At 73.0% G+C, this 57,136-nt stretch carries 47 protein-coding genes, 1 tRNA gene and 1 pseudogene (1 of these 49 cut by a window edge); 18 read left to right on the top strand and 31 right to left on the bottom strand.

Features of this window, described 5'->3' with window-relative positions; all coding sequences use genetic code 11:
- The 4 genes in view from EAH89_RS20635 to EAH89_RS20620 are tightly spaced (at most 13 nt apart) and all read left to right on the top strand, a layout consistent with a single transcriptional unit that may run on beyond the window.
- A protein-coding gene (locus EAH89_RS20635; protein ID WP_140885601.1) for an acyl-CoA dehydrogenase family protein crosses the window boundary here: on the top strand, positions 1–763 show its 3' portion. 479 nt of this gene lie to the left of the window's left edge; only the last 763 of its 1,242 coding nucleotides appear in the window; its start codon lies beyond the left edge, outside the window; the stop codon is at positions 761–763.
- On the top strand, positions 760–1,554 hold the full coding sequence (locus EAH89_RS20630) for an SDR family NAD(P)-dependent oxidoreductase (RefSeq protein ID WP_140885600.1): 795 nt from the start codon (positions 760–762) through the stop codon (positions 1,552–1,554). The genes EAH89_RS20635 and EAH89_RS20630 overlap by 4 nt, the downstream gene beginning before the upstream one ends.
- Positions 1,555–1,558: 4 nt before the next feature.
- Complete coding sequence (locus EAH89_RS20625) at positions 1,559–2,632, top strand: phosphotransferase (RefSeq protein WP_140885599.1); 1,074 nt, start codon at positions 1,559–1,561, stop codon at positions 2,630–2,632.
- A 13-nt stretch (positions 2,633–2,645) separates the two neighbouring features.
- Positions 2,646–3,602 (top strand): SMP-30/gluconolactonase/LRE family protein, encoded by a 957-nt coding sequence (locus tag EAH89_RS20620; RefSeq protein ID WP_241667126.1) that lies wholly within the window; start codon positions 2,646–2,648, stop codon positions 3,600–3,602.
- Between the two features lie 10 nt (positions 3,603–3,612).
- On the opposite strand, the gene EAH89_RS20615 is transcribed toward EAH89_RS20620, so the two are convergent.
- From EAH89_RS20615 to EAH89_RS20580, 8 genes are all read right to left on the bottom strand, one after another.
- Positions 3,613–4,824 carry a GGDEF domain-containing protein gene (locus tag EAH89_RS20615; RefSeq protein ID WP_140885598.1) on the bottom strand — a complete coding sequence of 404 codons (1,212 nt, stop codon included), beginning with the start codon at positions 4,822–4,824 and terminating at the stop codon, positions 3,613–3,615.
- 80 nt (positions 4,825–4,904) lie between these two features.
- Positions 4,905–6,917 (bottom strand): AI-2E family transporter, encoded by a 2,013-nt coding sequence (locus EAH89_RS20610; protein ID WP_140885597.1) that lies wholly within the window; start codon positions 6,915–6,917, stop codon positions 4,905–4,907.
- A gap of 174 nt (positions 6,918–7,091) precedes the next feature.
- Positions 7,092–7,808, bottom strand: coding sequence for a ribonuclease activity regulator RraA (locus EAH89_RS20605; protein ID WP_140885596.1), 717 nt, complete (start codon positions 7,806–7,808; stop codon positions 7,092–7,094).
- A 10-nt stretch (positions 7,809–7,818) separates the two neighbouring features.
- Positions 7,819–9,609, bottom strand: a complete 1,791-nt coding sequence (araD, locus tag EAH89_RS20600) for an L-arabinonate dehydratase (RefSeq protein ID WP_408906309.1) — start codon at positions 9,607–9,609, stop codon at positions 7,819–7,821.
- Positions 9,610–9,626: 17 nt separating this feature from the next.
- A complete protein-coding gene (locus tag EAH89_RS20595) occupies positions 9,627–11,210 on the bottom strand; it encodes an aldehyde dehydrogenase (NADP(+)) (RefSeq protein WP_140885594.1) in 1,584 nt (527 codons plus the stop codon).
- A 106-nt stretch (positions 11,211–11,316) separates the two neighbouring features.
- Positions 11,317–12,288 carry a Bug family tripartite tricarboxylate transporter substrate binding protein gene (locus EAH89_RS20590; protein ID WP_140885593.1) on the bottom strand — a complete coding sequence of 324 codons (972 nt, stop codon included), beginning with the start codon at positions 12,286–12,288 and terminating at the stop codon, positions 11,317–11,319.
- Between the two features lie 49 nt (positions 12,289–12,337).
- Positions 12,338–13,429 carry an SMP-30/gluconolactonase/LRE family protein gene (locus EAH89_RS20585; protein ID WP_140885592.1) on the bottom strand — a complete coding sequence of 364 codons (1,092 nt, stop codon included), beginning with the start codon at positions 13,427–13,429 and terminating at the stop codon, positions 12,338–12,340.
- Between the two features lie 88 nt (positions 13,430–13,517).
- On the bottom strand, positions 13,518–14,447 hold the full coding sequence (locus tag EAH89_RS20580; RefSeq protein ID WP_140885624.1) for a dihydrodipicolinate synthase family protein: 930 nt from the start codon (positions 14,445–14,447) through the stop codon (positions 13,518–13,520).
- Between the two features lie 237 nt (positions 14,448–14,684).
- Here EAH89_RS20580 and EAH89_RS20575 point away from each other — a divergent pair, with 237 nt between their 5' ends.
- Together EAH89_RS20575 and EAH89_RS20570 are read left to right on the top strand one after the other, a co-directional pair.
- Positions 14,685–15,401: a FadR/GntR family transcriptional regulator gene (locus EAH89_RS20575; protein WP_140885591.1), complete on the top strand. Its 717-nt coding sequence runs from the start codon at positions 14,685–14,687 to the stop codon at positions 15,399–15,401.
- A 413-nt stretch (positions 15,402–15,814) separates the two neighbouring features.
- Complete coding sequence (locus EAH89_RS20570; protein WP_140885590.1) at positions 15,815–17,119, top strand: MFS transporter; 1,305 nt, start codon at positions 15,815–15,817, stop codon at positions 17,117–17,119.
- Between the two features lie 42 nt (positions 17,120–17,161).
- Here the strand turns inward: EAH89_RS20570 and EAH89_RS20565 are convergent, their stop codons facing one another.
- The 11 genes from EAH89_RS20565 to EAH89_RS20515 form a co-directional block, all read right to left on the bottom strand.
- On the bottom strand, positions 17,162–18,085 hold the full coding sequence (locus EAH89_RS20565; RefSeq protein ID WP_140885589.1) for a ribokinase: 924 nt from the start codon (positions 18,083–18,085) through the stop codon (positions 17,162–17,164).
- On the bottom strand, positions 18,082–19,152 hold the full coding sequence (locus EAH89_RS20560) for an NAD-dependent epimerase/dehydratase family protein (protein ID WP_140885588.1): 1,071 nt from the start codon (positions 19,150–19,152) through the stop codon (positions 18,082–18,084). The genes EAH89_RS20565 and EAH89_RS20560 overlap by 4 nt, the downstream gene beginning before the upstream one ends.
- A 19-nt stretch (positions 19,153–19,171) precedes the next feature.
- Entirely contained in the window at positions 19,172–20,524 is a 1,353-nt protein-coding gene (locus EAH89_RS20555; RefSeq protein ID WP_140885587.1) for an NAD(P)H-dependent oxidoreductase, read from the bottom strand.
- Positions 20,521–21,108 (bottom strand): dTDP-4-dehydrorhamnose 3,5-epimerase, encoded by a 588-nt coding sequence (gene rfbC / locus EAH89_RS20550; protein WP_140885586.1) that lies wholly within the window; start codon positions 21,106–21,108, stop codon positions 20,521–20,523. Before rfbC ends, EAH89_RS20555 begins: the two co-directional genes overlap by 4 nt.
- Positions 21,109–21,266: 158 nt before the next feature.
- Complete coding sequence (locus EAH89_RS20545) at positions 21,267–21,509, bottom strand: acyl carrier protein (RefSeq protein ID WP_140885585.1); 243 nt, start codon at positions 21,507–21,509, stop codon at positions 21,267–21,269.
- Positions 21,506–23,461 carry an HAD-IIIC family phosphatase gene (locus EAH89_RS20540; RefSeq protein ID WP_140885584.1) on the bottom strand — a complete coding sequence of 652 codons (1,956 nt, stop codon included), beginning with the start codon at positions 23,459–23,461 and terminating at the stop codon, positions 21,506–21,508. Before EAH89_RS20540 ends, EAH89_RS20545 begins: the two co-directional genes overlap by 4 nt.
- A 13-nt stretch (positions 23,462–23,474) precedes the next feature.
- Entirely contained in the window at positions 23,475–25,076 is a 1,602-nt protein-coding gene (locus EAH89_RS20535; protein WP_140885583.1) for an MBOAT family O-acyltransferase, read from the bottom strand.
- A gap of 16 nt (positions 25,077–25,092) precedes the next feature.
- Complete coding sequence (locus EAH89_RS20530) at positions 25,093–26,091, bottom strand: hypothetical protein (RefSeq protein WP_140885582.1); 999 nt, start codon at positions 26,089–26,091, stop codon at positions 25,093–25,095.
- Between the two features lie 158 nt (positions 26,092–26,249).
- Positions 26,250–27,215 (bottom strand): hypothetical protein, encoded by a 966-nt coding sequence (locus tag EAH89_RS20525; RefSeq protein ID WP_140885581.1) that lies wholly within the window; start codon positions 27,213–27,215, stop codon positions 26,250–26,252.
- Between the two features lie 259 nt (positions 27,216–27,474).
- Positions 27,475–28,233, bottom strand: a complete 759-nt coding sequence (gene rfbF / locus EAH89_RS20520; RefSeq protein ID WP_338325540.1) for a glucose-1-phosphate cytidylyltransferase — start codon at positions 28,231–28,233, stop codon at positions 27,475–27,477.
- 259 nt (positions 28,234–28,492) lie between these two features.
- Positions 28,493–29,131 (bottom strand): Tat pathway signal protein, encoded by a 639-nt coding sequence (locus EAH89_RS20515; RefSeq protein WP_140885579.1) that lies wholly within the window; start codon positions 29,129–29,131, stop codon positions 28,493–28,495.
- Between the two features lie 189 nt (positions 29,132–29,320).
- Between EAH89_RS20515 and EAH89_RS20510 the strand changes: the two genes are divergently transcribed.
- The 3 genes from EAH89_RS20510 (at position 29,321) to EAH89_RS20500 (ending at position 32,150) form a co-directional block, all read left to right on the top strand.
- Positions 29,321–31,117: a tetratricopeptide repeat protein gene (locus EAH89_RS20510; protein WP_241667124.1), complete on the top strand. Its 1,797-nt coding sequence runs from the start codon at positions 29,321–29,323 to the stop codon at positions 31,115–31,117.
- Positions 31,118–31,133: 16 nt separating this feature from the next.
- On the top strand, positions 31,134–31,985 hold the full coding sequence (locus EAH89_RS20505; protein ID WP_140885578.1) for a 4-(cytidine 5'-diphospho)-2-C-methyl-D-erythritol kinase: 852 nt from the start codon (positions 31,134–31,136) through the stop codon (positions 31,983–31,985).
- Between the two features lie 90 nt (positions 31,986–32,075).
- A tRNA-Gln gene (locus EAH89_RS20500) sits at positions 32,076–32,150 on the top strand.
- Between the two features lie 75 nt (positions 32,151–32,225).
- On the opposite strand, the gene asnB is transcribed toward EAH89_RS20500, so the two are convergent.
- Positions 32,226–34,235, bottom strand: coding sequence for an asparagine synthase (glutamine-hydrolyzing) (gene asnB, locus EAH89_RS20495; RefSeq protein ID WP_140885577.1), 2,010 nt, complete (start codon positions 34,233–34,235; stop codon positions 32,226–32,228).
- Positions 34,236–34,944: 709 nt separating this feature from the next.
- Between asnB and EAH89_RS20490 the strand changes: the two genes are divergently transcribed.
- Positions 34,945–35,904 carry a radical SAM protein gene (locus EAH89_RS20490; protein ID WP_140885576.1) on the top strand — a complete coding sequence of 320 codons (960 nt, stop codon included), beginning with the start codon at positions 34,945–34,947 and terminating at the stop codon, positions 35,902–35,904.
- A gap of 23 nt (positions 35,905–35,927) precedes the next feature.
- On the opposite strand, the gene EAH89_RS20485 is transcribed toward EAH89_RS20490, so the two are convergent.
- From EAH89_RS20485 to EAH89_RS20445, 9 genes are all read right to left on the bottom strand, one after another.
- Entirely contained in the window at positions 35,928–37,505 is a 1,578-nt protein-coding gene (locus EAH89_RS20485; protein WP_140885575.1) for an ABC transporter substrate-binding protein, read from the bottom strand.
- Between the two features lie 158 nt (positions 37,506–37,663).
- A complete protein-coding gene (locus EAH89_RS20480; protein WP_140885574.1) occupies positions 37,664–38,170 on the bottom strand; it encodes a F0F1 ATP synthase subunit B family protein in 507 nt (168 codons plus the stop codon).
- A complete protein-coding gene (locus EAH89_RS20475) occupies positions 38,170–38,958 on the bottom strand; it encodes a F0F1 ATP synthase subunit B family protein (protein WP_241667123.1) in 789 nt (262 codons plus the stop codon). The genes EAH89_RS20480 and EAH89_RS20475 overlap by 1 nt, the downstream gene beginning before the upstream one ends.
- Positions 38,959–39,044: 86 nt before the next feature.
- Entirely contained in the window at positions 39,045–39,284 is a 240-nt protein-coding gene (locus EAH89_RS20470) for an ATP synthase subunit C family protein (RefSeq protein WP_043832786.1), read from the bottom strand.
- 60 nt (positions 39,285–39,344) lie between these two features.
- The gene (locus EAH89_RS20465; protein ID WP_140885573.1) at positions 39,345–40,100 is read right to left on the bottom strand and encodes a F0F1 ATP synthase subunit A; all 756 of its coding nucleotides are present in this window, start codon (positions 40,098–40,100) and stop codon (positions 39,345–39,347) included.
- A 39-nt stretch (positions 40,101–40,139) separates the two neighbouring features.
- Positions 40,140–40,436 (bottom strand): AtpZ/AtpI family protein, encoded by a 297-nt coding sequence (locus EAH89_RS20460; protein ID WP_140885572.1) that lies wholly within the window; start codon positions 40,434–40,436, stop codon positions 40,140–40,142.
- A 134-nt stretch (positions 40,437–40,570) separates the two neighbouring features.
- Positions 40,571–42,475, bottom strand: coding sequence for an ABC transporter ATP-binding protein (locus tag EAH89_RS20455; RefSeq protein WP_241667122.1), 1,905 nt, complete (start codon positions 42,473–42,475; stop codon positions 40,571–40,573).
- A gap of 12 nt (positions 42,476–42,487) precedes the next feature.
- Complete coding sequence (locus tag EAH89_RS20450; RefSeq protein WP_140885571.1) at positions 42,488–43,603, bottom strand: THUMP domain-containing class I SAM-dependent RNA methyltransferase; 1,116 nt, start codon at positions 43,601–43,603, stop codon at positions 42,488–42,490.
- Positions 43,604–43,691: 88 nt separating this feature from the next.
- On the bottom strand, positions 43,692–44,270 hold the full coding sequence (locus tag EAH89_RS20445; RefSeq protein WP_140885570.1) for a YqaA family protein: 579 nt from the start codon (positions 44,268–44,270) through the stop codon (positions 43,692–43,694).
- A gap of 138 nt (positions 44,271–44,408) precedes the next feature.
- Here EAH89_RS20445 and EAH89_RS20440 point away from each other — a divergent pair, with 138 nt between their 5' ends.
- The 4 genes from EAH89_RS20440 to EAH89_RS20425 all read left to right on the top strand — a co-directional run bounded on the left by EAH89_RS20440 (position 44,409) and on the right by EAH89_RS20425 (position 48,040).
- Complete coding sequence (locus tag EAH89_RS20440) at positions 44,409–45,395, top strand: DUF2891 domain-containing protein (protein WP_140885569.1); 987 nt, start codon at positions 44,409–44,411, stop codon at positions 45,393–45,395.
- A gap of 91 nt (positions 45,396–45,486) precedes the next feature.
- The gene (locus tag EAH89_RS20435; RefSeq protein WP_161993698.1) at positions 45,487–46,293 is read left to right on the top strand and encodes a lysophospholipid acyltransferase family protein; all 807 of its coding nucleotides are present in this window, start codon (positions 45,487–45,489) and stop codon (positions 46,291–46,293) included.
- Positions 46,290–47,048 carry a glycosyltransferase family 2 protein gene (locus tag EAH89_RS20430; RefSeq protein WP_140885567.1) on the top strand — a complete coding sequence of 253 codons (759 nt, stop codon included), beginning with the start codon at positions 46,290–46,292 and terminating at the stop codon, positions 47,046–47,048. The genes EAH89_RS20435 and EAH89_RS20430 overlap by 4 nt, the downstream gene beginning before the upstream one ends.
- Positions 47,045–48,040, top strand: coding sequence for an asparaginase (locus EAH89_RS20425; protein ID WP_140885566.1), 996 nt, complete (start codon positions 47,045–47,047; stop codon positions 48,038–48,040). Before EAH89_RS20430 ends, EAH89_RS20425 begins: the two co-directional genes overlap by 4 nt.
- 36 nt (positions 48,041–48,076) lie before the next feature.
- Here the strand turns inward: EAH89_RS20425 and EAH89_RS20420 are convergent, their stop codons facing one another.
- A complete protein-coding gene (locus EAH89_RS20420) occupies positions 48,077–52,450 on the bottom strand; it encodes a beta strand repeat-containing protein (RefSeq protein WP_140885565.1) in 4,374 nt (1,457 codons plus the stop codon).
- 193 nt (positions 52,451–52,643) lie between these two features.
- On the bottom strand, positions 52,644–53,471 hold the full coding sequence (locus EAH89_RS20415) for an EcsC family protein (protein WP_140885564.1): 828 nt from the start codon (positions 53,469–53,471) through the stop codon (positions 52,644–52,646).
- Positions 53,472–53,594: 123 nt separating this feature from the next.
- On the opposite strand from EAH89_RS20415, the gene EAH89_RS20410 reads away from it, so the two are divergent.
- From EAH89_RS20410 to EAH89_RS20395, 4 genes and pseudogenes are all read left to right on the top strand, one after another.
- On the top strand, positions 53,595–53,999 hold the full coding sequence (locus tag EAH89_RS20410; protein ID WP_140885563.1) for a hypothetical protein: 405 nt from the start codon (positions 53,595–53,597) through the stop codon (positions 53,997–53,999).
- Positions 54,000–54,150: 151 nt separating this feature from the next.
- Positions 54,151–55,389: a PepSY-associated TM helix domain-containing protein gene (locus tag EAH89_RS20405; RefSeq protein ID WP_161993697.1), complete on the top strand. Its 1,239-nt coding sequence runs from the start codon at positions 54,151–54,153 to the stop codon at positions 55,387–55,389.
- A 302-nt stretch (positions 55,390–55,691) separates the two neighbouring features.
- On the top strand, positions 55,692–56,291 hold the full coding sequence (locus EAH89_RS20400; protein ID WP_140885561.1) for a hypothetical protein: 600 nt from the start codon (positions 55,692–55,694) through the stop codon (positions 56,289–56,291).
- Between the two features lie 263 nt (positions 56,292–56,554).
- Positions 56,555–57,136, top strand: a pseudogene (locus tag EAH89_RS20395) (calcium-binding protein); the annotation flags it as partial.

Below are 57,136 nucleotides of genomic sequence, written 5' to 3'. Positions count from 1 at the left end.
CGTCATCAACGGCCGCAAGTGGTGGTCCTCCGGCGCGGGCGACCCGCGCTGCGCGGTCTTCATCGTCATGGGCAAGACCGACCCGGACGGGGCCGACAAGCACCGGCAGCAGTCGATGATCCTCGTGCCCCGCGACACGCCGGGCCTGACGATCAAGCGCATGCTCCCCGTCTTCGGCTTCGACGACGCGCCGCACGGCCACGCGGAGCTGCTGTTCGAGAACGTGCGCGTTCCCGCGGAGAACATCCTTCTCGGCGAGGGACGCGGCTTCGAGATCGCGCAGGGGCGCCTCGGGCCGGGGCGCATCCACCACTGCATGCGCGCCATCGGCCTCGCCGAGCGCGCGCTCGAGATGATGTGCCGCCGCGCGCTGGAGCGCCGCCCCTTCGGCAAGCCGCTGGCCGACCAGGGCGTGATCGTGGACCGCATCGCCCAGTCCCGCATCCTCATCGACCAGTGCCGCCTGCTCACGCTGCACGCGGCCTGGCGGATGGACACGGTCGGCAACAAGGTGGCGCGCACCGAGATCGCCGAGATCAAGGTGGCCGCGCCCGACATGGCCTGCCAGGTGATCGACTGGGCCATCCAGGCCCATGGCGGTGCCGGCGTGACCGAGGATTTCGGCCTTGCCTACATGTACAAGATCGCGCGCACGCTCCGCATCGTCGACGGGCCGGACGAGGTGCACAAGTTCCAGCTCGGCCGCATGGAGCTGAACAAGCACCGCCCGCCCCGCAACTCCCAGGCGGGGGCGGCGGCGTGAGCGGGGCGCCCTCCCTCTTCGACCTCGCGGGCCAGGTCGCGGTCGTCACCGGCGCCTCGCGCGGGATCGGCCGGGCCATCGCGCTGCGCCTGGCCCAGCACGGGGCGCGCGTCGTCGTGTCGTCGCGCAAGGCGGAGGCCTGCCAGCTCGTGGTCGAGGAGATCGCGGCCGCTGGCGGCGAGGCCTTCGCCCAGGCCTGCAACATCGGCCGCAAGGAGGACCTGCAGGCGCTGGTGAACGCGGCCCTGTCGCGCTGGGGGCGAATCGACGCCGCGATCTGCAACGCGGCGGTGAACCCGCATTTCGGCCCCATGGCCGGGCTGCCGGACGAGGCCTTCGACAAGATCATGGCCTCCAACGTGCGCTCCAACCTCTGGCTCGCGAACATGGTCGCCCCGGGCATGGCGGAGCGGGGCGGCGGCGCGATCGTCATCGTCTCCTCGATCGGCGGGCTGCGCGGCTCGCCCGTGCTCGGCGCCTACGGCATCTCGAAGGCAGCCGACATGCAGCTCGCCCGCAACCTCGCGGTGGAATGGGGGCCGCGCAACATCCGCGCGAACTGCATCGCGCCCGGGCTCGTCCGCACGGACTTCGCGCGCGCGCTCTGGGAGAACCCGGACATCCTGCGCAAGCGCACGCGCGACACGCCGCTGCAGCGCATCGGCGAGCCCGACGAGATCGCGGGCGCCGCGGTCTTCCTCGCCTCCGCCGCCGGCCGCTTCATGACGGGGCAGACGATCGTCATTGACGGCGGCGTGCTCGCGGGATCGCCCTCCATGGGCGATGACTGACGCCGTGGCGGAACCCTCCGCGGCCGGCGCGCCGGTGCTCGTCCCCGTCCTCGACAACCACCGCTTCGACGAGGCGGCGCTCGCGCGCTACCTCGCGGGCCGCCTGCCGGGCTTCGACGGGGCAGGGCTGGTGGTGCGGCAGTTCCAGGGGGGGCAGTCGAACCCCACCTTCCATCTCGGCACGCCCGCCGGCGGCTACGTGCTGCGCAAGAAGCCGCCCGGCCGCCTCCTGCCCTCCGCCCACGCGGTGGAGCGCGAGTTCCGCGTCATGGCGGCGCTTGAGGGCAGCGGCGTTCCGGTGCCCCGGATGCGCCTTCTCTGCGAGGACGCCTCGGTCATCGGCACCCCCTTCTTCGTCATGGACCACGTCCCCGGCCGCATCTTCGCCGACCGCGTGATGCGGGAGGGCGACGCGGCGGAGCGGCGCGCGGTCTACGACGACCTCGCCCGCGTGCTGGCCGCTCTGCACGGCGTGGACTGGCGCGTGGCGGGGCTCGGCGACTTCGGGCGCGCCGAGGGCTACATGACCCGGCAGATCGCGCGCTGGACCGCGCAGTGGGAGGCCGCGAAGGTCGAGGAGATGCCGGCCATGGACCGCGTCGCCGCCTGGCTGGCCGCGCATCCCGGCACGGCGGAGGAGACAGCCATCGCGCACGGCGACTACCGCCTGGGCAACGTCATCCTCCACCCGACCGAGCCGCGGATCGTCGCCGTGCTCGACTGGGAGCTGGCCACGCTCGGCCACCCACTGGCCGACCTCGCCTATGCCTGCCTGACCTACCACCTGCCCCCGGGGCCGACCGGCCTCACGGGCGTGCTGGGCGCGGATGTTCCGCCCGGCCTGCCCTCGCAGGACGAGTTCGTCGCCGTCTATTGCCGCGCGGCCGGCCGCCCGGTGCCGGAGGACCTCGACGTCTTCCTCGTCTTCTCGATGTTCCGCCTCGCCTCCATCGTCGCGGGCGTGTGGCGGCGGGCGCTGGACGGCAACGCGGCGGACCCGCGCGCCATCGGCTACCGGGAGCGCTACCGCGGCATGGCGGAGGCGGCCTGGGCCATCGCGGAGAGGGTGGGCGCGTGAGGAGGAGGAAGGCATGACAACGATGAACCCGGCGGGGCGGGACGCGATGGCCGTCACGGGCGCCCGCGTCCTGGCGGAGGGGCTGCGCTTCCCGGAGGGGCCGGTCGTCCTGCCGGACGGCCGCCTCGCGCTCGTGGAGATCGCGGCGGGGCGCGTCACCGCGGTGGGGGCCGACGGCACCAAGTCGGTGATCGCGACGCCCGGCGGCGGCCCCAACGGCCTCGCGCGCGGGCCGGACGGGATGCTCTACCTCTGCAACAACGGCGGCTTCGAGTGGATCGAGGGCGGCGGCGTCCTGCGCCCCCATGGCCAGCCGCCCGACTACGCGGGCGGGCGGATCGAGCGGATCGACCCCGCCTCGGGCGCCGTCACGCGCCTCTACGACGCCTGCGACGGGCGCCCCCTGCGCGGGCCAAACGACCTCGTCCTGGATGGCCAGGGCGGGATGTGGTTCACCGACCTCGGCAAGGTGCGCGCGCGCGACCGCGACCACGGCAGCGTCCTCTGGGCCGCGCTCGACGGCAGCCGGATCGTCGAGGCGGCGCATCCCGTCCCCGGCGGCGCCAACGGCATCGGCCTCTCCCCGGACGGGCGGACCCTCTACGTCGCGGAGACCGAGACCGGCCGGCTCTGGGCCTTCGACATCCTCGGCCCGGGGTCGCTGCGGAAGGACCCCTGGCCGAGCCCGCATGGGGGCCGCCTGCTTCTCCAGACACCGGGATTCCGCCGGCTGGACAGCCTGGCCGTGACCGCCGCCGGCAACATCTGCGTCGCGACCCTCGTCGAGGGCGAGATCACCACGGTCTCGCCGGACGGCGAGGTCCTGGACGTCCTGCGCTGCGACGAGCGGATGCCGACCAACATCTGCTTCGGCGGCGAGGACCGGCGCACCGCCTACGTCACCCTCTCCAGCACGGGGCGGCTGCTGGCGCTGCCCTGGCCGGAGCCGGGCCTCGCGCTGGCCGGGTGAGCGCGCCCGCCTAGCCGCCGCCGGCGGGCACCACGCGGTTCCGCCCGGCCGCCTTGGCCGCGTAGAGGGCCTGGTCCGCCGCGCGGACCAGGGCGGAGGGCGGGGTGGCGGCGGAGGGGCGCATCGCCGCGACGCCGATGCTGACGCTCACGAAGCCCTCCCCCACCCGGCCCGGGTGGAAAACGCGGAGGGCGGCAATGGCGGTCCGGATGCGCTCGGCGATCTCGGCGGCCTCCTCCAGGCCCGTGTTGGGCAGCAGGACGACGAACTCCTCGCCCCCGAAGCGCGCGGGGATGTCGCGGTGTCCCCGCACATGGCCGGAGACCGCGCGCGCCACGGTCGCGAGGCATCGGTCCCCCTCGGGATGGCCGGCCGTGTCGTTGAACAGCTTGAAGTGGTCCACGTCGATCATCATCAGCCCCACCTCCCCCCTGCCCTGCCAAGCCCGGGCGAGCGCGGCGTCGAAGAAGCGGCGGTTGGCGAGGCCGGTCAGCGCGTCCGTGTCAGACAGGGCGCGAAGCTGCTCGTTCGATCGCGTGAGCGCCACCGCCCGTTCGTGCAGGCGCAGGCCGAGGAGGAAGCTGCGCCGCGCCTCCCGCCCCGCGCGCAGCTTGGCGAGCATGGAGAGCACCACGGCCGTGTGCGACCCCACGATGTCCTCGGCCGGCACGCCCAGGGTTGGGTCCCCGAGGGCCGGGCCGAAGGTCAGCACCTCGCCGAGGAGGAGGGAGACCGCGGTGTAGGCGATGGGCAGGCGGAAGCCGTTGGGCATGAAGAAGTGCCCGATGATCGTGCCGAAGGCGAAGACGTTGAGGGACCGCGCGGGGTTGAAGGGCGTGCACCCCGCGAGGAGCACGAGCGTGGTGGTCATCGAAAGCGTGTAGAGCGCCGCCGCCGCCGTGGCCTCCAGGCGCCGGCGCCGGGGTCGCCTCATCCACCACAGGGCGATCGCGCAGAGGGGCACGACCAGGCCGAGGCGCCCGAGGAGGGCCGCTTCCCGCACCCCGGGACCGGGAAGGACGCTGAGGTCGAGGGCGAGGAAGACGAAGCTCATGCCGAGCGTCGTACGGATCCAGAACCGCACCTGCTGGCGGCCGGCGGCGTCGCTCTCCGAGAGGAAGTCGCCCTCCGCCGGCGGGACGACGCCCCCCCGCGGCGCGGCCATGGCGGCCGCGGCATGGCCCACCTGCTGGAAAGGGGCGAGAGCCCCCGGCGATCCCATGCGGCTCCCCCGGTCCGGTCAGAGAGCCGAGGGAATAGGGGCGAGACCCTAACGGGAGGCTAACGCCGCGCCCCCCGCGGTCAGCCCGGCAGGACCCTCTCGGGCACCGGCCTGGCCTCCGCCGCCGGGGCGCCCGACGCGGCGACCTTCAGGCACTGGGTGACGGCGTCGTGCAGGGAGGCCGTGAAGTAGTCCGCCCCCACCGCCTTGGCCTGGGCCTTGTCCGTCAGGACCGCCTCCCCCTCGGGCCAGAGGCCGACCAGCAGCGGCACGCCGGGCAGGCGCTGCCGCAGGCGGCGCAGGAGGTAGCGGAGATGCGCGGGGTTGCCGGAGATGTCGAGGTAGGAGATGCAGACCATGGCCACCCCGGTCGGGTCGAGCTGGCCGACCTGCTCGCGCGAGCTCGCCTCGTGCGGCACCACCCGCGCGCCGACCCCGTGCTTCTCGAGAAGCTGTGACAGCATGGCCGAGGCGGCCTCGTCCAGCGGCCCCCGACCGGCCAGGCAGAGGACCGGCCGCTCCGTGGCCCAGGCGCCCGGTCGCTCCGCGCGCGGCGGCAGGGGCACATCGGGCGCGCGCTCCCCGGGCGCCGGCGGCTCGGCCGCCTCGGCGTTGGCGGTGGTGGGCGCCGGCCGGGGCGGCGGATCCTCGTCCGCCATGCCCGAGAGGTCGTTCACGAGGGCGTAGGCCGCGTTGCGCAGCCGCTCCAGCCGGTCCTGCGGCAGCACCCCGCGCGAGGCGTCGTTGGCGGCGAGCCGCAGCCCCTGCAGCGCCACCTCGTCGTAGTAGGAGGTGAGGGAACGGTCCTTCAGCATCGTCTCCGCCTGGGAGAGCGCCTCGTCCGTGTCGCCGGCCAGCATGCGCTGGTAGAAATTCTCCACCGGGGTGAGCGCCGGCCGGTCGCCCAGCATCACGTCGAGGAAGGCGAGGCGCTCCACGTGCCGGCCGAGCACGACGAGGCAGAGCGTAAGGGGGGTGGCCAGGATCAGGCCGATGGGTCCCCAGAGCCAGGTCCAGAAGATCGCGGCGATGATAACCGAGATGGGCGAGAGACCCGTGCTGTGGCCGTAGACCAAGGGCTCCACCACCTGCCCCATCACCGGCTCGGCGATGAGGAAGAGCGCGGCCGTCCACAGCACCATGGACCACCCGGGCTCCGTCCCCGCCGCCAGCACCAGGGGCAGCGCCGCGGCCAGGATCGCGCCGACATAGGGCACGAAGCGGAAGAGCGCCGCCAGGATGCCCCAGACGATGGGGCTGGGCACGCCGATGGCGAAGAGCCCGACGGTGATGATCACCCCGAAGGCGCTGTTGAGCATGAGCTGGGCGAGGAAGTACTTGCTCAGCCGCCGCCCCGCCTCGTCCAGCGCGTCGGTCGTCCGGTGCAGGTCGTCCGACCCGAAGAGCCGGATCAGCCGGTCCCGCAGGTCCGCCTGCTGGAGGAGCACGAAGACGGCCACGATGAAGACGATGAGCGTCGTCTCCAGCGGCCCGACCACCGGCGAGAGGAACTTGCGGGCGAGCTCGAGCGCCGAGGAGCCGCCCTGCTGGATCTCGACGGGCACCGGCCGCCGGTCGCTCCCTCCGCCGAGGCCCGGCAGGGAGGGCGCGGCGGGCGCCGCCTCGGGGGCGGGCGCCGGGGCGCCGGGCGGCCCGTCATGCGGGGGAAGCGGCTTGGCCTCGTTGTTCAGGCGGCGCGACAGGTCGTTGATGCGCCCGAAGACCGCCTCCTGCGCCGACTCCACCTTCTGCTGGATGGCCGTCTGGTAGCGCGGCGCGTTGCTGGCCAGCCCCGCGATCTGCACGCCGATGATGCTGCCGATGAGGGAGAGTAGGCCGAGCGCCAGGACCACGGAGAGCAGCACCGCCGCCACGCGCGGCAGCCGCAGGCGGCGGAAGAGGGCGACCACCGGGGCGAGCACGAAGGAGAGCAGGATCGCCAGCGTGATCGGGATGAGGACCTCGCGCGCGAGGTAGAGGGCGGCGACGATGACCACGCCCACGATGACGGTGAGCAGGTGGGAGAGCTCGGGACTGGGCGGCGGCTGGACCTGGACCGGCGGGCGCGGCTCCGGCAGCATCGTTGTACCCATGACCCGTCCACCTCGTCCGTCCTGATGAGGGAAGGAACGCGGCGGCGGCGCGATCGTCGTCAGGCCCCGCGCCGGGCCACGGGGCGGAACGGAAGGCCCGCCGCCGTCAGCCGGATGCGGGGCGGCCTTCCGCGCCGTGCCGCCCGGGCACGACGCGGGGGCGCGGTCGCTCCCTTAGCGGCCCTTCTCCTGCCGCCACTGCTTGAAGGCCTCGAGGTTCTTCGGGTCGGTGGCGGGGTACAGGCCCGGAAGGGCCTGGCCCTGCCGGACCCGCTCGGTCGCGAAGTCCTCGTAGGCCGTCATCTCCACCGCCTCGGCCGCGACCTCGTCGGCGATGGCGGCGGGGATGACGATCACGCCGTCCCCGTCGCCGAGGATGACGTCGCCCGGGAAGACCGGCGCGTCGCCGCAGCCGATCGGCACGTTGGTGTCGATCGCGTGGTTCAGCGTCAGGTTGGTGGGGGCGGAGGGGCGCTGGTGATAGGCGGGGATGTCCATCTGCGCGATCTCGGCGGCGTCCCGGAAGCCGCCGTCGGTGACCACGCCGGCGACGCCGCGGACCATCAGCCGCGTCACGAGGATGGAGCCCGCGGAGGCCGCGCGCGCGTCCTTGCGGCTGTCCATCACCATGACGGCGCCGGGCGGGCAGGTCTCGACCCCCTTGCGCTGCGGGTGGCTCGGGTCCTTGAAGACTTCGATGCCGTTGAGGTCCTCGCGCGCGGGGATGTAGCGCAGCGTGAAGGCCTCGCCGACCATGCTCTCGGCGCGCACGCGCAGCGGCTGGACGTTCTGGATGAACTGGCTGCGCAGGCCGCGCTTGAAGAGGATGGTGGCGACGGTCGCGGTGCTGACGGTCTTCAGCCTCGCGCGCGTCTCGTCGGACAGGGCCATGGGCGTTCTCTCAGTAGATGACGGGTTCGGGGACGGGGGCGCCGAATTCGGTGCGCAGGAAGTCGAAGTCGCACCCCTCGTTCGCCTGCTGGATGTGCTTGCTGAACATGTAGCCGTAGCCCCGCTCGAAGCGCGGCTCGGGCGCGACCCAGGCGGCGCGGCGGCGCGCCAGCTCCTCCTCGGGCACCTCCATGTTGATGGTGCGCGCGTCGACGTCGAGCGTCACGATGTCGCCGGTCTTCAGCAGGGCGAGCGGCCCGCCGATGTAGGATTCCGGCGCGACGTGCAGCACGCAGGCGCCGTAGGAGGTGCCGGACATCCGCGCGTCCGACATCCGCAGCATGTCGCGGTGCCCCTCCCGCAGCAGCCGCTTGGGCATGGGCAGCATGCCCCATTCGGGCATCCCCGGCCCGCCCTGCGGTCCCGCGTTGCGCAGCACCATCACCGTGTCGGGGGTGAAGGGATAGGCCTCGTCGTCCACCGCCTTCTTCATGGAGGGGTAGTCGTCGAACACCACCGCCGGGCCGGAATGCTTCAGGAAGCGCTGGTCCATCGCCGCCGGCTTGATGACGCAGCCGTCGGGCGCGAGGTTGCCCTTGAGCACCGCGAGCGACCCCTCGCCGTAGATCGGGTTCGCGGTCGTTCGGATGACGTCGTCGTTGAAGACCTTCGCGCCCTCGATGTTCTCGCCGAGCGTCTGCCCGGAGACGGTCAGGCAGGAGAGGTCGAGGTGCTCGCGGATGCGCCCCATCAGCCCGCGGATCCCGCCGGCGTAGAAGAAGTCCTCCATCAGGTAGGCGTTGCCCGAGGGCCGCACGTTGCCGATGACGGGCACCTTGCGCGAGTAGCGCTCGAAGTCCTCGAGCCCGATCTCCTGCCCCGCGCGCCGCGCCATGGCGATGAGGTGGATGATGGCGTTGGTCGAGCAGCCCATGGCCATGGCGACGGCAATGGCGTTCTCGAAGGCCGCCTTCGTCTGGATGCGCTGCGGCGTCAGGTCCTCCCAGACCATCTCCACGATCCGCCGCCCGCTCTCGCTCGCCAGGCGGATGTGCCCGGCATCGGCCGCGGGCACGGAGGAGCCGCCCGGCAGCACCATGCCCACGGCCTCGGCGATGGCGGTCATCGTGCTCGCCGTGCCCATGGTCATGCAGGTGCCGTAGGAGCGCGCGATGCCGCCCTCCACGCCCAGCCAGTCCTGGTCGGTGATCTTGCCCGCGCGCAGCTCGTCCCAGTACTTCCAGGAATCCGAGCCCGAGCCGAGCACCTTGCCCTGCCAGTTGCCGCGCAGCATGGGCCCCGCCGGCAGGAAGATCGCGGGGATGTTCATCGACGTCGCGCCGAGCAGCAGCCCCGGCGTCGTCTTGTCGCAGCCGCCCATCAGCACCGCGCCGTCCACGGGATGGCTGCGCAGCAGCTCCTCCGCCTCCATGGCGAGGAAGTTGCGGTACATCATCGTCGTCGGCTTGACGTAGCTCTCGGACACCGAGATCGCCGGCAGCTCCACCGGGAAGCCGCCCGCCATCAGGATGCCGCGCTTCACGTCCTCCACCCGCTGCTTGAAGTGGACGTGGCAGGGGTTGAGGTCGGACCAGGTGTTCAGGATCGCGATGATCGGCTTGCCTGTCCACTCCTCCGGGCTGTAGCCCATCTGCATGGCGCGCGAGCGGTGGCCGAAGCTGCGCAGGTCCGCCGGGCCGAACCAGCGGGCCGAGCGCAGCTCCGCCGCGGTCTTGCGCGCCGGCCTCGCGGTGCCGGGTTCGGCCTCGAGCTCAACCGGCGGCAAATCGGGATCGGGCATCGTCGTCATCCTCTCGCTCACGCCTGGGCCAGCTTGCCGTCGATGCGGCGCCAGAGCCCCATGGGGTTACCGTCCCGCAGCGCCGGCGGCAGCAGCGCGTCCGGCATGTCCTGGTAGCACACCGGGCGGAGGAAGCGGGCCACGGCCAGCGTGCCGACCGAGGTGGACCGCCCGTCGGACGTCGAGGGGTAGGGCCCGCCATGCACCATCGCGTGGCTCACCTCCACCCCCGTCGGGTAGCCGTTGACGAGGATGCGCCCCACCCGGCGCTCGAGCACGGGCAGCAGCGCGCGCGCCATCTCCACGTCGCCGTCTTCCATCTGGATCGTCGCGGTGAGCTGGCCCTCCAGCCCCTCCGCGAGCCGCAGCATAGTTTCCACGTCCGGGCAGCGGATGACGAGGGAGGCCGCGCCGAAGACCTCCTCGGCCAGCGCGGGGTCGTCCATGAAATGGGCCGCCGTGGTCTCGAACAGCGCGGCCTCGCCCTGCGTGCCGGCGCTCGCGACCTGGCCCGAGGCGACCTTGCGCACGCGGTTGTTGCCCGCGAGGTGCGCGACGCCCGCCTGGTAGGCCTTGAGGATGCCCGGCGTCAGCATCGTCTGCGCCGGCGCCCCGCCAAGCGCTTCCGTGGCGGAGGCAAGGAAGGCGTCGAGCTCCGGGCCTTCCACGGCCAGGACGAGGCCTGGGTTGGTGCAAAACTGCCCGGCGCCGAGCGTCAGCGAGCCGACGAAGGCCTTGCCGATGGCCGCGGCGCGCTTCGCCATGGCCTGGGGCAGCAGGAAGACCGGGTTGATGCTGCTCATCTCCGCGTAGACCGGGATCGGCTCGGCCCGCGCCGCCGCGGTCTTCATCAACGCGGTGCCGCCGGCGCGCGAGCCCGTGAAGCCCACGGCCTTGATGCGCGGGTCCGACACCAGCCCCTGCCCGACCACCTGGCCCGAGCCGAACAGCATGGAGAAGACGCCCTCGGGCAGGCCGGAGGAGGCGACCGCCGCCTGGATGGCGCGCCCGACGAGCTCGGAGGTGCCGGGATGCGCGGAATGGGCCTTCACCACCACGGGGCAGCCGGCGGCTAGCGCCGAGGCCGTGTCGCCGCCGCCGACCGAGAAGGCGAGCGGGAAGTTCGACGCGCCGAAGACCGCGACGGGGCCAAGCGCGATCATCCGCACCCGCAGGTCCGGCCGCGGCAGCGGCGTGCGGTCGGGCAGGGCGGGGTCGATGCGCGCGGAGAGGAAGGTGCCGTCCCGCAGCTCCGCGGCGAAGAGGCGAAGCTGGCCGACCGTGCGGCCGCGCTCGCCCTCCAGCCGGCCGCGGGGCAGGCCGCTCTCGGCCATGGCACGGGTGATCAGCTCGTCGCCGATCGCGAGGATGTTCGCGGCGCAGGCCTCGAGGAAGGCGGCGCGGGCCTCGGGCGTCGTCTCGCGGTAGGTGTCGAAGGCGGCCCAGGCCAGCGCGCAGGCGCGGTCCACGTCGGCCGCGGTGCCGCCGCCGAAGGCCGGCTCCATGGGCTGCCCGGTCGCCGCCTCGACGGCGCGGACCGGCTTGTCGCCGCCGCGGAGCGCGGTGGCCCCGATCAGCATCTCGCCCGTGATGGTGGTCATGCTCTGAACTCCTGCTGCCGCGTCCGCGGCGCGTGCGTGCCGTCGCCCGGTGTCGGGAGACGGGGCGGGGAGACGGGGGCCGGGGCGCGATCCCCGGCCACCGGCCCTAGTCGAGGCTGATGTTCGCGCGCTTCGCGACCTCGCCCCAGCGCTGCGTCTCGCTCGCGACGAAGGCGCGGAACTCCTCCGGCGAGTTGCCGACCGGCGTGATGCCGAGATCGGCGAAGCGGCCCTGGACGAGAGGGGTGGCCAGCGCCGCGCGGGCCTCGGCGTTCAGGCGGGCGACGATCTCGGGCGGCACGCGGGACTGGGTGAAGAAGCCGTGCCACGAGAGGCTCTCGAAGCCGGGAACCGTCTCCGCGATCGCGGGCACGTCGGGTGCGGTGGGGCTGCGCTGGAGCGAGGTGACGCCGAGGACGCGCATCTTGCCCTCCCGCGCGAAGGGCCAGACGGAGGAGAAGTTGTCGAAGGCCATCGGCAGCTCGCCCCCGAGCAGCGCCGTGGTGATCTGCCCGCTGCCGCGATAAGGCACGTGCTCGATCGTCGTGCCCGTGAGCTGCGCGAAGAGCGTGCCGGCCAGGTGGACCGAGGTGCCGACGCCCGAGGAGCCGTAGTTCACCTCGCCCGGGCGGGCCTTGAGGTAGGCGATCAGCTCCGGGATGGTGCGGGGCCCGAAGTTGTCGGAGACGGCCAGCGCGTTCGGCTGCGAGGCGAGCTGCGTGATCGGCGCGAAGTCGCGCAGGTTGTTGTAGGGCAGGCGCGGGTAGATCGCGGGGTTGATGGCGTGGCTGCTGATCGTGCCGAGGCAGATGGTGTAGCCGTCCGGCGCCGCCCGCGCGCAGGCCTCGCTGCCGAGGTTGCCGCCGGCGCCCGGGCGGCTCTCCACCACCATCGGCTGGCCCATGGCCTTCGACATCTCGGTGCTGACGAGCCGCGCCACCGTGTCCGAGGTCCCGGCGCTGAAGGGCACGATCACCCGGATCGGCTGGTTCGGGTAGGGGCGGCCCTGGGCGAGGGCGGGCCCCGCGGCGAGCGTGAGCAGCGCGGCGGCGGCGAGGCGGCGGCCGTGAGCGAGCATGGGCGGTTTCCTTCCTGTGCGGCGTCGCCGCGAACGCGTGGGGCGCGGCTCAGACCGCGCCGTGGGCCTCGACATAGAGCGCGTAGAGGGAGTGCGAGCTCGTCATGTAGAGGCGGTTGCCCTTGGGGCCGCCGAAGCAGAGGTTGGCGCAGCGCTCGGGCAGGCGGATATGGGCGATCGGCTTGCCCTGCGGGTTGAAGACCATCACGCCGTCGAGCTCCTCGGGCTTGCCGCGCGGAGCGTAGACCATCCGGCCGCCGACGCGCGTGGGCTCGGCCTCGAGGTTGCCGTCGCTGCCGTAGCCGCACCAGAGATTGCCGTCGCGATCGACGCGGAAGCCGTCGAGGGCCGCGGAATCGGTGGCGTCGATGAGCTTGACGCGGTTGGAGAGGCTGCCATCCGCGCCGACGTCGTAGGAGAAGATGGAACGGGCGGGCGCGGGGTTGCGGCCGACGACGTAGAGCTTCTTCTCGTCGGGCGAGAAGGCGAGGCCGTTGGGCAGGACGAGGTCGGTGATGACGGCGTCGAGCTTCCCGTCGGGCGTCAGGCGGTAGACGTTGGTGGTGGCCTGCTCCGGCGTCGCGCGGCTGCCCTCCCACTCGCCGAGGATGCCGAAGGTGGGATCGGTGAACCAGATGCTGTCGTCGGACTTCACCACGATGTCGTTGGGCGCGTTGAGGCGCTTGCCCTCGAAGCGGTCCGCGAGGACGGTGATGGAGCCGTCCTTCTCGGTGCGCGTCACGCGGCGGGTGACGGAGTGCTCGCAGGTCACCAGCCGGCCCTGGCGGTCGCGGGCGTTGCCGTTCGCGTAGTTCGCGGGCTGGCGGAAGACGGTGAAGCTGCCGTCCTTCTCGTCGTACTTCATGATGCGGTTGTTGGGGATGTCGCTGACGAGGAGGTAGCCGCCGTCCGGGAAGTAGGCGGGCCCCTCCGCCCAGCGCATGCCGGTCGCGAGCTGCTCGACCGTGCTGCTGTAGAGCCGGTACTTCGCGAAGGACGGATCCAGGATCTGGACCGCCGGGTCGGGGTAGCGCTGGTTCGGCGCGAAGGGAAAGGACTGCGCCCCGGCGCCGCGGGCCAGCGCGGCCGCGCCCGCCATGCCGCCGGCCATCCGCAGGATGCTGCGCCTCGTCGTGCTCATTCCCGTCGTTCCCCTTCGCTTTGTTGATCGCTGTGTCCGGACGCGCGGCCGGGCTCTCCGTCCCGGGCCGCGCGCCCCTCGCCCGGTATCAGGCCGCCTTGCGGGCCGCGGCAAGCCCCCATTTGGCCAGGCTCTCGGCCAGGCGGGTCGCCTGGCGGTCGGTCAGCGGCCAGGCGCCGGGCGGGCGGACATGGCCGCAGTCGTTGCCCATGAGCTTCAGCGCGGCCTTCACGACGGAGACGTTGGTGCCGTTCCCCTCCTCGGCGCGCAGCTCCTCGAAGGCGCTCATCGTGGCGATCAGCGCGTTCGCCTTCGGGTAGTCCCCGGCGGCCAGCGCGGCGTGGATCGCGACGGACTGCTCCGGCCAGACGTTGATGAGGCCCGAGGTGAAGCCGCGCGCGCCGACCGCGGTCAGCGGCGGCGCCCAGACCTCCGCCAGCCCGCCGACCCAGACGGTCTTCGGGTCGGCCCGGCGGATCGCCTCGGCCAGGCGTAGCGGCGCGGGCGAGGCCCACTTCACGCCGACGACGCCGGGGATGGCGCAGAGCTGCTCGATCGCGTCGAGCCCGATGCCGTCGTTGCGGAGGTAGAGCACGATGGGCAGCCCCTGCCCCGCCTCGGCCACGCGCTTCACGTAGGAGACCACGCCGCGCGGCGCGACGAAGGGGTCGGGCGGCTGGTGCACCATCAGCGCGGAGGCGCCGGCGGCCTTCGAGGCGCGGGCGAGCGCCACCGCGTCGCCGATGCTGCGCCCGACGCCGCCGATCACCGGCACGCGCCCGCTGACCATCTCGGCCACCGCGTGCACCATGCGCTCCGCCTCGGCCGTCGTCAGGCCGTAGAACTCGCCGGTGTTGCCGTTGGCGGTGAGGATGTGCACGCCCGCCGACACCGCGCGGTCGATGACCGGGCGCAGGAGCTGCGGCGCGATCCGGTCCTCGCCGTCGAAGGGCGTGACGAGGATGCCGGAGATGCCCGGCAGGGCGGAGAGGAAGTTGGGGGTCGGCGAGGTCACCATCATGTCCTTCGTCAGGGAGGCGCGGCGTCGTCGAGGAGGGCCGGCGCCCCGCGGGCCCGGCCGGAGGCGCCGGGCACCCCTGCGCCCCCGCCTCCCGTCCACGACCGGCTGGGTTCCCCCTCGCGGGCCGCCGCGGCCTCGGCCGGGGCGCCCGGCCGGAACCTGTCATCGACACTGGCTTCCCGTCAACCTGCCTGACAAGATGGATGGGAGATTTCGAGTCCAGGGGAGGCCGTCATGGGCGAGTTGAAGCTGGTCCGCCGGCAGCGGGAGAGGCTCGGCGACCAGCTCTACGGCCAGATCCTGGAGAGGATCATCGCCGGCGAGCTGCGCGAGGGCGACAAGCTGCCCTCGGAGAACCAGATCTGCCAGGCCTTCTCCGTCTCCCGCCCGACGGTCCGGGAGGCCCTGATGCGCCTGCACGCCGACGGGCTGGTGACGACCCGCCAGGGCTCCGGAACCTTCGTGAAGAAGCGCCCCTCCGACCAGCTCACCCGCCTCGTCAGCGTCTCGGACATCGCGGGGATGCTGCGCTGCCTCGAGGTCCGCATCGGGCTCGAGGGGCAGGCCGCGTCCCTCGCCGCCCAGCGCCGGAGCGTGCCGGAGATGGAACGGATCCTCGAGGCGCTGGCCACGCTGCGGGCGAGCTTCACCGACGAGGCGGTGCCCGCCCTGGCCGACTACGCGTTCCACCGCGCCGTCGCGAAGGCGAGCGGCAACGCCTTCTTCGCCGAGCTGCTGGAGATGCTGAGCGGCCCGATCCAGGGCGCCATGGGCGTCGCGCTCGGCCTCACCCGCGCCGGCTCGAAGGAGCGCGCCCGGCGCGTGATCGAGGAGCACGAGGCCATCGCGGAGGCCATCGAGGCGGGCGATGCCGAGGCCGCGGGGCTGGCCATGCGCTACCACCTGAACCGCTCCCGCCAGCGCGTCACGGACGGCCAGCGCGACCTCTAGGCCCCTCGCCCACGGGGCACCCCGGCACCTGCCAGACATGTTCGCGTTTTAACCTGCGCTTTCATGATCTGTCTGACAGGCTGTCCCCGTCCCCGCGGCCTTGCGGGACCGGGCTGGCGCTGCCGCTTCCGCGTCCCCGCAAGGTCCGGCCCGCCCCCGCCAGGAGGGCGGAGGGGACGGCAGGCCGCCGCAACGCCGGCCGGAGGGAAGGAAACGAGATGACATCCATCGCACGCCTGGGCGGCGGCCCATGCCCGTCGCCGCGCCCCCGAAACCTCCCCCGGCCGGAAGCGGCGCGCGGCGCCTAGCCACCCCGCGCCCCGTCCCTGGCGCCAGGGACCAAGGGCACGTCGCCCGCCGCCGGCGCGGTCCCGCGCGGGGCGACGACGCAACGAAGCCGCGAGAAGGTCATCATGAACGAATCAGGTCGTGGAGCGCCCGGGGTCGGGCCAGCGGGGCATTACCGCTGGGTCATTGTCGCGCTGCTGTTCTTCATCACCACGGTCAACTACATGGACCGCAACCTGCTGGGCGTGCTCAAGCCGACGATCCAGGGCGAGATGCACTTCAGCGAGAGTGACTACGGCGACATCGTCTTCGCCTTCAGCATGGCCTACGCAGCAGGCTACGCCAGCATGGGCGCCTTCACCGACCGGGTCGGCATTCGGCTGGGCCTGGCGGTGGCCGCCGTCATCTGGTCGGTCGCCTCCAGCGCCCACGGCCTCGTCACCACCGTCGCAGGCTTCACCCTCGCCCGCATCCTGCTCGGCCTCGGCGAGGGCGGGAACTTCCCCACCTGCATCAAGGCGGTCGCCACCTGGTTCCCGGTGCGCGACCGGGCGCTGGCGACCGGCGTGTTCAACTCGGGCAGCAACATCGGCGGCCTCCTCGCGCCGCTGATCGCCGCCTTCGTCACCGCGCATTTCGGCTGGCAGGCGGCCTTCTACGTGACGGGCTTCGTCGGGATCCTCTGGGTCGTGTTCTGGCTCGTCGCCTACCGCGCGCCGGAGGAGCACCCGAAGGTTTCCGCGGCCGAGCTCGCCTACATCCAGAGCGACCCGGACGTGCCGCTGAAGCGGGTGCCCTGGGTGGAGCTGTTCCGCTACCCCGGCACCTGGGTCTACATCGTCGGCGGCGTCCTCACGAACCCCGTCTGGTGGTTCTACAACAACTGGGTGCCGAGCTTTCTCTTCTCGAAGTTCAACATCAACCTCATGGCCCTCGGCCTGCCGCTCGTCGTGATCTACCTCATGACCGACGTGGGCTCGGTCGGCGGCGGCTGGCTCTCGGGACGGTTCATCCGCGCGGGGATGGGCGTGTTCAACGCGCGCAAGGCGGCCCTGCTGACCTGCGCGGCCTGCACCGTGCCCGTCTTCCTGGCGCCGCGGGTGGAGGGCATCTGGACGGCCGTGCTGCTCATCGGCCTCGCCATGGCGGCGCACCAGGGCTTCTCGGCGAACCTGTTCACGCTCGTCTCCGACACCATGCCGAAGAACGCGGTGGCCGGCGCGGTCGGGCTCGGCGGCGGCATCAGCTCGGTCCTGAGCGGCTTCTCCGCCAAGGTCGTCGGACGCCTGCTGGACGCGACCGGGAACAACTACACCCTCATCTTCTTCGTGGGGGCGGCGGCCTATGTCGTGGCGACCCTGCTGATCCACGTCCTGCTGCCGCGGCACCGGAACGACCTCGTCGCCCCGGCCCAGGCGCCCGCCGAGTAGCCCCGCCCCGCCGCCCGGCCTCGCCGTCCGGGCGGCGGCCCCCTACGCCGCCGAGTCGATCCGCTCGGGCCCGGGCATGCCGTCCTGCGCGCCGTGGGAGAGGCAGGCGAGGGAGCCGGCCCGGCAGGCCCGCGCCGCGGCCTCGGGCAGCGCCAGCCCCTCCGCCAGCCCGGCGGCGAGCACGCCCACGAAGGTGTCTCCCGCCCCCGTCGTGTCCACCGGCCGCACCGGCAGGGCAGGCGCGTGCCAGGCGGCGCCGCCCAGCCCGAAGCCGCGCGCGCCCTCCGCCCCCAGCGTGACGATGCCGGCCCGCCCCGTGACTTCCACCAGCCGCCGCATCGCGCCCGGCGCATCCCCCGCCGCCTCGCCGAGCAGCGCCAGCGCGGCGAGGGCCTCCTGCTCGTTCGCGACGAGCACCGTGCTGGCGGCGAGGAGATCGGGCAGGAGCGCCGCGTCGCCCGCGCCCGGCGTGGGGGCGAGGTTCAGCACCACCTGGGCGCCCGCCTCGCGCGCGCGCCGCGCGACGGCCGCGCTCTCGCGCAGCGGCACCTCGGCCTGCAGCACCAGCACGCGCAGGCCCTCGAGCGCCGCGTCGGGAAGATCGGCGGCCGAGGCCGAGAGGTTCGCCCCGCTCGCGACGGTGATCGCGTTCTCCCCGGCCTCGTCGACGGTGATGAAGGCGCAGCCCGTCGGCGCCGCAACCTCCCGCAGCGCCTCCACCAGCACGCCGTTCCGACGCAGGTTCTCCCGCGCCGCGCGGCCGAAGTTATCCGCGCCCACGGCGCCGGCGAAGCGGACGGGCATCGCCGGGTCCCGGCGCGCCCGGGCCGCGGCCACCGCCTGGTTCGCCCCCTTCCCGCCGTGGAGCAGGCGGTAGCCGGGCGCGAGAACCGTCTCGCCCGGCCGCGGGATGCGCGGGACCCGGGCGACGAGATCGAGGTTGACCGAACCGAAGACGAGGATCACGCCGCGCGATCGGGCACCCAGGTCAGGTCCGTGCCGAGGCGCCCGCTCTCGAGCAGCGCGGCGAGGGTCTTCAGCCGGATGAACGGCGACTCCCGAAAGTTCGGGTCGGCGAAGCCCATGCCGCGCAGCCCCGCCAGCAGCCCGGCGATGGAGCGGTCCAGCGTTTCCTGCGGCTGGTGCTCTGGCGCCAGCTTGCGGAAGAGCGAGAAGTCGACCTGGTAGGAGCGCTTGTCCGGCGGCGCGTCCTTGTTGATGCTCACCTCGGTCCCCGGGATCGCGCCGGCAACGGCCTCCGCCAGCTCGCGCACCGTGTGGTTGCGCTCGTCCGAGCCCGCGTTCACGACGAGGAAGGGGCCGCCCTCGTCCTCGGGCCGGCGCTGGATCGCCCACTCGATCGCGCGCGCCATGTCGCGCACGTCGATCAGCGGCCGCCAGGGCGTGCCGTCGCTGAGCACCGACACCGTCCCGCTGCCCAGCGCGCCGGCGACGAAGTCGTTCAGCACGAGGTCGAGGCGCAGGCGGTCCGACATGCCGCAGGCGGTGGCGAAGCGAAGGCAGGTCACGGCCATGCCCGGGAGGTCGCGCTGGCGCAGCCCCTCCTCCGTGCCGATCTTGGAGCGGGCATAGGCCGTGAGCGGGTTCACGGCGTCGGTCTCGCGCCGCGCCCCTCCCTCCGCGAATCCGTAGACGCTGCAGCTCGAGGCGAAGACGAAGGCGCGCACGCCCGCGCGATGCGCCTGCTCCGCCACGCGCAGGCTCGCCTCCTGGTTGATGGCCTCGGTCACGGCCTCGAAGCGGTTCCCCATCGGGTCGTTCGAGACCGCCGCGAGGTGCACGACGGCGTCCACGCCCTCGAAGACCGCGTCCGGCACGTTCCGGACGTCGCCGAAGTGCTGCGCGTCCAGCAGCGTCTCGGGCACTGGCCCCGTCCCGGCGGGCATGGTGAGGCAATGCGCGAAGAGGCCGCTGTCGAAGCCGAGGAGCGTGGCATCGGGGAAGCGCTGCCTCAGGTGGCGCACCAGGACGGGTCCGACATAACCCATGTTCCCGGTGATCAGGATACGCATGCGCGTCATCGCTCCTCTGTCAGCCGGCGGGGCCGGCAAGTTCCGCGCCGGCCGGCGCCAGCTCGCGCGCCACGGGGGCGCTGGCGGCGGGGAAGGCCTCATCCTGCTCCGCGCGGAGGCGGTCGACCACGCGCCCTGCCGGGATCTCGACGTCGTCGTAGGTCAGCACGTGGTCCTTCCGCACGGCGCGGCGCAGGCGGCACCCCTCGGCCAGGCCCATCGGCAGCAGCCTCTCCGCCGCGGAGACCTCGTAGGCCTCGCACTGCCCGTAGGTGTGGAACCCGCCCAGCCCGTCGATGACCTGCCCCGCGGGCAGGTCCGTCTTGGCCGTCGCCACCACGTCCACGCGCGGGCCCGCGATGGGCTGCAGCACGGCGTCGCGGAACAGCACGGCGCGCGCGACCGAGAGCGGAACCTCGAAATGGCAGAGGTGATAGGGCGTGTAGAAGCTGTAGAGCGGCCCCTCCCCCAGCTTGTACAGGTTCAGGTAGTGGCGCTGCTTGGGGTCGTCATGTGTGGCCAGCACGTAGACGCCGGGGCCCGGCTTGGCGCCGACGACGTAGTCCACGACGCCGCCCAGCCGCTTCAGCTCCTCGGCGTCGTAGACGCGCGTGAGGTCGTCCACGTGCCCCGCGTGGTCCAGCCCCGTCATGCCGCGCTTCGACACCGTCATCCCCGTCGCGTTCGCGACGATGGCCTGCTCGAAGCTGATCTTCGTGCCGTCGGCGAAGCTCGTCACCATCGCGGGGTTCTGGCCCCACTTCGCGGCGAAGGCGGCCTGGGTCGCCGGCGTCCGGTAGGGGTCCTGCAGCCCCTTGATGTTGCCGCACATCACCGGCGTCAGCCCGATGGAGCGCACGAAGCGCCAGAGATTCATCTGCACGCCCGGCTGGTCGCCGTCGCAGCCCGTCAGCAGCACCCCGGCTGCCTCCGCGCGCCGGCGCAGGATGGGGCCGACGGTCCCGTCCAGCTCCGCGTTCATCGAGACGACGTCCCGTCCGCGCTCGATCGCGCGCAGCGTCACCTGCGCCCCGTGCTCCACCGCCCCCGTCGCGTCGATGAGGCAGTCGATCCCCGCGGCGTCGCAGAGCAGGAAGGCGTCCTCGGTCACGGCGGGCACGCCGCGGCGGATGCAGTCCTCGAGGGTGGAGAGCGTCGCCGCCTCCTCCACCTCCTCGCAGCCCGCCTCGGCGAAGGCGCGGCGCGCGTTGCCGATCGTCCGGTTGGCGATGGCGACCAGCCGCATGCCGGGCACCGAGTTGACGATCTGGTTGGCGATGCCGCGCGCCATGAAGCCAGCGCCGACCATGCCGACGGTGACGGGCCTTCCCTCGGCCGCGCGCTTCGCGAGCGCCGTATCGACGATGATCACGCCGTCTTCTCCTTCGCGGGCACCAGGCCGGTCATCAGCCCGACCCCATGGTACTCGGGATCGAAGTCGGGCCAGGACCGGTCCTTCTCCGAGAGCTCCACCGGCTCGATCGGCCACTCAATGCCGAGCCAGGGATCGTCGTGGCGCAGGCCACGTTCCCTCTCGGGCGCGTAGAAGGCGCTGACGAGGTAGAGCGCCTCGGCGTCGTCCGTCAGCGTGATGAAGCCGTGCGCGCAGCCGCGCGGCACGTACATCATGTCCCGGTTCTCGGCGCTCAGCTCGGCCCCGAACCACCGGCCGTAGGTCGGCGAATCCGGCCGCAGATCCGCGACGACGTCGTAGATCGAGCCGCGGATGCAGCGCACCACCTTCACCTCGGCCGCGGGCGGCAGCTGGTAGTGCATCCCCCGCAGCGTGCCGCGCCGGCCGGTCAGCGAGTTGTTCACCTGGACGAAGCGGGTCTCGAGGCCCGCGCCCCCGAACTCCTGCTCGCAGAAAAGGCGGCCGAAGAAGCCGCGGTCGTCGCCGCGGCGGTCCATCGCCACCACGCAGGCACCCTCAACCGTTCCGCGCTGGAACTTCACCGATGAGCGCTCCTTGATTCCGGCCTGGTGGACGCGCGGCCACCGATCACGACGTTGCAGTAGGGCATTAATCCGCGCACGGCAGGCCCGCAACTCGCTTCGGCCCGCGCGCTTTTCACAATCGCGGGTTCGTCAGGCCGCGCCGCCGCAATCGCGGCCTAGGCGAGCTTCCGCTCGATCACCGACACGAAGTCGCCGACGTTCTTCAGCCCGTCCAGCTCCGATGTGCGGAAACGCACCCCGAAGCGCATCTCCGCCGCCAGGATGAGGTTGATGTGCGTCTGGCTGTCCCATTCCGCGATGTCCTCCGCGGTCGTCGTGTCGGCCAGGGTGATCGAGTCGTCGTCGAAGACCTCGTGGAAAACCTCCGTCAGCGCGGCCATGATCGCGTCCCGGGTCATGCAACCCCTTCCATGATGGAGATGAAGTGCTCCGGCGCCACGAAGCGGTCGAGCTCCAGCCGCCAGAAGGTGGCGCCGTCCTCTGCGCCCGGCGGCGGGGGCATCGGCTCGAAGCCCAGCTTCGCGTAGTGGTCGCTCACCATGCCGTTCTTCGCGGTCGGCCGGTAGACGCCGATCAGCGCCCTCGCCCCCCGGGCGGACGCCGCGCGGACGAGGCTCTGCAGCATCGCCCGCTCGACGCCCCGCCCGAGGACGCGGCAGCTCATCAGCCAGGTGTCGATCGCGAGCGCGCCCTCCCCCGCGGGGCGCGCGAGCACCACCGCGATCAGCCCGTTGTCGCCGAAGCGATCGGCCAGCCGCACGCGGAGGGTGACGGAGGAGGGGTCCTCCATCACCTGCGCGATCTCGGCTTCCGTGTAGCGGCGCGTCGTCAGGTTGAACTGGTTCGTCTTGTTGGTGAGCTGCGTGACCCGCGCGAGGTCGACGGGCGCGATCGGGGCCGCGTCCATCACCATCTCGAGACTGCGCAGGAACCCTTCCATGTCCGTCGAGGAGGTCTGGCTGGCCCTCTGCCGCTCGGCGTTCAGGGCGTATTGCCGGCCGCGCTGCGCGTCGTCGGCCGTGAAGGCCGCCGCCTCGAAGTAGCCGGCCTCCGCCAAGCGGGCGGCGTAGCCCGCGACGTCCTCGGGCAGCTCCGGCACCGCCACCATGGGCAGCTCCCGCCGCACGATCGCCCGCTCCGCCGGGTTGTCGTCGACGAAGACGAGGCTGTCGATGCCGATGTTCAGCGTCGCCGCGATGTCCCGCAGGTTCGCGGCCTTGTCCGTCCAGTTGGCGACGAAGGCTGCGATCTGGTCGCGGCGGAGAACCATCTCCGGGTGCTTGTCGAAGGCCTCGACGGCGTTCGCCTCGTCGTTCTTCGAGCAGACCGCGAGGATGACGCCGCGCGCGCCCAGCAGGCCGCAGTAGCGCTGGAAGCCCGCATAGGCCTCCCCGGCCGCGCTGCCCTGGCCGAGCACGATCCCGCCCAGCCCGTCATCCCCGATCACCCCGCCCCAGAGCGTGTTGTCGAGGTCCAGCACGAGGCACTTGCGGGAGAGGCCGGCGACGGCCGCCGCTACCCGCGCCAGGAGGTCCCCGTAGAGCGGCGCGCTCCGCAGGCTGACGAGCTGCTTCGCCTGGTGCCAGCGGACGGGGTCCAGCCACCGCGCCGCCCCGTCCCGCGCCACCTGCCAGGCGAGGTCGAGCAGCAGCACGCCCTCCTCCCGGGCCGCGCGCCGCAGACCGGCGTTCAGCCGCTCCACCAGCGCCCCGGGCGCGGCGGCGACGAGGCCCTCGAAGTTGCCGAACAGCGGCGGCGCGGTGTTGACGATCGTCTGCTGCACGACCGTCGCGCCGTAGCGCTCCCGCGCCCGGCGCCAGAGGTGCCGCACCTCCTCGACGCGGCGCGCCACCGCCTCCTCGACCTCCGCCTCGCCCGCCTCGAGCGGCAGGCCGAGCTGGAACTCCGCCTCGTCGAGGGCGAGCAGCACGAGCTGGGGCGAGAACTCGTCGAGCTCCGTGGGCGGCCCGAGCAGCACCTGGCGGTACTGCCCGTAGGGCGCGACGCGCAGGTCGAGCGCCAGCCGCCGCCCGAGCCCCGCCACCCGCAGCGCCGGGAAGAGGTGGTCCACGGTGTGAGAGGCGAGAATCGCGAGCCGAAGGGGGAAGAGGCCGAGGCCGCGCAGCTCCGCCGGCGGCACGGCGTCGAGGGAGGCCAGCCGGTCGATCCGCCCCGCGGCGAGGAAGTTGTGGCGGTAGCCGGCGAGCTCGGCCGCCGCCCGCACCCGCTCCGCCGGCTGCGGCAGGCGGCGCGCGGCCGCGAGGGCCGCCGACAGGTCGGGATGCGCCGGCAGCCAGGCGAGATCGGCCTCCTCCGGGGCCTGGGGAGGCTGGACGCTCTGCTGATCCAAGGCCGTCGTCCCCTCAGAACTGGAAGTAAAGAAATTCGGTCGGCGCGGCGGAGAGGGCCCGCAGGATGGCGAAGAACCCCGCCACGCCGACGATGACGCCAAACGCCATCGTCGGCTGCCAGGAGAGCAGCCCGCGCCGCCGCGCCGCGTCCTTCACCGAGCTTCCGAAGGCCGTCTCGAAGCGGCCGAGCCATTCCTGGGAGTTCGGCAGCGTCCAGACGATCAGCAGGAATGCAACGAGGAGCAGGGCTTGGCTCAGCGGCGGCCCCGGCGCGAACTCGAAGCCGAGCGCCGTGGCGGTGCGCCAGACGCCCGGCAGCTTCGCGAGGATATCAGGCAGAACCGCGCCGTTCTGCCCGAGCATGCCCGAGAGGATGCTGACCGCCGCCGGCACGCTCGCCGCCCGGAAGAAGACGAGCGCGACGATCACGCAGAGGAAGGTGGTGAGCACGGCCACGGCGCGCGGGAAGGCGCGCGGGCTGTCCATCGTCCAGCCGCGCGAGGCCTTGAAGGTGCGCCAGGCGTGGTTGACCGTGAGGTACAGGCCGTGGAGCACGCCGAAGGCGATGAACTGCCAGCCCGCCCCGTGCCAGAGCCCCGCCAGGAACATCGTGAGCACGGTGGGCACGGCCACGAGCTGCAGGAAGGCGGCCGGCGAGGTCTTGCCCCGCTTGAGCCCGGGCTTGCCCTTCTGCAGCCGCGCGCGCGTCAGGTGCAGCGCCAGGGGGTTGTAGAGGTAAGCCGTCAGGAAGCGCGTCAGCGTCATGTGCCAGCGCGACCAGAACTCGATGATGTTTCGCGCCTTGTAGGGCGAGTTGAAGTTGCGCGGCAGGCGGATGCCGAACAGCATCCCCACGCCGATCGCCATGTCGGTGTAGCCGGAGAAGTCGAAGTAAATCTGCAGGGCGTAGGAGAGCGCGCCGAGCCAGGCGTCGGTCAGCACGGGCGGCACGCCCCCGGCGGCCCCCTCGAAGACGGGCGACACCCAGTGCGAGGCGGTGTCCGCCAGGAGGACCTTCTTGCACAACCCGATGATGAAGAGCGTGAGGCCGAGCGCGATCATCGACGGCTGCGGGCGGAAGATGCGGCTGTCGTCGAACTGCGGCAGCATCTCCTTGTGATGGGTGATGGGCCCCGCGATCAGGTGCGGGAAGAAGGTGATGAACATGCCGTAGTTGGCGAAGTTCGTCTCCTCCGCCACGCCGTCATAGGCGTCGATCAGGAAGGCGATCTGCTGGAACGTGAAGAAGGACATCGCGAGCGGCAGCGCGATCTCGGGGATGGGGAAGGCCGCGCCCGACACGTCGTTCGCTGTCTGCACGAGGAAGCCCGCGTATTTGTAGTAGCCCAGCAGCAGGAGGTTGCCCGCGATGCCCGCCAGGAGCAGCGGCCGGCTCTGGTGGCGCGAGAGGCGCCGGCCAAGCGCGTAGTTCGCCGCCATGGAGCTCATGAGCAGCGGGACGTAGAGCGGGTTCCACCACCCGTAGAAGAACAGCGAGGCCGCCGTGAGCCAGACGACGGCGGCGCGGAAGTAGCCCCGCGTGCCAAGGGCGAAGAAGACCACCCAGGCGACGGGCAGGAAGCCGAGGATGAAGGCGGCCGAGTTGAACAGCATGCCCCTCAGATCCCTCCTAGAGCTGGCTCAGGGGGCGTGCGCCGGAGGAGGCGCGGTAGTCCCGGAAGGCCCGCACCAGCTCCGCGGTGAAGCGCTGAGCCGCCGGCCAGTTGACGTGGATGGCGTCGGTGAACTCCGACGCCTCGCCCCCGAACACCGTCGCCCCGTCCCAGAAGGAGGTCGTCCCCACCTCGGCGAGCGCCGCACGCACCCCCGCCACGAAGGCCTGGTGCAGCTCGCCCGAGGGATCGTAGCGCTCCCGCCAGCCGGGATGCAGCGGCGCGGTGGTCACGAAGAGATGCCGCCCGCCCTCCGCGAGCGAGAGGGCGAAGCTCCGCAGCGCCGTGAAGCAGGAGGCGTCCAGCCGCTTCACGGGACCGTAGAGAAGCCCGCGGTTACCCGGGGCGTTCAGCGGCCCGTCCCCGAAGCGCGTCATGATGAGGGATTCGACTTCGCCGTGCGCCGCCCGGAGATCGGCGATGTGCCCGGCGTTGCGGGCGAGCGACACGGGGTCGAACTGGGTAATGTAGAAGGGGTAGAGCCAGCGCCGGTCGAAGACGTAGGCGTCGACCGTCCCGGGATCGAAGAGCTGATCCGGCTTCTGGGCGCAGCTCGTGAAGTCCTGCGGCGCCACCACGAGAAGCGCGCTCTGCACCGACGGGAAGTGGCGGATAAGGTAGCGCGCCACCCAGGTCGACTGGTCGATGCCCGCGTGGCAGACGCCGCCGTTCAGCGGGCGGGCCGCCGGAACCCGCTGGACGAACTGCTGGCTGTCGATGCCCCGCCAGGCGAGCGAGGAGCCGACGATGAGGAGGTTCGGCGCCTCGGGCGGGTTGTTGCGCAGCCAAGTGAGCTTCTCGTCGGCGCAGATCTCGTTGACGAGGGCGGGCGGGGGCAGGAGACCCGCTTTGTCCAGCGCCACGATCGTCGCCATGTAGCCGACGAAGAGGGCGCTGAACGTCGCCGCCACGGTCGCGATGTACCGGGCCCAGGGCCCGCGCGCACGCGCCGGCAAGTCGTCCGCCGGCCGTTCGGAGCCATCGCCCGGAAGTCCAGCCGCCATTACCGAATCAGGTCCTTCGCGAAGCATGCGATCCGCATCATCCAAGGACAGCACCATTTCGAATCAAGGCCGCGCATCGTCCTATGTTAAACGGGCTGCTGCCGTTTCCCTCAGGCATCGCGTCGCGAGGTTCCCCAGGCCGCCTTCCGGGACTGCAGGAAGCTCCGCAGGCGACGGTGAAATTCCCAGTAGTGCTCGCGCCCGGTGATCCCCAGCGTGACGTCGAGCGGCTTAATCGGATGCCAGAGCATGTTCCGGCGCAGCCGCGGCAGGGGCAGCTTGGCCGGACGGAAGACGAAGGTTCCGGGGCAATGCGTCCCGCTGACGAGCGAGTTCCTGTAGAAGCGACCGCGGTTCTCCGGCGCGACGAACTCGCCCAGCCCCCCGATGTCCTCCAGCCGCAGCCCGGCGTTCCGAAGGAGCGTCGGCCAGGTGACCTCGCAATGCCCCGTCCATCCCTCGCGATAGGCGCTGTCCATGACCTTCATCGCGCGCGCGCTGGCCCGGAACAGGGGCATCAGGCAGCCCACGCGGTCCTCCCAGCGGAAGTTGGGCAGAACGGCGCTCGGCCCCTCGGGCGCGCCGAACAGCGCCCACATCCACCAGTTGGGCTGCGTCTCCGCCGTCCGCATGGTTGTTGCGAGGAGGTCTGCCTGGCTGTTCTCGAAGCTGGCGAAGAAGCGCTCCCACCGGCCGCTCCAGCGAACGTCGTACTCCATGAACCAGTAGCGCTCGAAGCCGGGGTGATGCCGGTAGAAGTGCATGCCCGGCAGGTCCGTGTGCCCGCCGCCCCAGATCGACCAGTCCGACCCACCCGCCGATTTGCCGGGGTATTCGGGCGTGCGGATCTCGGGCGTGGTGACGAAATGATGCGGCAGTTCCTTCAGCGCCTCGGGCTTCGGCGTTCCCGGCGGAACATGCATGAGGAAAAACACCCGGTAATGCGCAGGGCAGGCCTGCTGCAGTTTCCGGAATTGCCGCAAAATGCCCGGGGTAATCAGGTGCGACTGAAAAACCAGGGCCGTCAAAGCGGGAGAATGGGCAGCTTTTTCGTCGGCCAAGATGTCCACCCTCATCTCCAATCCGGAACCTCGCCGGACCTAGCATGCGGCGCGGAATGTCCACCATCGACGTTTAATGCCGAAAAACGTTGCTTTCTGAAATTCAGCACAACGTGATGACGCCGCCGCGCCGATCACCTTTCGTTGCGAATGGGGTTCAGACGGGCCGGGCTGCCGTGGCGTGGCCCCAGGACGGGCCGCGCCTCTCCCGGCGCCCGGGGAGCGCCAAGCCGCACCCCCGGGAAGACAAGCGCCAACGGGCCGGCGAAGGCCCCTACCAGATCTTCCAGGGCGCCTTGCCGGCCGCCCACAGCTCCTCGAGGTGCTTGCGGTCGCGAAGCGTGTCCATCGAGTACCAGAAGCCCTCGAAGGGATGGGCCATCAACTCCCCCTCCCGCGCGAGCGCCTCGAGCGGCTCGCGCTCGAACACCGTCGAGTCGCCGGCGATGTAGTCGAAGATCTTCGGCGACAGCACGAAGAAGCCGCCGTTGATCCAGATCTCGCCACCGAGCGGCTTCTCGTCGAAGCTCGTCACCCGCCCGTTCTCGATCGCGAGGGAACCGAAGCGCGACGGCGGCCGGACCGCCGTCACCGTGGCGATGCGCCCGTGCGCCTCGTGGAAGTCGGCGATCTTCTGCAGGTCCAGCGCGGTCACGCCGTCGCCGTAGGTCATGCAGAAGGGCTCGTCGTCGAGATGCTCGCGCAGGCGGGCCAGCCGGCCGCCGGTCATCGTCTCGAGGCCCGTGTCCACCAGCGTGACCTTCCACGGCTCGGCCGTGTGGCGGTGTAGCGTGACGGTGTTGCGGGCGAGGTCGATCGTCACGTCCGCCGCCTGAAGGTGGTAATCGGCGAAAAACGCCTTGATCATGTGCCCCTTATAACCGAGGGGCAGCACAAACTCGGTAATTCCATTGGCGGCATATATCTTCATAATATGCCAGAGGATGGGCCGCCCGCCAATTTCCACCATGGGCTTGGGACGGGCCTCGGTTTCCTCCATCAGCCGGGTTCCGTAGCCACCGGCGAGAATCACGGCTTTGCGAAGCTTCACGAGCGAATCACCGTTGCTAAATTGTTTGATCGCGTAACGTCAAACAATTTTAAGCACAGCGCAAGGATGCTTGCACGGCCGGGAGGCGTCAACACGACACCTTTCTGAGAAGATTATGAAGCTTCATCCATCTGTCTTTTGAGGTTTAAACCAGCCGGGCTGGTGCGCCCGCGCGTCCCCGGCGAGGACGCGCGGGTGGGCGGACCGCTTGCAAGCCCCGCTGCAAGCCCTGCGCCAGCTATCAGCGCCAGACCACGTCTGTCCGGCTGCAGGTTTCCACCCCGCGCCGCTCCGCGGTCGCCCCGTTGTTGTAGACGACGCGGATATCGGCGGCGCAGCTGCTGCCGCCCGGCAGGCGCACGTAGAGGGACTGGCCCGGCTCCATGACGCTGGTCCCAAGCCGGTCCGAGCCCCAGCTCGATTGCGACGAGAGGGAGATGTAGAGCTCGCGGATGACCTGGCCCGAGCGGTTGACGAAGTTGAAGGACGGGTCGCCGCCGCGCGGCGCCGCCACCGACGCGCCCGCTCCCGCGCCCATGCTGACGCTCGCCCCGGCACCCGCGCCCGCCCCCCCGAAGGCGATGGTGTTGATCGAGCAGGCGTTCAGGCCCATCCGGGTCTCCTCCCGCCCGCTGGCGTAGGTGACGCGCACGTCCAGCATGCAGTCGCCAAAATTCGGCGTCACGTAGACCCGGTTGCCCGCGGGCAGCACCCCGCTGCCGAGGATGTCCGGCCCCCAGTTCGACAGCCGCGACGCCGAGACCTGCGCAGTCTGGATGGTGTCGCCGGTGTTGTTGACCAGCCAGAACCGGTTCTGCGCCTCCGCCGGCGCGGCGGCCAGGCCCGCCAGCAGGGCGAGCGCCACGATCAGGGCACGCATCGTTACCTCCTCAAGAGATCGTTACGCATCGAAACACAGCTTCTGGTAGAGAAGAAGTCGCGTCTTCGTGAGGAAACTTTCCGCAACCGGCGGCGACCTGGCACAAGATTGCCACACTGCTTGCGCCTCGGCGGGCGTCCCCAAGCCGGCGCTGGCGTCTCACGGGCCGGTGATCCTACGCTGCATCGCATGATGCCGCCCGAGGCCACCCCGCGCTTTCCCTCCTCCTCGCCGATGCCGCGCCGGGCCAGCGGCGCGCGGCGGCGTGGGCAGGCCCTCCTGCTCGCGGCCGCCCTGCTGGCGGGCTGCGCCGCCGGGGAACGCGGCTTGGCCGCCACCGAGGCCGAGCTCGCGGAGCCCCCGCCGCCTGCCCCCGTCGCGGCCCCCCGCCGCGCCGTCCCCGCGCCCTCCGGCGTCTACGGCGCCTACCTCGCCGGCCGCCTCGCCGCGAACGAGAGCGACGCCGCGGCCGCGGCCGAGGCGCTGCTCGCCGCCCTCGCCGCCGACCCGGACGAGCCGGAGATCCTCACCCGCGCCTTCAGCGCCGCCGTCATGGACGGCCGGCCCGACGCCGTGCGCCTCGCCCGCCGCCTGCCCGACAGCCAGCTCGCGGCCCTCCTGCTCGCCGGCTCCGACGCCCAGGGCGGCCGGTGGGAGCGGGCCGAGGCGCGCATCCGCGGCCTGCCGCGCCAGGGAAGCGCCCAGATCCTCCAGCCGCTGCTGCTCGCCTGGGCGCAGGCCGGGCGCGGCAACCCCGACGCCGCGCTGGCCACCCTCCGGCCCTTCGTGGAAGCGGGGGCGCTCCGCGCCGTGGCCGCGCTGCACGGCGCGATGATCGCCGACCTCGCCGGCCGCGCGCGCGAGGCGGAGCGGCTGATCCGCGTCGCCGTGGCGGAATCCGGGGAGCCGAACCTTCGCCTGACCACCATCGCCGCCGGCATCCTCGCCCGCGCGGGGCGCGAGGCGGACGGCGCGCGGCTGTTCGACGCCATGTCCGTGGGCTCGGACGACATCGCGCTGACCGCCGGCCCGGCGGCGCGGCGCGCGGCGCTCGCCGGGCGGGCCGTGGCCTCGCCGGTGGAGGGAATGGCGGAGGCGCAGGTGGCTCTCGGCGCCTCGCTGCGGCGGCAGGGCGCGCCGGAGCTCTCCCTCATCCTCGCCCGCCTCTCCCTGCGCCTGCGCCCCGGCTTTGCGCCCGCGCTGATCCTCGCCGCCGAAAGCCTGGCGGACGAGCGCCACGTCGACGCCGCGCTGGCGGTACTGGCGAGCGTGCCGGCGGAGGACCCGATGGCCCCCCTGGCCAGCCTTCGCCGCGCCTCCCTGCTGAACCGCCTCGGGCGGGCGGACGACTCCCTCGCGCTCCTCCGGCGCACCGCCGAGGCCTTTCCCGGCGCCCCCCAGCCCGTGGTCGCCATGGGCGACGTGCTGCGGGGCGAGGGGCGCCACGCGGAGGCCGCCGCCGCCTACGGCACGGCGATCGACCGCCTCGCCCAGCCCGGCGCGGCCGACTGGCCCCTCTTCTACGCCCGGGCCGTCGCGCGCGAGGGGGCGGGGGACTGGCCGGGCGCCGAGGCCGACCTCCGCCAGGCGCTCCTCCTCTCGCCCGAGCAGCCCTCCGTCCTGAACCACCTCGCCTACGCCTGGGTGGAGCGCGGGGAGCGGCTGGAGGAGGCGCGCGGGATGCTCGAGCGCGCGGTGGCCGCCCGCCCACAGGACGGCAACATCGCCGACAGCCTCGGCTGGGCGCTGTTCCGCAGCGGCGACGCGGCGGGCGCGATCCGCTGGCTGGAGCGCGCCGCGGAACTGGAATCGCGCAGCGGCGTCATCAACGACCATCTCGGCGACGCCTACTGGGCCGCCGGGCGCTGGGCGGAGGCGCGCTTCCAGTGGCGCCGCGCCCTCGGGCTTGCGTTGGACCCCGCCGAGGCGGCACGCGTGGAGGCGAAGCTGCGCGACGGTCTTCCGGCCGCCACCGCGCTGCGCTGAACGGGCAGGACCGCACGTGATCGAGGACGCGCCGGCCAAGGTGAACCTGCACCTGCACGTCACCGGGCGCCGGGCCGACGGCTACCATCGGCTGGACAGCCTGGTGGTCTTCGCCGGCGCCTCGGACAGCCTCCGCGTCGGCCCTGGGGAGGGCGTGACGCTCGGCCTCGGCGGGCCCGAGGGCGGCGCGCTGGCGGCCGAGCCCGACAACCTCGTGCTGCGCGCGGCGCGGCGGCTGGCCGAGGCGGCAGGCCGCCCCCTGCCTGGCGCCGCGCTCCACCTCGAGAAGCGCCTGCCGGTGGCCTCCGGGATCGGCGGCGGCTCGGCCGACGCCGCGGCCGCGCTGCGGGCGCTGGACCGCTTCTGGGGCCTCGGCCTCGGCGCCGCCCGGCTGGAGGGGATCGCGCTCGGGCTGGGGGCGGACGTGCCGGTCTGCCTCGCCTCCCGCCCCGCCCTCATGGGCGGCGTCGGGGAGGTGCTGTCGCCGGCGCCGCGCCTGCCGGCCTTCGGGATGGTGCTCGCCAACCCGCGCGTGGCGCTGCCGACCCCCGCCGTCTTCGCGGGGCGCCAGGGCGCCTTCTCCCCGCCCGCCTCCCTCCCGGCCTCCTGGCCCGACGCCGCGTCCCTGGCCGAGGGGCTGCGAGGGCTGCGGAACGACCTGGAGCCCCCGGCCATCGCCCTCTGCCCGCCCGTCGCCGCGGTGCTGGACGCGCTCGACGCCCTGCCCGGGACCCTGCTCGCGCGCATGAGCGGGTCGGGCGCGACCTGCTTCGCCCTCTTCCGCGACGCCGCCGCCGCCGCCCGCGCCGCGGCGCTCCTCCCCGCCGCCTGGTGGCGCTGGGGCGGCGCGGCGCGGACTGGAGACTGACGGCCGGGAAGACCGCGGAAAGGTGCCGCGAAGGGGTTTACGCGCGGCGCCGCGGAGGACATCTTCCGGCCGGCCGGCAAGCCCGGGCGATGGGGCGTCGCCAAGTGGTAAGGCAGCGGTTTTTGGTACCGCCATTCCCAGGTTCGAATCCTGGCGCCCCAGCCAAGGCCCGGAAAACGATCCCATCCGACACGTCAGCCCCCGCGCCCCGGGCCGAGCCCGGCCACGGGGCGCGCGCCCTCAGTGCGGGACGAAGCGGGCGGCCCGCACCTCCGGCAGGGAGGGGATCCACTCCTCCATCTCCGGGGCCGCGACCTTCGAGGCCTGGCTGAAGGACGCGTACCAGGCCTGGAAGATGAGAAGGTTCCAGATCACCCGGTTGAAGGAGTGGCCGCGGTAGAGGAAGGCCTCCCAGAGGGCGCGGCACGCGCGCACGTTGAGCAGCCCGTGCGCCGCCAGCGCGGCCGGGCTCATCAGCCCCTCCGCCCAGTCGCGCAGCTCGTCCTTGAGCCAGATCTCCACCGGCGCGCCGAAGCCGCGCTTGGGCCGGTCCAGCAGCTTCTGCGGCACCTGCTTGTAGAGCATCTTCCGGAGCGGCAGCTTCCCCTGCCCCGCGCTGTACTTCTCCGAGGTCGGGAAGCGCCAGGACATCTCGATCACGCGGTAGTCGAGCAGCGGGCAGCGCACCTCGAGCGAGGTGGACATGCTGGCACGGTCCACCTTCGCCAGGATGTCGTCGATCAGGTAGCTCGTCATGTCCATGAAGCTCATGCGGTCGATCGGTGTCGACTGGCCGAGCAGGAACTGCGGGTTCTCCAGCGGGTTCGGGACGAGGGTCGGGTCGGCGAGCAGGGAGTCGACGTTGAGCGTCTGCGACACCAGCATGCGGTGCACCTGGTCGGCGTCGCCCGAGGTCATGACGCGCGCGAGAAGCCGCAGCCGGCGCGCCATCCGGACCTGCCCGAGGCGCTCCGCGGCGGGCGCCAGGCTGTTGGAAACCGCGCCGGCCAGCGCGCGCGCCGCCCCTGGCAGTCCCTGGCGCCGCAGCAGCCAGTCGTCCACCGCCGCGTAGCGCGTGTAGCCCGCCAGCAACTCGTCGCCGCCGTCGCCCGAAAGGGCCACCTTCACGTGGCGCCGCGCCAGCCGGCACAGCAGCGTCGTCGGGACGATCGAGTCGTCGGCGAGGGGCTCGTCGCTGATCTCGGCAACGTCCCGGATCATGTCCTGGATGTCCGCCGCGGCAAGGTAGGATTCCTCGTGCCGCGTGCCGAGATGCGTCGCGACGGCGCGCGCGTGCGGCGCCTCGTCCCACTCCTTCGCCCGGAAGCCGATGGCGAAGCTGTGGACGGCGCTCGGCGAGACCTTCGTCATCACCGCCGTCACGAGGCTTGAATCGATACCGCCCGAGAGGAAGGAGCCGACGGGCACGTCCGCCACCATCCGGAGCGCGACCGCGTCCTCCACCAGCGCCTCGAACTCGTCCTGCCGCGCCGCGCGGCCGGACGCCTGGGCCTCGAGCCCCTCCATGACCATGCCGCGCACGTCCCAGTAGGGAACCGGCTCCGGCAGGATCTGCTGCGACGCGACCCGGGCGTCGAGGCGCAGGATATGGCCGCCGGGCAGCTTCGAGATGCCCGCGAAGATCGTCTGCCGCCCGGCGATGTAGCCAATCTGCAGGAAGCCCGAAACCGCCTCGGCCGAGAGGCGCCCGTCGAAGGCGGGATGCGCCTGCAGGGCCTTCAGCTCCGAGCCGAAGAGGAAGTGGCCACCCATCCAGCCGTAGTACATCGGCTTCTTGCCGATCCGGTCGCGGGCGAGCGACAGCGTCCGGTCGAGCCGGTCCCAGACGGCGACGGCGAACATCCCGTTGGCGCGCTGCAGCGCGCGCTCCAGCCCCCACTCGTCGATCGCCTCGACGAGCACCTCCGTGTCGGAGTGCCCGCGCCAGGCGTGGCCACCCCGCGCGGCATCGATCTCCGCGCGCAGCGCGGCGAAGTTGTAGATCTCGCCGTTCATCATGACGATGTAGCGGCCGTCGGCGGAGATCATCGGCTGGTGGCCGGCCGGCGACAGGTCGATGATGGAGAGCCGGCGGAAGCCGAAGGCGACCCCCTGGCACGTATCCGTCCAGGTCCCGTGGTCGTCAGGGCCGCGGTGCGTCAGGCGGTCGCGCATGCCCCGGATGATCCGGAGGGAAGCTTCCTCGCTGGCGCGGTGCGCCGGCGACCAGAAGCCGGTCAAACCGCACATCGCGTTCGCTTCCTTGTCCTGACCTGCTTCTGAAGACCGCCGTTCCGGGAGGAGGCGGGAACCATGCTGCTCCGGGGTCGGCACGCCGACGGAGAGGGCATCATGGCGTCATGCCTGTCGTCGCGTCCGGAGAACTCTGCCGCTCAACCAACCGAACCCACTCCCCCTGCAGCATCACGGCCCACGAAATAGGAAGGCACTCCGGTTACACGGCCCGGTCCTCCGCCGAGCGGGGCACCTCCCGAGAGGCGGCGCTGAGCAAATTTCCTTTCGGCAATGTAAGGCTTAGCAACAATACAGCGGGCTGAAACATTAGGAAGGATAAAATTGTGGGGAGATGGACCGTCCGTCGACCAAAGTGCCGTTGCGAAGTCATGCAAAAACCATCACTCACTTTTGCGTGAATATATTCTGCTGCAATCGGTTGTATTGCGGGTATTCCGCGGGGCTCTGCACCACCCGTGCGTTAGGCCGAATGCCTTCTGCAACCTTCCTCTTTCGACTCGGCGGTTCGCGCCCGGCCATGACGCCGCCGAACCTGTTCGCTAGCCTCGCTCAAGAGCCGGTGAGACTCGGCAAATCAGGACTGTGAGCGGCGAACGAGGCTTGTCGCTGGCCAGGGCGACTGCCAAATAGAACATTAGAAGAACACAACGCCGGTCGATCCAAGCGAACAGGCGCAGCGCGCGAAGGGAAGGCACGAGATCCCATGACCCACCTGTCCGCCATCACGCCCGCCCGGCCAAGCTACCTCTCCCAGGCCAGCGGCGGCGATGCCCCGGCCCGGGACGCGCGGCTCTCGGCGGTGCTCTCGCTCATGGAGACGGGCGGCCTTTTCCCCCAGGCGCTCCCCGGCGCCACGGCCGAGGAGGCGCCACCCGCCTGGACCGGCACCTCCCCCGGGCTCGACCTGGGGGCGCCCCTGCCCTTCACGCCGGACTTTCCCGCCCGGCTGGAGCGTAAGATCGGCGAGAGGGGCGACGCGTCGCGCCCCGTCCTGCTCGGCGCCGGCACCGATCCCTACCAGCCGGTCGAGCGCATCCTCGGGGTGACGCGCGCCGCGCTCGAGGTGCTGGACCGGCTCGGCCATCCCGTGACCCTCGTCACGAAGTCCACGAGCGTGCTGCGCGACCTGGACATCCTGGGGCGCCTGGCGGGCCGGGGGCTCCTGCGGGTCTGCTTCCCCGTCGCCACTCTCGACCACCGCCTCGCCCGACTCCTAGAGCCCCGCGCGCCCACGCCGCTGCGCCGCCTGGCCGTGATGCACGAGCTCTCCCGCCACGGCATCCCCGTCGCCGTCGTCGCGGGCCCGATGATCCCGGGCGTGAATGACGCCGAGATGGAGAAGGTGCTCGAGGCGGCCCAGGCCCACGGCGCCCGCGCGGCGGCCTACGTCCTCCTGCGCCTGGCGCCCGATCTTCGCCGTGCCGTCGAGGCCTGGCTCAACGCCCAGATGCCCGACCGCGCCGCGCGCGTGCTGGCGCTGATTCGGGGAAACCGAGCCGGGCGCCCCCAGGACGCCCGCCCCGGGCTGCGCCCCCTCGGGGTGGACACCGCCGCCGAGGCGCTGGCCCGCCGCTTCGCTGCCGCGCTGCCCCGCCTGGGCCTGGACGGCGCGCAGGCGGGCGCGGCCCTGCCCGCCGCGGACCGGCAGCCCGTGCTTCTCTAGCGGGGGCTGCCGCGCGGTTCGCGCTACTGCACCCGCACGTAGCGCAGCGGGAAGTAGTTGTCGGCCATGAGCTGCAGCGAGATGTTCTGCCGCGCCGCCCAGACCACCACCTGCTGGTGGACCGGGATATGCCCGACCTCGTCCACGTGGATCTTCGTCGCCTCGTTGATGAGCTGCTGCCGCTTCGCGGGGTCGAGCTCCACCGCGATCTGGTCCGTCAGCTCGTCGAAGCGCGCGTTGCTCCAGCCGCCCGAGTTGAACACGCCCCGCGTGCCGCCGCGGCTGGCCATGATGTTGTAGAAGGTGTTGTGCGCGTCGTAGGTCGTGGGCGTCCAGCCGAGCATGTAGAAGCTCGTGTTGTAGCGCGGCGCCAGGATCTCGGCGAAGTAGCGCGCGCGGGTCTGGGCGTTCAGCGTCACGCGGACGCCGATGCGCGCCAGCATGGACACGACCGCCGTGCAGATCGCCTCGTCGTTCACGTAGCGGTCGTTCGGGCAGTCCATCGTCACGCCGAAGCCGTTGGGGTAGCCGGCCTCCGCCAGCAGGCGCTTGGCGGCGTCGATGTTCGGCCGCACGACGCGGTCCTCCGCCTCCACGAAGCCGTTTACGCCCGGGCCGATCATGAGCGAGGTGGGGCGCGACTGCCCGCGCATGATGCGCGTCTTGATCGCCTCGAGGTCGATCGCCTGCTGCATGGCGCGGCGCACGCGAACGTCGCGGAAGGGGTTGCGCCCGCGCACGTCGGACTTCAGCAGCTCGTCGCGCGTCTGGTCCATGCCGAGGAAGACGGTGCGCAGCTCCGGCCCCTGGTGGACGCGCACGCCGGGCGAGCGGCTCAGCCGGTCCGTGTCCTGGGGCGGCACGGTGTAGACCATGTCCACCTCGCCCGAGAGCAGGGCGGCGATGCGCGTCGCGTCGTTGCCGATGACGTTGAAGACGACCTCGTCGAGGTTGTGCTCGGGCTTGTCCCACCAGTTCGGGTTCGGGCGCAGCACCGTGCGGCGGTCGGGCTCGCGGCTGATCAGCACGAAGGGCCCGGTGCCGTTCGTGTTGCGGGTCGCGAAGTTCTCCTGCCCCGTCGTCAGGTCCACGGCGTTGGTGGCGTTGTTCGCCTCCGCCCAGCGCTTGGACATCATCGTCCAGGTGGTGATCTCCTCGAGGAAGATCGGGTCGGGGTTGATCGTCTCGAACTCGACGGTGAAGTCGTCGATTTTGCGGATGTCCTTCACCGAGGACAGCACCGAGGTGAGGTTGGACCCCTGGCCGCGCACGCGCGCCGCGCTGAAGAGGACGTCGTCCGCCGTGAAGGGCGTGCCGTCGTGGAACTTCACGCCCTGGCGGAGATTGAGCCGCCAGACGGTGGGCGAGGTCTGCGCCCAGGAGGTCGCGAGGGCGGGCTCGATCTTCAGCTCGCGGTTCCGGCGGACCAGCGGCTCGTAGATGTTCGCGGTGAAGGAGAGGAGGAAGGTCTCGTTCCGCGCGTAGGGGTCCATCGAGTTGACGTCGCCGTCATTGGCCCAGCGGAAGGTGGCGGCATCGGCGGCGCCAAGGCCGGCGCAGAGCACCAGCGCCGCGGCGCCGGCCAGAAGGTAACGTCGCATCCCTCGGACTCCCTTGTCGGATTCCCGGGGAGGCTAGTCGGGCCCGGCCGAAATGCAAACGGGTGCCGCGGGATACAACGTTCCCCAAGCGCCTCGATCGCAGAAACGCGAACGGGGGCCGCGAGGCCCCCGTCGATCCAACGTCCGGAGAGGGCGCCTCAGGCGGCGCGGAGCGCCCGCGGCAGGTCGGCCACGGCCTTGTCGATCATGCCGGCATCGGCCTCGGCCGTCAGCTTCTCCGCGATGACGGAGCGGGCGGCGGCAGCCGCGATCTCGGCGGCGGCCTGGCGGACGTCGCTGATGGCGCTCGCCTCGGCCGCGGCGATGCGGTCCATGGCCATCCGCTCGCGCCGGGCGGCGCTGGCCTCGGCCTCGGCCGTCGCGGCGGCGGCCACGCGGTCGGCCTCAGCGCGGGCACGGGTGATCATCGCCTCGGCCTCGGCCAGGGCGGCGGCGCGGTCGGCCTCGGCCTGCTTGCGCATGGCCTCCGCCTCGGCGCGAAGCCGCGTGGCCTCGGCCAGCTCGTTCCGCACGCCCTCGGCGCGGGCATCGAGCGCGTGCATCGCCTTCGACCAGATCGTCCGGCCCAGCAGGAGCAGGAAGATGACGAAGGAGACGGCGACCCAGAACTTCGGGTCGAGCCAGAAATGCTCGTAATGGTGCATCACGCCGCTCCCTGGCTGATGTTGCGGGCCGCGAGCTCGCGATCCACGGCGGCTTCGACCGCCGCCTTGTCGTCCAGGCCCGAGAGGCGCTTCACCAGCGCCTCGGTCGCGTCCGTCGCGGCCTCGCGCAGCGCGGCCATGGCCCCGTCGCGGGCGGCGGCGATGCGCGCCTCGGCCTCGGCGATCTGGGCGTTGAGCTTCTCGGCCAGCGCCTCGCCGCGCTTGGCGGCATCGGCCTGGGCGGCGGACGCGGCGGCGGCTACGGAGGCCTGGGCCTCCGCGCGGGCCCGGGCGGTGCTGTCGCGCTGGCCGGCCTCGGCGGCCTCGGCCTCGGCGCGGGCGTCGCGCGCCGCGTCCAGGTCGGCGCCGATGCGGGCGCGGCGGCCCTCCAGCACCTCGGCCACGGGGGGCAGCAGGTAGCGGGAGGCGACGTAGACGAGCAGCCCGAAGATGACGAAGAGCCAGACCACCTGGGCGATGGTCAGCGGGTTGCCGAAGTCGAGCTGCGGCATGCCGCCCGTGTCGGCGGCCTCGTGCGCGGCGGCGTTGTACTCGGCCGCGGTGCGGTTGGCCTCCCGGATCGCGAGGGCGCGGTCGCTGTCCGCCTGCACGGGCGGGCTCGGCGGGCGCTGGCCGGGAAGGGGCTCGTCGGTGCGGACCGGGCCGGTCGGCGCGGGCGCGGTGACGTGCTGGGCGAGGGCGGCCGATCCGACGAAGCTGGGCGCCTGCGCGAGCAGCAGGCCGATCGCCGCGAGACGCAGGAGCGAACCGTGGGGCAGGCGGGGCATCATGTCTCCGTTCGTCCGCGGACGAGCCTTCGGCAGCAGGCCGGCCACGCCTCCAGAGGGCGTGGCCGGCCGCTGCGCGCCGGCAATCAGGCGAAGAGGATGAGGAAGGCGATCAGCAGCGCGAAGAGGGCCACCGCCTCCGTCAGGGCGAAGCCCAGGATGCCGATCGGGAAGACGGCGTCGCGGGCGGACGGGTTGCGGGCCACGCTGTTGATCAGCGAGGAGAAGATGTTGCCGATGCCGAGGCCCACGCCGAACAGCGCGATCACGGCGAGGCCGGCACCGAGCGCCTTGTAGGCGCCGAGATAGGCGGCGGGGTCGTTCATCTGAGCTTTTCCTTGTCTGGAAGAGTGTTCGGTCCAGCGCGGCGCTTGGTGCCCTGCTGTTTAGTGCAGGTGCACGGCGTCGTGCAGGTAGATGCTGGTGAGGATCGCGAAGACGTAGGCCTGAAGGAAGGCGACGAGGATCTCGAAGCCGATCAGGGCCACGTTCACCGCGAGCGGCAGGGCGGCGCCCAGGAAGCCGACGGCGCCCAGCGAGCCGATCAGCACGATGAAGGTCGCAAAGACCTTCAGCATCACGTGTCCCGCGACCATGTTCGCGAAGAGACGGATGGAGAGGGAGATCGGCCGGGAGATGTAGGACACGACCTCGACCGGGATGATGATGGGCGCGAGCCAGAGCGGCGCGCCCTCGGGGAAGAAGTAGCCGAAGAACTTCTTGCCGTGGATCGCCAGCGCCACGATCGTCGTTACCAGGAACACCAGCACCGCGAGGCCCAGGGTCACCGCGATGTGCGAGGTGTAGGTGAAGGCGTAGGGCAGCAGGCCCAGCATGTTGCCGAACAGCACGAACATGAAGAGCGCGAAGACGAAGGGGAAGTAGCGGCGCCCCTCGTGGCCGACCTGGCCGATCAGCACGCCCTCCACGAACTCGTAGAGCATCTCGGCCGCGGCCTGGAGCCGGCCCGGCACCACGGCGCGGTGGCGCATACCCACCATGAACAGGAGCGTGATCAGCCCCACGGCCAGCAGCATGTGCGCGTTGGACTGGGAGAAGCCCACGGCCCGGCCGATGGGCCCGAGGACCGGGACCAGCTCGAACTGGCTCAGCGCGTCGATCGTCTTGCCTTCGGCGGCCACGTGTCGGTCCCTGTGTTGCAGCGGCGATGCGTTACGGCATCAAGGCTTGGCGTTCGGGCGGGGCTTGAACAGCCGATAGACGTTCAGCACCCCGGCGGCGCCACCCACGAGGAAGAAGACCAGGAAGAGCCAGGGGAAGGTTCCGAGCCAGCGGTCGAGCAGGAAGCCCAGACCCGCACCCGCGACCAGCGCCGCCACGACCTCGACCCCCGCGCGGAAGCCAATTCCCCACGGTCCCGTCGGCAGCCCCCCTCCCGCCTTCGCGGGGTCGGGGTCCAGGCCCTGCTTGGCCCTGGCCTGCCGAAGTCGGTCGTCGAAGCCGTCCCGGTGTTCCACCTTGCTCTCCCGAGGCATCCCCCCGAAAGGCAGGGGGTCCCTAAATTGCGGTCCATGTGGTGTCAAGCGCGTGCGGTGCGGCAAAGCCCGGCCCGCACCGCATAGTGCGCGGCCCGGCCCCCGGCGCGAAGGCCTCAGGCGCCGATGAACCCGCCCGATTGCCGGGCCCAAAGCCGGGCATAGGCCCCGCCGCGGGCCAGCAGCGCGGCGTGGGACCCGGTCTCCACGATCCGCCCGGCCTCCAGCACCACCAGCCGGTCGAGGCTCGCGATGGTGGACAGCCGGTGGGCGATGGCGATCACCGTCTTGCCCGCCATCAGCGCCGAGAGCTGCTCCTGGATCGCGGCCTCCACCTCCGAATCGAGGGCGCTCGTCGCCTCGTCGAGCACGAGGATGGGCGCGTCCTTCAGCAGCACGCGGGCGATCGCGACCCGCTGGCGCTGCCCGCCCGAGAGCTTCACGCCGCGCTCGCCGGCATGGGCGTCGTAGCCGCGCCGCCCCCGCCAGTCCGACAGCGCCTCGATGAAGCCCGCCGCCTCCGCCCGCCGCGCGGCCCCCTCCACCTCCGCCAGGGTGGCGTCGGGGCGGCCGAAGCGGATGTTGTCGAGGATGGAGCGGTGCAGCAGCGCCGTGTCCTGGGTCACCAGCCCGACCGAGGCCCGCAGGCTCTCCTGCGTCACGCCCGCGATGTCCTGGCCGTCGATGGTGATCCGCCCCCGCTCGGGGTGGAAGAAGCGCAGCAGAAGGTTGATCGCCGTCGTCTTCCCCGCCCCGGACTGGCCGACCAGCCCCACCCTCTCGCCGGGCTTGATGTCGAGGTCGAAGCCGTCCAGCACGGCCGCGTCCCGGCGCCCGTAGCCGAAGCGCACCCCCTCGAAGCGGATGGCGCCGCGCGTCACCCGCAGCGGGCGGGCCATCGGCGGGTCGGGCTCGGTCGGCTCGGCCGCGATGCTCCGCATGGCCTCCTGCACCACCCCGATGTTCTCGAAGATGCCGGCGACGTTGAAGGCCACCCAGCCCGACATGTTGGCGATCTGCCAGGCCATGGGCAGCGCCGTCGCGACCGAGGCGACCGCGATGTCGCCCCGCGCCCAGAGCGCGATCGCCGTCGCCGCCATCCCCACCAGCAGCACCGCGTTCAGGGTCGCGAGCATCGCCGCGTTGGCCGTCACCATGCGGGACTGCCGCTGGAAGGCCCCGGTCAGGCCCAGCACCCCCTCCTGCACGAAGGAATCCTCCCGCTCCGCCCGGGCGAAGAGCTTGATCGAGAGGATGTTCGTGTAGGCGTCCACGATCCGCCCGGTCAGCAGGCTCCGCTGCTCGGAGGCGGCGCGGGAGCGGTCGCGCATCCGGGGCACCACGAAGCGCAGCAGGGCGGCGTAGGCCACGAACCAGACGAGGATGGGCATCGCCAGCCGCCAGTCCGCGCCCCCCAGCCAGAGCACGGCGCTCGAGCCGTAGACGAGGATGTACCAGACCGCCGTCACCGCCTGGACCACGGATTCCCGCAGCGCTGGCCCCGCCTGCATCACCCGGTTTGCGATCCGCCCCGCGAAGTCCTCCTGGAAGAAGGCCCAGCCCTGGCGCGAGACGAGCCGGTGCGCCTGCCAGCGGATGAGGCTCGTGAAGGCGGGGTTGATGCCCTGGTTGGTGACCAGGTTCTGCGCGAGGATCGCCCCCGGCCGCAGCACGAGCAGCACGCCCCCCATGAGGAGCAGCCCGCCCCCGGCCTCCGCCAGCAGCCGGTCCGGGGCGTGGGCGCCCAGCAGGGCGATCACCCGGCCGATGAAGACGGGGATAAGGCTGTCCAGCACCGCGACCAGCATGCCCGTGGCGAAGAGGGCAATGACGAGCGCCCGGGCCTGCCGGGCGAAGTGCCAGTAGAAGCCGAGCAGGGTGGCGGGCGGCGGCGCCTCGGGCACCGGCACGCCGAAGGCCCGGGCGGCCCGGGCGCCCGGCGGGGCGATCGGGTCGATGAAGGTCTCGAGGGCGCGGAAGGGCATGGCCGCGATGTGGGGGCGATGCGGGACCAGCGCCACCGACGCCGCCCCTCAGGGCAGGGGCGCCGTCCGGTACAGCGACACGCGCAGCCCCCCGTGCGGCACCGGCGCGCCCGGCGGCAGGAAGGGCAGCCGGGTGGCCCCGGCCAGGCGCGGCTCGCTCGCGACGATCCCGACGCGCCAGCCCGCGAAGCGGCCGGCCAGCACCCCGCCGAGCGCCTGGTAGAGGGGGAGCAGCCCCTCCCTCTCGCCGAGCCGGTTGCCGTAGGGCGGGTTGGCGATGACGAGGCCCGGCGGCCCCTCGGGCGGGACCAGCTCGCTGATGGTGGCCCGCCGGAAGGCGGTGCCCTCCGTCACGCCCGCCCGCGCGGCGTTCGCCAGGCTCATCGCGACGGCGCCCGCGTCGCGGTCGCTGCCGTGGCAGAGGGCCGGCGGGGGGCGGGCGCTCCGCACCGCCCGCATCCGCTCCCAGGCCTCGGCGTCGAAGGTGGCGAGCCGCTCGAAGGCGAAGGAGCGCGCGCGGCCGGGGTTGAGCCGGGCCGCGATCTCGGCGGCCTCGATCACGAAGGTGCCGGAGCCGCACATCGGGTCCACCACCGGCTCCGCCCCGGTGTAGCCGCACTCGAGGAGGAAGAGCGACGCCATGGTCTCGCGCATGGGCGCCGCGTTGACGGCCTCCTTGTAGCCGCGCTTGTGCAGCGGCTCGCCGGAGGTGTCGACGCTGAGGGTGCAGACGTCGTTCTCGAGGCGCGCCCGCACCAGCACCTCGCCCTCGGGGGAATGGGGCGCGCCCAGGGTCTCCCGGATGGCCGTCGCGATCCGCTCGGCGGCCGCGCCGGAGTGGTAGATGCGGGAGGCGCTGCAGGTCGCTTCCACGCGGAAGGACACGTCCGGCCGCAGGACCTCCGCCCAGGGCACCCGCCGGGCGCGGGCGTCGAGCTGGGCGAGGTGGGTCACGCGGAAGCTGTCGAGGCGGGCGAGCACGCGCCCGGCCCCCCGCACCCAGAGGTTGGCGCGCCAGACCTCCGGCCAGCCGCCGAGCAGCACGACCCCGCCCGGTACGGCGCGCGGCCGCTTGAAGCCCTTCCCGCGGATCTCCTCGAACAGCGCGGCCTCGAGCCCGGGCGGGGCGGTGAGGAAGATCTCGAAGTCGGGGGTGGTGGTCATGTCACCTTCGGGAAGGGATGGGCCGGGCGCCGCGTTCCGCCGGCAGGGGGAAGCCCCTTCCACGGGCACCTGCCGGAAGGGAACCGCCTCAGACGAAGCGCAGCGCCAGGAAGCCGCCGATGACCGCCAGCGCCGTCAGCCCCGCGATGAGGTTCAGGCGCCGCTCGATGAACTCCCGCGCCGGCGGACCGTAGCGGCGCAGCAGGAAGGCGAGGAGGAAGAAGCGGGCGCCGCGGGTGATGACGCTGCAGACGAAGAAGACGACCAGCGAGAAATGCGCCGCCCCCGAGGCGATGGTGACGATCTTGTAGGGGATGGGCGTCAGACCCTTGATGAGAATGACTGCCGCGCCCCAGCGCTCGAACCAGCCGGTGAAGGTGGCCAGCGCGTCCGCGTGGCCGTAGGCGGAGAGGACGGGCAGCGCCACCGCCTCGAAGAAGAGGGCCCCGATGGCGTAGCCGAGCAGCCCGCCGAGGACGGAGGCGACCGTGCAGATGAGCGCGTAGCCGTAGGCGCGCTCGGGACGCGCGAGGCACATCGGGACGAGCATGGCGTCGGGCGGGATCGGGAAGACGCTGCTCTCCGCGAAGGAGACGACGCCGAGCAGCGTCGGCGCCCGCGGATGGGCGGACAGGGCGATGATCCGGTCGTACAGGGCGCGCAACATGCGGGCGGGCATCCCACGCGGGGGCGCGGGCGGCAAGGGCCGGCGGGGCCCGCGCGGGCGGAACGAGGGCCGCGCCGGCTTGCCGCCGCGCCGCGCCGGGGCGATGGGTGGGGGTCCCTGCCCGCGAGGCCCCGCCGCATGCTCCCCGGACCCCGCCTCACCGAGCCCCTCGCCGCCCGCCTGGCCGCCCTTGCCCTCGGCCATGTGGAGCGCGAGTACCCCCACAAGCCCGACCATGTCCTCGCCGGCCCGGGGGACCTCCTCGCGCCCTCCGCCCAGCACCCGGTCTTCTTCGGCAGCTACGACTGGCACTCCTGCGTCCACGCCCACTGGACGCTGGCCCGCCTTCTCCGCCGCTTCCCCGCCATGGAGCCGGCGCCGGCGATCCGCGCCCTGTTCCACCGCCGCCTGAAGGAGGGGGCCGTGGCGGCGGAGGTCGCCTACCTCGCCCGCCCCTCCGCGCGCGGCTTCGAGCGGCCCTATGGCTGGGGCTGGCTGCTCGCCCTCGCGGAGGAGCTGGCGCATCACGCCGGGGAGCCCTGGTCCGCCCGGCTGGAGCCCCTGGCCGAGGCCTTCGCGGCCCGCCTGCGGGGCTTCCTGCCGCTCGCCACCTACCCCGTCCGAACGGGAAGCCATGGCAACACCGCCTTCGCCCTCCTCCTCGCCGCCGGCCGGATGGGGGAGGAGATCGCGCCCTTCGCCCGCCGCCTCTACGGCGCCGACCGGGCCTGCCCGGCCTGGGGCGAGCCCGGTGGGGACGACTTCCTCTCCCCCACCCTCGTCGAGGCGGCGCTGATGGCTCGCCTCCTTCCCCGGGGCGAGTTCCTGCCCTGGTTCGACGCCTTCCTGCCCGGCCTGGCCGAGCGGGAGCCCGCCGCCCTCTTCGCGCCCGCCGCCGTCTCGGACCGCACCGACGGCAAGATCGCCCACCTGGACGGCCTCAACCTCTCCCGCGCCTGGTGCTGGCGCCGCCTCGCGGCCGCCCTGCCGGAGGGCGACGCCCGCCGCCCCGTCCTGCTCGCCGCGGCCGAGGACCACCTCGCGGCCGGCCTGCCCCATGTCGCCGGCCACTACATGGGGGAGCACTGGCTCGCGACCTTCGCGGTCCTCGCGCTGGAGGGGTAGGGCGCGCGCGCCCTCCCCGTGTATCCTCCCGCGCAACGGGGCGGGGGCCGGGCGGCTCCCCCGCCGCGGGAGCGCAACCAGGGGGAACCGATTGCCAGCGCCGCCACCCCATCCCGCCCCGGCGGCGACGGCCTCCCCGCGCCCGCCACCCCTGGCGCCCCCCGAGCGCGCGCGCGGCCTGCGCGACGGCCTCGCCTTCTACGCGATGCTCGCCATCCTCGGCGGCGGCTTCCTCGGCTGGGGGCTGGTCGCCTACCCCCTCTCCTTCCTCCTGCCGCCCCGCCTCGGGCGCCCGCTCGGCCGGCGGGTCATCACGGCGGGCTTCGGCGGCCTTCTCCGCCTCATGGAGCGCCTCGGCCTGGTGGAGCTCGACCTCGCGGGGATCGAGCCGCTGCGGGGGGCGCGCGGGCTCGTGGTCGCGCCCAACCACCTCGCCATGCTCGACGTCATGCTCGTCGTCTCGCGCCTGCCGGACACGGTCTGCATCATGAAGGCGGGGCTGGAGCGGAACCCCGCCCTCGGCGGCGGGCGGCTGGCCGGCTACATCCCCAACCGCGACCCCCGCCACGTCATCGCGGGCGCGACGGAGGCGCTGCGCGCGGGGGCCAACCTCCTCGTCTTCCCCGAGGGCACGCGCTCGCCGGACGGGTCGCTCGGCCCCTTCCACCCCGGCTTCGCCCTCATCGCCCGCCGCGCCGGGGCGCCGGTGCAGACGGTTCTCATCGAGAGCAACAGCCGCTACCTCGGCAAGGGGTGGCCGATCTGGCGGCAGCCGGCCTTCCCCCTCCGCTACCGCGCCCGCCTCGGCGAGCGCGTCGCGGTGGGCGGGCCCGCCGCGGGTTTCGCGGAGGCCCTGCGCGAGCGCCACGCCGCCGCCCTCGGGACCACGACGCGTTGAGCCGCACCCACCTCGTCATCATCCCGAGCTACGACACCGGGCCGCGCCTGGCCGAGACGGTGGCCGGCGCCCGCGCCGCCTGGCCGACCGTCTGGGTGGTGGTGGACGGCAGCACCGACGGCTCGGCCGCGCCGCTGCGCGCCATCGAGGACCCCGGCTTCCGGCTGATCGAGCGCCCCGTGAACGGCGGCAAGGGCGCGGCCCTGCACGAGGCGCTGGAGGCCGCCGCCCGCGAGGGCTTCACCCACGCCCTGACCATGGACGCCGACGGCCAGCACCCGGCCGGGCGCATCGCCGACTTCATGGCCGCCTCCCACGCGCATCCCCGGGCCATGGTCCTCGGCACCCCCGTCTTCGGGCCCGAGGCGCCGGCGCTGCGCGTGCGCGGCCGGCGCGTCTCCAACTGGTGGGCGGGGCTCGAGACGCTCTGGTCCACCCGGGGCGGCGAGCCGATCGGGGACAGCCTCTTCGGCTTCCGCGTCTACCCCATCGCGCCGCTCCTCGCCGTCATGCGCCGCAGCCGCTGGATGCGCCGCTACGACTTTGACGCGGAGGCCGTGGTGCGGCTCGCCTGGGCCGGCCTGCCCGCCCTCAACATCCCCGCCGAGGTGCGCTACCTCGACCGCGCCGAGGGCGGGGTCTCCCACTTCCGCTACGGGCGCGACAACCTGCTGCTCACCGGCATGCACACCCGGCTGATGATCGGCTTCATCCTGCGCCTGCCGGCGCTTCTCCTGCGACGAGGCCGACCATGACCGACGCCCCCTCCCCCCTGATTGAGGTCCGCCGCGGCGGCACGGTCGAGAGCGTCCACCGCGGCGTGGCCGTGGTGGCCGACGCCGGAGGGCGGGTCCTCCACGCCTGGGGAGACCCGGGTCTGCTCACCTTCCCCCGCTCCTCGCTGAAGCCCTTCCAGGCCCTCTCCCTCGTGGAGAGCGGGGCGGCGGAGGGGCTGGATTCCGCCCACCTCGCCCTCGCCTGCGCCTCCCACCGGGCGGAGCCCTTCCAGGTCGCCATGGTCGAGGGCTGGCTCGCCCGGCTCGGCCGGCCGGAATCGGCGCTGGTCTGCGGCCCCGCCTTCCCGATGGGCGAGGGCGACCTCGTCGACGCCGCCCGCGCGGGGGGCAAGCGGCGGGCCTTCCACAACTGCTCGGGCAAGCATTGCGGCTTCCTCGCCGCCGCCGCCGCCTTCGGCCGGCCGGAGGGCTACGAGAGCCCGGACCACCCGGCGCAGCGCCACTGGATGGCCGCCCTGTCGGACCTCATCGGGCGCGAGGCCTCGGCCCTGCCCCGCGGCACGGATGGCTGCGGCCTGCCCGCCCTGGCCATGACCCTCGCCGAGGCCGCCCAGGCCGCCGCCCGCTACGCCGCCCTCGCCCTGCCCGACGCCCGGCGCGAGGCCGCGGTGCGGCGCATCCTGGAAGCCATGCGCGAGCACCCCGGCCACCTCTCGGGCCGCGGCCGGCCGACCGAGCAGGTCGTCGCCGCGACCGAGGGCCGCGTGGTGCTGAAGGAGGGGGCGGAGGGCTTCGTGCTCGGCTTCGTGCCCGAGCGCGGCCTCGGCATCGCGGTCAAGATCGCGGACGGCGCGACGCGTGGGAAGATGGCGCTCTTCGCGACGGTTCTCGGACGGCTCGGCCTCCTGCCCGCGGACCGCGCGGCCGAGCTGGCCCGGGCGGTGGAGGCGCCGGTGCTGGACAGCAACAACCGCGTGGTGGGCGAGGTCGTGGCGCTGCCGCTGGCCTAGGGCGCGCGCCCGGCGGGTGCCGGGCGCGCGGGAGGCTCAGGCGAAGAGGAAGTCCGAGGCGACGAGCCCCGCCTTCTCGACGCCCGCGAGGGTGATGGCGCCGCCCGCCCCGGTGGCGATGACCGTGTCCGCGCCCGACTGGACGGCGGCCGCGAGCACCTCGGCGAGGCTGTCGAGGCCCGTGCCGAAGCCGACCAGGCGCAGCACGTCGCCCTCGGCGTGGCGGAAGTCCTCCACGCGGTCGGCGCCGTGGCCGGGGGCGAAGACGAAGGCGTCGGCCCCGGCCCCGCCGCGCAGCGCGTCCGCCCCGGCGCCGCCCGACAGCACGTCCGCGCCCGCCGTGCCCACCAGCACGTCGGCACCGCCCGTGCCGGCCAGGCTCACGCCGCCGACGCCGAGGCCGCGGACGAAGACGTCGGCGGCGCCGTTGCCGTCGGCCGCCACGAGGTTGGTGGCGTCGCTGTGGAACGCGACCCTCGTGCCGTCCGCCGAGAGCGCGGGGCCGGCGCTGGTCCCGTTGCCCGCCGCGCCGCCCGCGCCGCTCACCAGCGTGATCGCGCCCGTCGCGAGGTCCTTGACGAAGACGTCGACCGTGCCGTTGTCGTCGCCCGCGACGAGGTTGCTCGCGTAGCTCTCGAAGGCGACCTTCGTGCCATTGGCCGAGAGGACCGCGCCGAAGCTGTAGCTGTTCCCCACGACGCCGTCCGCGCCGCTCACCAGCGTCAGGGTGCCCGTCAGGAGGTCCTTGACGAAGATGTCGTCCGTGCCGTTGGTGTCGCCCGCCGCGAGGTTGCTGGCGTAGCTCTGGAACACGACCTTCGTGCCGTCCGCCGAGAGAAGCGGGAACTGGCTGTAGTCGTTCCCGAGCACCCCACCCGCGTCGCTGACCAGCGTGATCGCGCCCGTGGCGAGGTCCTTCACGAAGACGTCGACCGCGCCGTTGGTGTCGCCCGCCACGAGGTTGCCCGCCGAGCTCTGGAACGCGACCGTCGTGCCGTCGGCGGAGATGGCGGCGCTGTGGCTGTAGCCCTCCGCCACCGCGCCGCCCACGCCGCTCACCAGCGTGATCGCGCCGGTCGCAAGGTCCTTCATGAAGACGTCAACCGTGCCGTTGTCGTCCCCCGCCACGAGGTTGCTCGCGTAGCTCTGGAAGGCGACCTTCGTGCCGTCGGCCGAGAGGACCGCGCCATAGCTGTAGCCATCCCCCACCACGCCGCCCGCGCCGCTGACCAGCGTCACAACCCCCGTCGCGAGGTCCTTCACGAAGAGATCGGCCGTGCCGTTGTCGTCGCCCGCCGCGAGGTTGCTCGCGTAGCTCTGGAAGGCGACCTTCGTGCCGTCCGCCGAGAGGACGGGCGCGTCGCTGCTGCCGTTCCCCACGACGCCGCCGGCGCCGCTCACCAGCGTCAGCGTGCCCGTCGCGAGGTCCTTGATGAAGAGGTCGCTCGTGCCGTTCGTGTCGCCCGCCACAAGGTTGCTCGCCGCGCTCTGGAACACGACCTTCGTGCCGTCCGCGGAGAGCACCGGGCCGTGGCTGGCGCCGTTCGCCTCCACGCCGCTGACGAGCGTCACGGCCCCCGTCGAGAGGTCCTTGACGAAGATGTCGCTCACGCCGTTCGCGTCGCCGGCGACGAGGTTGCTCGCCGCGCTCTCGAAGGCGACCTTCGTCCCGTCCCCCGAGAGCGAGGGCGCGACGCTCGGGCCGTCCCCGGCGGCGCCCGCCGCGCCGCTGGCCAGCACGGGGGTGGCGAAGGCGGGTTGCGGCTGCCCCACCAGGACGGAGAGGCCCGACGCCGCGGAGGTGAGCGTGCCGTCGGACAGCACCACCGACACGGTCGCGCCGCCCGCCGCGAAGTCGTGCGTCACGCTCCGCGCGAAGCCGCCCGCCCCGTCGCCGGCGAGGAGCCAGGTCTGGGCGGGGCTGCCGTCGCCCCAGTCCACGCTCGCGCTGACGAGGGCGCTGTCGGCGTCCTTGCCCTCGATGAGGAAGGTCACCCGGCTCGTCCCCTCCGCCATGGCGGCGGCGGCGGCCGTGACGCCCGTCAGCGCCGGCGCGTCGTTGGCGCCGTTCACCGTCACGACGATCCCCTTGCTGGCGGCCCCGTCGAGGGAGGCGACCGTCAGGGTCTCGGTGACCGACTGCCCCTCCCGCAGCGCCTGGGTCGCGGCCAGGCGGTTGTCGACGGCGTAGGACCACGCACCCGTGGCCTCGTCGAAGGTGAAGTTGCCGTAGCGGCCCGCCAGCGCGGCCGGCGCCACGGCCTGGAACGCCGCCTCGCCCGCGTCGGCGTCGGTGACCAGCAGCGTGCCCGCGGCGGTGAGGTCCGCGCCGTCTTCGGTCACGCGGCCCGTGGCGTCGCCCGCGATGGTCGCCTCGTCGTTCCGGCCGAGGATGGTCAGCGTCAGCACGGCGTCGCCATGGGCGCCGCCCGCGTTGGTGACGCGGTAGGCGACGGTCTCGGTCGCGGTCTCGCCCGCGCGCAGGAAGTCGTAGTCGCCGCCCGGCGCGTAGCGCCAGCCGCCCTCCGCGGTCGCCTCCAGCGCGCCGCGCGCGGGCGCCGAGAGAAGGGTGACCGAGGCGGGGCCGTCCGGCACGGTGTCGTTGAGGACGAAGCTGCCCTCGGCGTCCTCGTCCTCGGCCAGCGTCGCCGCGTCCTCCACGGCCACCACGGGCGCGATCTCCACCGGCCAGCCGCCCGCCGGCACGACCCGGCCATCGACGGAAACCGACAGCGCCTCGAAGCCCTGCACCGTCAGGCCCCAGAGCGCCGAGATGACGGATTGCCCGCCGCGCGCCTCCGGGCTCGCCAGGGCGGCGTCGAGGCGGGCGAGCTCGGCCTGGTTCGCCGCGCTGAGCCACTCGGCGCCCGTCATCGCCAGCCGCAGCGTGTCCGTGCCCGCGCCCCCGAAGACCTGGCTGCCGGCCGCGGCGAGGGTGACCGTCACGAGGTCGTCCCCCGCGCCCGCATCCGCCAGGTTGGCGCCGCCGCCGAGGTCGATCGTGTCGTTGCCCGCGCCGGTATAGACCGTGTCGTCGCCCGCGCCGGCGAGGATGACGTTGCTGCCTTCGCCGCCGACGATCGTGTCGTTGCCGGCGCCGGTCGTGATCCGGTCGTCCCCCGCCCCCGCGAAGACGAGGTTGGCCCCGTCCCCGGCATCGATGACGTTGGCCCCGTCGCCGACCGCGACGATGTCGTTGCCGCCGCCCGTCAGCACGGTGTCGGCGCCCGACCCCGCGTAGACGGTGTTGTTGCCCTCGCCAAGGGTCGCGGCGTTGTCGCCCTCGCCGAGGAAGACCGTGTCGTCGCCGTCGCCGGTCGTGACCCGGTCGTTGCCGCCGCCGGCGTAGAGGGTGTTCGCCCCCCCGCCGAGCGAGACCACGTTGTCGCCCTCGCCCGCCACGACGACGTCGTCGCCCTCGCCCGCGGTGATGACGTCCGCGCCCGCGCCCGCGTAGACGGTGTTGCGCCCGCCGCCGACGAGGACGGTGTTGTCGCCCTCCCCGGCCACGACGACGTCGTCGCCGTCGCCCGCCGTGATCCGGTCGCTGCCGCCGCCCGCGTAGACGGTGTTGTTGCCCCCGCCGGCCTCGATCAGGTCGCCGCTCTCGCCGGAGACGATGGTGTCGTTGCCGCCGCCGGTGCGGATCGTGTTGACGCCCTCGCCCGCGTAGACCGTGTCGTCCCCGCCGCCGGTGGTGATGCCGTCGGCGCCGGCGCCGCCGATGACGGTGTTGTTGCCGGCCCCGGCGTCCACCGTGTTGTCGCCCTCGCCGGCCCCGATCGTGTCGTCGCCGCTGCCCGCGGTGATGCTGTCCGCGCCCGCGCCGGTGTAGACCGTGTTGCGGCCGCCGCCCGCGAGGACGGTGTTGTCGCCGTCGCCCAGGATGATCGTGTCGTCGCCGTCGCCGGCGGTGACGAGGTCGTTCCCGGCGCCGGCGTAGACGGCGTTGTTGCCGCCGCCCGCGAAGACCGTGTTGTCGCCCTCCCCGGCGAAGATCGCGTCGTTGCCGTCCCCGGCGGTGATCCGGTCCGCGCCGGCGCCCGCGTAGACGAGGTTCGCGCCCCCGCCGGCCTCGACGGTGTTGTCGCCCTCGCCCGCGAAGACCGTGTCGTCGCCGCCGCCGCTGCCGTCCGTCCCGTCGCCGTAGACGAGGTCGGCGTCCGCCTCGCCGTAGATCGTGTCGGCGCCCTCGGCGCCCACGAGCGTGTTCTCGCCCGTGCCGCCGAACAGCACGTCGTTCCCCTCGCCGCCGTCCAGGCGCTCGGCGGAGGCCGAGCCGTAGAGGGTGTCGTTGCCGCCGAGGCCGTAGAGGTCCGTGCCGGCGTTGCCCGGCTCCACGAGCGGCATCGCCTGGAGCGCCTCGGCGTCGGCAGTGCCGGAGAGGATGGGGCGGATGGCAGGAGGCATACGACTCGTCCTATGGTTCGGAGTCGTAACAGGACATTACTAAATCGTTGCTTCAACAGAAATTCGTAACGGGTTCGATCCCAAGATTTGGACGTCCCAAAGGGCGGGACAGCCCGCCCCGGCGTCGCGCCGGACGGGACCCATTCCGCCCGGCCGCCGCGTCATCCGGGACGCGGGAAGCGCCCCGGCCCGCTCAGGCCGTGTTGCCGTCCCGCAGCGCGTCGTAGGCCGCGCGGACCCGCTCGGCCCCGTAGGTGCGCTCCAGCCGGCGGACGAGGAAATGCGCCGCCGCCACGCTGCGGAAGTGCTCGAGGAAGGCAAGGTTGATCGCCGCCCCGGCCGCGGCCCCGATCACCGGCACCGCCTGGGCCGAGAGCTTGAGCCCGACCGTGCCCGTGAAGCGCGCCGCGATGGCGCCCAGGAAGCCCGGCACGAGGCCCGAGACCAGGCTGCTGGCCGCGTTCGGCAGCATCTGCGCCAGCGCGATGCGGGCGGCGAAGTAGCCGGTCTCGGCCATGTCGTCCTCGGTGTTCGCGGGGCTGCCGATGGCGAAGACGGCCATGCACTCCGCGGCGGTCGCGGGCGCCCGCGGGTCCTCGCCGGCGGCGGCGGCCTCGGCCGCAATCTGGCGGAGCAGGACAGTGGTCGAGAAGGGCAGCTCTGCGACCGTGCCGAGCAGCCCGAAGGCCCCGCCCGCCGCGCCGCTCGCCGCCGCGACCCCGCGGTGGAACCAGGCGACGTCGATGCCGAAGGGGGTCCGCCGCGGCTCGGTGCCGACCGCGGTGGACCAGGCCTTCTCCAGCGCCTTGCGCACCGCGCCGTCCACCTGGTCCCGGACGTTGACGGGCAGGCGCGCCTTCAGGGCCTCGATCGGGGTGCCGGCGATCGCGGCCAGGCGGGCGGCGACGGAGGGGCCCTCCAGCGTCGCGACCGCCTTGGCGAGGCCGAGCTGGGCGTCCTCGGGAAGGGTCAGCAGGGCGGGCAGCGTCGTCGACGCCCCCTCGGACGATGTGGTGCTCATGCGGAAACAAATGGCGGGCGGGGGGCCGGGTTGCATCTGCCCCCCCTGCGGCCCCGCGTTGATCCCGCGCCACCTTGGCCCTATCCCGCCGGCCGGGAGCGCACGGGGGCGGGGACGGTTGTGGTGACGCTGGCGGTTCTCGGCGCGGTCGCGCTGCTGGTGCTGGTCGCGGGATGGGCCTTCCGGGCCCGCGCCGCCCGCCGCAAGGCCGTCGCGGCCCTCGTCGCGGAGTGCCCGGGGCTGGAGGACGCGCTGGAGGGCCGCGACACCACCCTTCTCTTCAGCCCGGCCGACGAGATGCTCGGCATCGCCTCCCGCCGCGTGACGCGGCTCGTTCCCTACGCCCTGGTCCGCAAGTGGCAGGCCGAGCCGGTCCACAACGGCGCGGACCGGCGCGTCGGCTGGAACTTCCTCATCGAGACCGCCAACCCGGCCGAGCCGCTCTGGACCATCCGCCTGCGGTCGGGACCCAACAACGCGGTCGCGAACTTCTGGATGGCGAAGTTCAGCGCGCACCTGGACGGCTGAGCGCGGCGCCGCCCCCGCCGCCCTTGCTCCCGGCCTTCCTTGCTAATGACAACGATTCGCATTAACCGGGGAGGGACCGCCGCCCCCGCGGCCGATGGGAGCCCGACCCCGTGACCGACCGCCTTCCCCGCCCCGCCGCGGACCGCCCGTGATGAGCGTGGCCGCGCGCGGCGCCCGGCCGCTCCTCCGGCTTCCCGCCTGGACCACCGTCTGGTTCCAGATCCACTGGTTCATCGGGATCACCGCCGGGCTGGTGCTGATGGTCGTCGGCGTCACCGGCGGGCTGCTCTCCTACCAGGACGAGATCCTGCGCGCCCTCAACCCAGGCGTCCTCCGCGTGACGCCGCGTCCCGGCCCGGTCCTCTCCCCGGCTGAGCTGATCGGGCGGATCGAGGCGGCCTCGGGCGCGCGGGTCACCTCGCTCGGCCTCGCCGCCGCGCCCGACCGCCCGGTCCGCGCCTTCCTCACCCCGCGCGAGACGCCACCGCCCGGCGCCCGCCCCCGGCGCGAGCTGCGCTATGCCGACCCCCATGACGGCACCCTCCTCGGCACCCCCGTGGGCGAGGGCTTCTTCCGCACCACGCGGGAGCTCCACCGCTGGCTGCTCGCCGGCGCGGAGGGGCGGATCGTCGTCGGCGTCTCGACCATCGCCCTCGTCCTCCTCTCCCTCACCGGCCTCTACCTCCGCTGGCCGCGCCGGGTGCTGAGCTGGCGGAGCTGGTTCCGCATCGACACCCGCCTGCGCGGCCGCGCCCTGCTGTGGCGCCTGCACGCGGTGATCGGCACCTGGGCGCTGCCGCTCTACCTCCTGGCCGGGCTGACGGGCCTCTCCTGGTCCTTCGACTGGTACCGCACGGCCCTCTACGACCTGACGGGCGCCCCCCGCCCCGGCGCCGAGGCCGGTCCGCCGCGGGCGGAGGGCGAGGGCCGCGCGGCGCGGCGGGGCCCGCCGCTCGACGTCGACGCGGCCTGGGCCGTCTTCCGGCGGGAGGGGCCCGCCTTCAGCACCGCCCAGATCCGCCCGCCCGCGCCGGGCCAGCCGCTCCGCGTCACCTATGTCGAGGCCGGGGCGCCGCACGAGGACGCCCGCAGCAGCATGGCCGTCAACGCCGCCGGCGAGGTGGTGGAGCACCGCCGCTACGCCGACCAGCCGCTCGGCCACCGCCTGATGGGCAGCATGCTCGCGCTGCACAGCGGGTCCTATTTCGGGCCGATCGGGACGGCGCTGATGATGGTGGCCAGCCTCGCGATGCCCCTCTTCGGCGTGACGGGCTGGGTGCTCTACCTCGGCCGGCGCCGGATGCGGCGCGACGCGGCGCGCCGCGCCGGCCGCCCCCGCCGGGGCGCGGCCGAGGCGCCCCTGGCCGCGCCGGGCACCGCGGGCGAGTAGCGCCGGACGGCAGCGCGGACGCCGAGGCAGCCCCGAAACCTCGCCTTAATCCATTCCGCCGATGCTGCGGCCGCGTCGTCGGGGTTGGGGCAAAATGCTGGCTGATCGCGGAACCGTGCCGGGCCTCCGGCCCACTTCCGATGCCGTGAATGGATCGGACGCCGGATGTTGCTAGGATTGGCGCGGCTCGCGCGCGATCGGGCACGGGGCGCTCCCCGGGCCCGGGGGCGGCGGCCGATCCCCGCCCCCGGCGAGAACGACCGGCCCCGGGCCGAAGCGCGGCCAGCGGAGGGCACGATGCCATGATCACGGGAAGCAACCCGGCCGACAGCCTGCTGCTCGCGGCAGCCGCCCTGGTCATCGCCGTCGTCGTGCTTCCCCGGCTGCGGCCGGCCACGGCGCGCAAGGCGCCGGGCGGCCCCCAGGGCGCCCGGGTGCAGCGCCTGCCGCCCAGGCCCGGGCGGCTCCACCTCGTCGACCTCGGCGGCAAGCTCGCCCTCTTCGGGGAGCCGGCCAGCGGGCGCGTGCTGATCCTGGTCGAGGGCGAGGACGGGCAGCTCCTGTTCCGCCACCGGAGCCTGGACGCGCTGCGCGAGGCCGAGCTTCTCGAGCGGTCGCCGCCGGCGAACGGCGGGCGCCTCGCGCGCGCCCTCGGCCGTGTCCGGCCGACTGGCGCCGGGGCAGGCCAGGTCGGCGTTCGGCTTGTCTTCGACGCCGAACCCGGAGTCTCGGCCGAGAGCCTGAGCCTGTGGTTGCCCGCGGCCGAGCGGACCCAGGCCCGCCAGGCCATCGAGGCGCTCCGCCCATCACGGGGCACGGCACCGGCGGGGACCTCCTTGCCGGAAGCGCGCGGCGCGGGCCGCGTGGTCCCTCTCGACGGTCCCGCCCGGACGGGATCCTGACGCGCGCCGCGGCGGCGGCAACGCCCCGCGCGCCACCAGCATCCGGCCGAGCCTGAAGCACCGCCGGCAGCAAGGCCGGACCATCCTCGCGGTCCTGAACACCCGAAACGACCGACGGCACGGCCGCGCCGCGGGGCTGCCGCGCGCGCCGGCCCGGCCCCGTGATCACGCCCTCACGGGCACGCCACGCGGCGAAACATGATCAATCTTTAGTTTACTTTTCAAAACGAATTTTTCTGCCACGCTGCCCTCGGAGGGCTAAAATGGCCGTTATCATCACATCCCAGCTCAACGCGTTCGGGCGGCTGCTGGCCGCCAGCGGCCAGCCGCTGAACTGGATCGACGGCTCCCGCACGGCGGGGGGTCAGGTCTACGGCACCGGCCAGAACGACTACCTCTACAGCGGCGGCGGCGGCTCCACCCTCTACGGCGGCGCGGGCGACGACACCTACTTCGTCTGGTGGGACCCGAGCGACCGCGTCGTCGAGGCCGCGGGCGCCGGCATCGACACCGTCGCCTCCTCCGCCCGCGTCTACCGCCTGCCCGACAACGTCGAGAACATGTCCGTCGAGAAGGACGGCGCCGCCGGCACCGGCAACAGCCTCGACAACCTCCTCGTCGGCGGCGACGGCAGCCAGACGCTGGACGGCGGCGCCGGCAACGACGTCCTCACCGGCGGCGCCGGCGCCGACCGCTTCCTCTTCGAGCGCGGCGCCGGGCGCGACGTCGTGACCGACTTCCAGCCGGGCGTCGACAAGATCGTCATCGGCGGCGGCTTCACGGCCTTCACGAGCTTCGCCGCCGTGCAGGCCGCCCTCCGCCAGGACGGCGCGGACGCGGTGCTC

This window comes from Muricoccus nepalensis (assembly GCF_006438825.1).
GTDB classification, from domain to species: domain Bacteria; phylum Pseudomonadota; class Alphaproteobacteria; order Acetobacterales; family Acetobacteraceae; genus Roseomonas; species Roseomonas nepalensis.
The sequence above is the reverse complement of the archived record's forward strand: the minus strand, read 5'-3'. Positions and strand labels throughout refer to the sequence as shown.

What these genes read in the sequence shown, in the direction of transcription:
- EAH89_RS20620 (WP_241667126.1), top strand. Translation starts at nt 2,646, where the DNA reads ATGACAACGATGAACCCGGCGGGGCGGGACGCGATGGCCGTCACGGGC.
- EAH89_RS20485 (WP_140885575.1), bottom strand. Translation starts at nt 37,505, where the DNA reads ATGCGACGTTACCTTCTGGCCGGCGCCGCGGCGCTGGTGCTCTGCGCC.
- EAH89_RS20415 (WP_140885564.1), bottom strand. Translation starts at nt 53,471, where the DNA reads ATGAGCACCACATCGTCCGAGGGGGCGTCGACGACGCTGCCCGCCCTG.
- EAH89_RS20535 (WP_140885583.1), bottom strand. Translation starts at nt 25,076, where the DNA reads ATGCTGTTCAACTCGGCCGCCTTCATCCTCGGCTTCCTGCCCGTCGCC.
- EAH89_RS20450 (WP_140885571.1), bottom strand. Translation starts at nt 43,603, where the DNA reads ATGACCACCACCCCCGACTTCGAGATCTTCCTCACCGCCCCGCCCGGG.
- EAH89_RS20515 (WP_140885579.1), bottom strand. Translation starts at nt 29,131, where the DNA reads ATGCGTGCCCTGATCGTGGCGCTCGCCCTGCTGGCGGGCCTGGCCGCC.
- EAH89_RS20610 (WP_140885597.1), bottom strand. Translation starts at nt 6,917, where the DNA reads ATGGGTACAACGATGCTGCCGGAGCCGCGCCCGCCGGTCCAGGTCCAG.
- EAH89_RS20425 (WP_140885566.1), top strand. Translation starts at nt 47,045, where the DNA reads ATGACCGACGCCCCCTCCCCCCTGATTGAGGTCCGCCGCGGCGGCACG.
- EAH89_RS20605 (WP_140885596.1), bottom strand. Translation starts at nt 7,808, where the DNA reads ATGGCCCTGTCCGACGAGACGCGCGCGAGGCTGAAGACCGTCAGCACC.
- EAH89_RS20580 (WP_140885624.1), bottom strand. Translation starts at nt 14,447, where the DNA reads ATGGTGACCTCGCCGACCCCCAACTTCCTCTCCGCCCTGCCGGGCATC.
- EAH89_RS20585 (WP_140885592.1), bottom strand. Translation starts at nt 13,429, where the DNA reads ATGAGCACGACGAGGCGCAGCATCCTGCGGATGGCCGGCGGCATGGCG.
- araD (WP_408906309.1), bottom strand. Translation starts at nt 9,609, where the DNA reads ATGCCCGATCCCGATTTGCCGCCGGTTGAGCTCGAGGCCGAACCCGGC.
- EAH89_RS20490 (WP_140885576.1), top strand. Translation starts at nt 34,945, where the DNA reads ATGACCCACCTGTCCGCCATCACGCCCGCCCGGCCAAGCTACCTCTCC.
- EAH89_RS20590 (WP_140885593.1), bottom strand. Translation starts at nt 12,288, where the DNA reads ATGCTCGCTCACGGCCGCCGCCTCGCCGCCGCCGCGCTGCTCACGCTC.
- EAH89_RS20525 (WP_140885581.1), bottom strand. Translation starts at nt 27,215, where the DNA reads ATGAGGGTGGACATCTTGGCCGACGAAAAAGCTGCCCATTCTCCCGCT.
- EAH89_RS20480 (WP_140885574.1), bottom strand. Translation starts at nt 38,170, where the DNA reads ATGCACCATTACGAGCATTTCTGGCTCGACCCGAAGTTCTGGGTCGCC.
- EAH89_RS20545 (WP_140885585.1), bottom strand. Translation starts at nt 21,509, where the DNA reads ATGACCCGGGACGCGATCATGGCCGCGCTGACGGAGGTTTTCCACGAG.
- EAH89_RS20475 (WP_241667123.1), bottom strand. Translation starts at nt 38,958, where the DNA reads ATGCCCCGCCTGCCCCACGGTTCGCTCCTGCGTCTCGCGGCGATCGGC.
- EAH89_RS20405 (WP_161993697.1), top strand. Translation starts at nt 54,151, where the DNA reads ATGAGCGTGGCCGCGCGCGGCGCCCGGCCGCTCCTCCGGCTTCCCGCC.
- EAH89_RS20615 (WP_140885598.1), bottom strand. Translation starts at nt 4,824, where the DNA reads ATGGGATCGCCGGGGGCTCTCGCCCCTTTCCAGCAGGTGGGCCATGCC.
- EAH89_RS20420 (WP_140885565.1), bottom strand. Translation starts at nt 52,450, where the DNA reads ATGCCTCCTGCCATCCGCCCCATCCTCTCCGGCACTGCCGACGCCGAG.
- EAH89_RS20560 (WP_140885588.1), bottom strand. Translation starts at nt 19,152, where the DNA reads ATGCGTATCCTGATCACCGGGAACATGGGTTATGTCGGACCCGTCCTG.
- EAH89_RS20575 (WP_140885591.1), top strand. Translation starts at nt 14,685, where the DNA reads ATGGGCGAGTTGAAGCTGGTCCGCCGGCAGCGGGAGAGGCTCGGCGAC.
- EAH89_RS20445 (WP_140885570.1), bottom strand. Translation starts at nt 44,270, where the DNA reads ATGTTGCGCGCCCTGTACGACCGGATCATCGCCCTGTCCGCCCATCCG.
- EAH89_RS20470 (WP_043832786.1), bottom strand. Translation starts at nt 39,284, where the DNA reads ATGAACGACCCCGCCGCCTATCTCGGCGCCTACAAGGCGCTCGGTGCC.
- EAH89_RS20595 (WP_140885594.1), bottom strand. Translation starts at nt 11,210, where the DNA reads ATGACCACCATCACGGGCGAGATGCTGATCGGGGCCACCGCGCTCCGC.
- EAH89_RS20510 (WP_241667124.1), top strand. Translation starts at nt 29,321, where the DNA reads ATGATGCCGCCCGAGGCCACCCCGCGCTTTCCCTCCTCCTCGCCGATG.
- EAH89_RS20440 (WP_140885569.1), top strand. Translation starts at nt 44,409, where the DNA reads ATGCTCCCCGGACCCCGCCTCACCGAGCCCCTCGCCGCCCGCCTGGCC.
- EAH89_RS20400 (WP_140885561.1), top strand. Translation starts at nt 55,692, where the DNA reads ATGATCACGGGAAGCAACCCGGCCGACAGCCTGCTGCTCGCGGCAGCC.
- EAH89_RS20570 (WP_140885590.1), top strand. Translation starts at nt 15,815, where the DNA reads ATGAACGAATCAGGTCGTGGAGCGCCCGGGGTCGGGCCAGCGGGGCAT.
- asnB (WP_140885577.1), bottom strand. Translation starts at nt 34,235, where the DNA reads ATGTGCGGTTTGACCGGCTTCTGGTCGCCGGCGCACCGCGCCAGCGAG.